At 33.8% G+C, this 47,879-nt stretch carries 38 protein-coding genes and 1 pseudogene; 16 read left to right on the top strand and 23 right to left on the bottom strand.

Annotated features, from left to right (window positions below):
* Positions 1–428 (top strand): annotated as a pseudogene (locus CL818_RS00920) (aromatic amino acid hydroxylase); the annotation flags it as partial.
* A 25-nt stretch (positions 429–453) separates the two neighbouring features.
* Here CL818_RS00920 and CL818_RS00915 read toward each other — a convergent pair.
* The 5 genes from CL818_RS00915 to CL818_RS00895 form a co-directional block, all read right to left on the bottom strand.
* Positions 454–1,491, bottom strand: a complete 1,038-nt coding sequence (locus tag CL818_RS00915; protein WP_272972560.1) for a glycoside hydrolase family 113 — start codon at positions 1,489–1,491, stop codon at positions 454–456.
* Positions 1,492–1,524: 33 nt separating this feature from the next.
* Positions 1,525–1,731: a helix-turn-helix domain-containing protein gene (locus CL818_RS00910; RefSeq protein WP_013186836.1), complete on the bottom strand. Its 207-nt coding sequence runs from the start codon at positions 1,729–1,731 to the stop codon at positions 1,525–1,527.
* Between the two features lies 1 nt (position 1,732).
* Positions 1,733–2,245, bottom strand: a complete 513-nt coding sequence (locus CL818_RS00905) for a DUF2975 domain-containing protein (protein ID WP_272972559.1) — start codon at positions 2,243–2,245, stop codon at positions 1,733–1,735.
* Positions 2,246–2,309: 64 nt separating this feature from the next.
* Positions 2,310–3,617: a Na+/H+ antiporter NhaA gene (gene nhaA / locus CL818_RS00900; protein ID WP_013186838.1), complete on the bottom strand. Its 1,308-nt coding sequence runs from the start codon at positions 3,615–3,617 to the stop codon at positions 2,310–2,312.
* 3 nt (positions 3,618–3,620) lie between these two features.
* Positions 3,621–4,046, bottom strand: coding sequence for an MgtC/SapB family protein (locus CL818_RS00895; protein ID WP_272972558.1), 426 nt, complete (start codon positions 4,044–4,046; stop codon positions 3,621–3,623).
* Positions 4,047–4,101: 55 nt separating this feature from the next.
* Between CL818_RS00895 and CL818_RS00890 the strand changes: the two genes are divergently transcribed.
* From CL818_RS00890 to CL818_RS00855, 8 genes are all read left to right on the top strand, one after another.
* Positions 4,102–5,247, top strand: coding sequence for an aminotransferase class I/II-fold pyridoxal phosphate-dependent enzyme (locus CL818_RS00890; RefSeq protein ID WP_286971155.1), 1,146 nt, complete (start codon positions 4,102–4,104; stop codon positions 5,245–5,247).
* Positions 5,231–5,635, top strand: a complete 405-nt coding sequence (locus tag CL818_RS00885; protein WP_219360420.1) for a DUF2007 domain-containing protein — start codon at positions 5,231–5,233, stop codon at positions 5,633–5,635. The genes CL818_RS00890 and CL818_RS00885 overlap by 17 nt, the downstream gene beginning before the upstream one ends.
* Positions 5,632–6,249 carry a dethiobiotin synthase gene (gene bioD, locus CL818_RS00880; RefSeq protein WP_272972556.1) on the top strand — a complete coding sequence of 206 codons (618 nt, stop codon included), beginning with the start codon at positions 5,632–5,634 and terminating at the stop codon, positions 6,247–6,249. Before CL818_RS00885 ends, bioD begins: the two co-directional genes overlap by 4 nt.
* Complete coding sequence (bioA, locus tag CL818_RS00875) at positions 6,236–7,504, top strand: adenosylmethionine--8-amino-7-oxononanoate transaminase (protein WP_272972555.1); 1,269 nt, start codon at positions 6,236–6,238, stop codon at positions 7,502–7,504. Before bioD ends, bioA begins: the two co-directional genes overlap by 14 nt.
* Positions 7,505–7,578: 74 nt before the next feature.
* Positions 7,579–8,742, top strand: coding sequence for a beta-ketoacyl synthase N-terminal-like domain-containing protein (locus CL818_RS00870; protein ID WP_272972554.1), 1,164 nt, complete (start codon positions 7,579–7,581; stop codon positions 8,740–8,742).
* Between the two features lie 99 nt (positions 8,743–8,841).
* The gene (locus tag CL818_RS00865; protein WP_272972553.1) at positions 8,842–9,537 is read left to right on the top strand and encodes a glycosyltransferase family 2 protein; all 696 of its coding nucleotides are present in this window, start codon (positions 8,842–8,844) and stop codon (positions 9,535–9,537) included.
* On the top strand, positions 9,537–11,009 hold the full coding sequence (locus tag CL818_RS00860; RefSeq protein WP_272972552.1) for a cellulose synthase family protein: 1,473 nt from the start codon (positions 9,537–9,539) through the stop codon (positions 11,007–11,009). The genes CL818_RS00865 and CL818_RS00860 overlap by 1 nt, the downstream gene beginning before the upstream one ends.
* 9 nt (positions 11,010–11,018) lie before the next feature.
* Positions 11,019–12,404, top strand: coding sequence for an MptA/MptB family glycosyltransferase (locus CL818_RS00855; protein ID WP_219360415.1), 1,386 nt, complete (start codon positions 11,019–11,021; stop codon positions 12,402–12,404).
* A 3-nt stretch (positions 12,405–12,407) separates the two neighbouring features.
* On the opposite strand, the gene CL818_RS00850 is transcribed toward CL818_RS00855, so the two are convergent.
* Positions 12,408–13,343, bottom strand: a complete 936-nt coding sequence (locus tag CL818_RS00850; protein WP_013186848.1) for a polyprenyl synthetase family protein — start codon at positions 13,341–13,343, stop codon at positions 12,408–12,410.
* Between the two features lie 154 nt (positions 13,344–13,497).
* On the opposite strand from CL818_RS00850, the gene CL818_RS00845 reads away from it, so the two are divergent.
* A complete protein-coding gene (locus tag CL818_RS00845; RefSeq protein WP_158305529.1) occupies positions 13,498–14,403 on the top strand; it encodes a T9SS type A sorting domain-containing protein in 906 nt (301 codons plus the stop codon).
* 49 nt (positions 14,404–14,452) lie between these two features.
* Here the strand turns inward: CL818_RS00845 and CL818_RS00840 are convergent, their stop codons facing one another.
* The 9 genes from CL818_RS00840 to porU form a co-directional block, all read right to left on the bottom strand.
* On the bottom strand, positions 14,453–15,913 hold the full coding sequence (locus CL818_RS00840; RefSeq protein ID WP_013186850.1) for a DUF389 domain-containing protein: 1,461 nt from the start codon (positions 15,911–15,913) through the stop codon (positions 14,453–14,455).
* The gene (locus tag CL818_RS00835; RefSeq protein WP_013186851.1) at positions 15,913–16,995 is read right to left on the bottom strand and encodes a mannose-1-phosphate guanylyltransferase; all 1,083 of its coding nucleotides are present in this window, start codon (positions 16,993–16,995) and stop codon (positions 15,913–15,915) included. Before CL818_RS00835 ends, CL818_RS00840 begins: the two co-directional genes overlap by 1 nt.
* Positions 16,996–17,001: 6 nt before the next feature.
* Positions 17,002–17,601, bottom strand: a complete 600-nt coding sequence (locus CL818_RS00830) for a SprT-like domain-containing protein (RefSeq protein ID WP_013186852.1) — start codon at positions 17,599–17,601, stop codon at positions 17,002–17,004.
* Entirely contained in the window at positions 17,601–18,284 is a 684-nt protein-coding gene (locus CL818_RS00825) for an SDR family NAD(P)-dependent oxidoreductase (protein WP_013186853.1), read from the bottom strand. Before CL818_RS00825 ends, CL818_RS00830 begins: the two co-directional genes overlap by 1 nt.
* A gap of 146 nt (positions 18,285–18,430) precedes the next feature.
* On the bottom strand, positions 18,431–20,104 hold the full coding sequence (locus CL818_RS00820; RefSeq protein ID WP_219360414.1) for a pyruvate dehydrogenase complex dihydrolipoamide acetyltransferase: 1,674 nt from the start codon (positions 20,102–20,104) through the stop codon (positions 18,431–18,433).
* 3 nt (positions 20,105–20,107) lie between these two features.
* Positions 20,108–21,109, bottom strand: a complete 1,002-nt coding sequence (pdhA, locus tag CL818_RS00815; protein WP_013186855.1) for a pyruvate dehydrogenase (acetyl-transferring) E1 component subunit alpha — start codon at positions 21,107–21,109, stop codon at positions 20,108–20,110.
* A gap of 92 nt (positions 21,110–21,201) precedes the next feature.
* Complete coding sequence (gene cdd / locus CL818_RS00810; RefSeq protein ID WP_013186856.1) at positions 21,202–21,684, bottom strand: cytidine deaminase; 483 nt, start codon at positions 21,682–21,684, stop codon at positions 21,202–21,204.
* A 63-nt stretch (positions 21,685–21,747) separates the two neighbouring features.
* Entirely contained in the window at positions 21,748–22,920 is a 1,173-nt protein-coding gene (gene porV, locus CL818_RS00805; RefSeq protein WP_013186857.1) for a type IX secretion system outer membrane channel protein PorV, read from the bottom strand.
* 40 nt (positions 22,921–22,960) lie between these two features.
* A complete protein-coding gene (gene porU / locus CL818_RS00800; protein WP_272972551.1) occupies positions 22,961–26,800 on the bottom strand; it encodes a type IX secretion system sortase PorU in 3,840 nt (1,279 codons plus the stop codon).
* A gap of 197 nt (positions 26,801–26,997) precedes the next feature.
* Between porU and gldJ the strand changes: the two genes are divergently transcribed.
* From gldJ to CL818_RS00785, 3 genes are all read left to right on the top strand, one after another.
* Positions 26,998–28,698 carry a gliding motility lipoprotein GldJ gene (gldJ, locus tag CL818_RS00795; protein WP_013186859.1) on the top strand — a complete coding sequence of 567 codons (1,701 nt, stop codon included), beginning with the start codon at positions 26,998–27,000 and terminating at the stop codon, positions 28,696–28,698.
* 73 nt (positions 28,699–28,771) lie between these two features.
* Positions 28,772–30,040 (top strand): UDP-N-acetylmuramoyl-tripeptide--D-alanyl-D-alanine ligase, encoded by a 1,269-nt coding sequence (locus CL818_RS00790; protein WP_272972550.1) that lies wholly within the window; start codon positions 28,772–28,774, stop codon positions 30,038–30,040.
* Positions 30,041–30,106: 66 nt separating this feature from the next.
* A complete protein-coding gene (locus CL818_RS00785) occupies positions 30,107–30,703 on the top strand; it encodes an HD domain-containing protein (protein WP_272972549.1) in 597 nt (198 codons plus the stop codon).
* A 69-nt stretch (positions 30,704–30,772) separates the two neighbouring features.
* Here CL818_RS00785 and CL818_RS00780 read toward each other — a convergent pair whose 3' ends face one another.
* From CL818_RS00780 to lysS, 5 genes are all read right to left on the bottom strand, one after another.
* Positions 30,773–31,222, bottom strand: coding sequence for a DUF4890 domain-containing protein (locus CL818_RS00780; protein WP_272972548.1), 450 nt, complete (start codon positions 31,220–31,222; stop codon positions 30,773–30,775).
* Between the two features lie 108 nt (positions 31,223–31,330).
* Entirely contained in the window at positions 31,331–33,355 is a 2,025-nt protein-coding gene (locus CL818_RS00775; protein WP_286971143.1) for an alkaline phosphatase D family protein, read from the bottom strand.
* A 219-nt stretch (positions 33,356–33,574) separates the two neighbouring features.
* On the bottom strand, positions 33,575–36,079 hold the full coding sequence (locus tag CL818_RS00770) for a zinc-dependent metalloprotease (RefSeq protein WP_286971141.1): 2,505 nt from the start codon (positions 36,077–36,079) through the stop codon (positions 33,575–33,577).
* Positions 36,080–36,164: 85 nt separating this feature from the next.
* The gene (locus tag CL818_RS00765; protein WP_502692185.1) at positions 36,165–37,010 is read right to left on the bottom strand and encodes a phage tail-like protein; all 846 of its coding nucleotides are present in this window, start codon (positions 37,008–37,010) and stop codon (positions 36,165–36,167) included.
* Between the two features lie 364 nt (positions 37,011–37,374).
* Complete coding sequence (gene lysS, locus CL818_RS00760) at positions 37,375–39,066, bottom strand: lysine--tRNA ligase (protein ID WP_013186866.1); 1,692 nt, start codon at positions 39,064–39,066, stop codon at positions 37,375–37,377.
* A 116-nt stretch (positions 39,067–39,182) separates the two neighbouring features.
* On the opposite strand from lysS, the gene CL818_RS00755 reads away from it, so the two are divergent.
* Positions 39,183–39,341 (top strand): YqaE/Pmp3 family membrane protein, encoded by a 159-nt coding sequence (locus tag CL818_RS00755; protein ID WP_013186867.1) that lies wholly within the window; start codon positions 39,183–39,185, stop codon positions 39,339–39,341.
* 55 nt (positions 39,342–39,396) lie between these two features.
* On the opposite strand, the gene CL818_RS00750 is transcribed toward CL818_RS00755, so the two are convergent.
* Complete coding sequence (locus CL818_RS00750; protein WP_286971136.1) at positions 39,397–41,625, bottom strand: zinc-dependent metalloprotease; 2,229 nt, start codon at positions 41,623–41,625, stop codon at positions 39,397–39,399.
* Between the two features lie 182 nt (positions 41,626–41,807).
* Here CL818_RS00750 and lipB point away from each other — a divergent pair, with 182 nt between their 5' ends.
* A complete protein-coding gene (gene lipB, locus CL818_RS00745; protein WP_013186870.1) occupies positions 41,808–42,509 on the top strand; it encodes a lipoyl(octanoyl) transferase LipB in 702 nt (233 codons plus the stop codon).
* Here the strand turns inward: lipB and CL818_RS00740 are convergent.
* Complete coding sequence (locus tag CL818_RS00740; RefSeq protein ID WP_286971129.1) at positions 42,506–44,977, bottom strand: ribonuclease HII; 2,472 nt, start codon at positions 44,975–44,977, stop codon at positions 42,506–42,508. The genes lipB and CL818_RS00740 overlap by 4 nt on opposite strands.
* A gap of 65 nt (positions 44,978–45,042) precedes the next feature.
* Positions 45,043–45,642, bottom strand: coding sequence for a ribonuclease HII (rnhB, locus tag CL818_RS00735; protein WP_272974373.1), 600 nt, complete (start codon positions 45,640–45,642; stop codon positions 45,043–45,045).
* A gap of 96 nt (positions 45,643–45,738) precedes the next feature.
* Here rnhB and CL818_RS00730 point away from each other — a divergent pair, with 96 nt between their 5' ends.
* Positions 45,739–47,679, top strand: coding sequence for a putative porin (locus CL818_RS00730; protein ID WP_272974374.1), 1,941 nt, complete (start codon positions 45,739–45,741; stop codon positions 47,677–47,679).
* Positions 47,680–47,879 lie beyond the last annotated feature (200 nt).

Below are 47,879 nucleotides of genomic sequence, written 5' to 3'. Positions count from 1 at the left end.
TATTGTTTAGTCCAGAGGATGGCGATTTTGACTTTGCCGTTGGAAAAGACATTGTTTCAGCCTTTGCAGGTATGGCAGATTACAGATCTTTTAATGTAAACACACATAATCCTTCAACAACGACAACGATAAAAACAGAACGTTCTGCAAAACAAAAAGAACTTATCGAGTTGTATGAGGCTATTAGGAATTACCGCAACGGTGAAACCACTAAGTTTTCACCAGATGCTGTTTTTGATATCTTGAAGAAACACCATAATGAAGATTGGTTACTACCTTTAGAGATTTATGAATTAGAAGTTGAGCGAAACACAACTCTATCAAAAGAGGTGTTCAGATATTTAAATGAATTAAAAGAGCGCAGACCAGAAGTTAGTCATTTAATTGAAGGTGGTTTAGAGCTTTTAGAAACGCCAGAGCATGATTAGGTTTCAATCATTTTTTTAAGCTTAATTAATTAGAGTATTGTTGGTAATGCTCTTTTATAAGTTTTTCAACAGGTTTATTCTGTGGTGTAAACCTATTGTTTTGCATACCGCCAACTTCTGAATGATTATGAAACCATTTCCATATAAAACCACCTGCAAACCAAGGCTCATTCCAAAATTCTTTAAATAAAGCGTTAGTTAAATTAAGCTGCGCTTCATGATTTATTTTGCCATCTTCACGTTGTGATTCCCAAGGCCTATTTCCGGAATAATCAATACTTCTGTATCCATATTCTGTAAATAAAATAGGCCTATTATAGGTGTCACTTAAGTTCTTGAGAGTTGTTTTCCAAGGTTGCCAAGATTGTCTTGATGCTTTTATAGTTGGAGTCTTATCTTCTGAAATAGGAAAATAGGCATCTGCACCGATAGCATCCATCTCATTCCAAAATGTAACTTTGTCTACTTTATCCCAATTTTCTGCATAGGTTAAATTACCACTATAAATAGTTTTAATTTTCTTAATGAGTTGAGACCAAAATTTAGGTCTAGCATTTACAAAATTATAAAGTTCTGTACCTATACAAAACCATTCTGCATTGGTGTCTTGAGCTAACTGTGCGTATAATAAAATAAATCCTTCATAACTGTTTTCGAGCGTTGTCCAATGTTCTTCAGAAGCCATCATCATATCTCCTGTAAATTCTCCGCGAGAAATCCAAATTTGAGGTTTAAGCATAACCTTTATGTTAGCATTGTGAAGATGCTTTATGGTTTCTGTCACACCATCTACGCGCTCACCTCGCCATTGTCTGTCTGTGTTGTAAAGAACCTCTGCAGACTCTAAACTACGTATAAACCCAAAAGGCATAACAGAAGCGTAATTTGCGTTTACATTAGTAATAGGTGTAATATGAGAACTATCTATTGCGTCTCGAGAAGCCACTAAGCTTACACCATTAATTTTAGCAGACTTTTTTGTGTCTTTAGGTTGGCTCTCGCAAGACCAAATGCATATAAGGCTTAAAATCCCTAAAATTATATTTGAAACATGATAACGCATATAGAAGCTTTAATGCTCTAAATATAAGACGAATTAATCTACAGTATATTTTAAAATGTCACCTGGTTGGCATTTTAGTGTTTTACAAATAGCGTTAAGTGTAGAGAAGCGAACGGCTTTTGCTTTACCAGACCTTAAAATAGATAAGTTGGCTTCTGTAATACCTATAGCTTCAGCTAATTCTTTTCCTTTTAAATTTTGCGCAGTAAGAATGCTATCTAAATTTATTATGATTGCCATACTAAACTGTTAGATCATTTTCAGATTTTATCTTTAATGCTTTGTCAAAAGCTTGATTGAGAAGTAAAAAGAATACTCCAATAATAAATAAGAATAAAAGTAATTGATAATTTGAGATGCCGAATTCAATACTAACTTTAGAATCCTTTATAAGATTAAATAGAAATAAGAGTACTAAAGATGAGCCTCCAGAGATAGAGAAAAACTGTCCAATTCGTTTCAAATAATTTACAGAAGTTTTACTAATTAATGACTTCTTTAAAATATGCTTAGACAATTGTCTTAGGTTATGAAAACCTGCAAAAAATAAAACAAACTCTAAAAATCCTATAAACAAAGCTAGGATATATAATGCGGGAATACCGTTACTTTCAATAGGTATATTGGTTTTGAAAATAGTTTGTTGAGGGAAAAATATTAGATATAATATTGTACCAGGAAAAAAGACAACAATAGGTATCATTAAGACATAAGCTATGTCTATAAGTGATTTGAATAAAGTAGTAAGTCGCATATTTAAATTATCGATTAACGATAACAAATATATGCAATTTATCGAAAAACAATAATTTAAGTTGTTAATCTGTTTGTTTTGTCTTGCGTTTAAGCTGTATCCTTAAAGCAAAATAACCAACAATACCTGCTCCAAATGAACCTATAAGAATACCCAATTTAGAAGCTGTTAGTAAATCGTCTTCTCTAAAGGCCAGCTCTGCTACAAATAATGACATTGTGAATCCTACACCTCCTAAAATACTTACTGCAAATATGTCTTTAAACTGTATGCCTGCAGGAAGTCTGGCTATACCTAATTTATAAGCCAAGTAACTAAAGAGACTAATTCCAATAACCTTACCTGCAACCATTGAAATTCCTATTTGTGAAATTAAATGCGTAGCGCTAAGAGAATCTAAATTTATAGTGATACCAGCATTTGCAAGAGCAAATAATGGCATGATAACAATTGCAACCCAACCACTTAAACCATGCTCTAATTGTTGCATTGGAGATTGTACTTGATCTGTTACAGCATTAATCTCATCTACAGCAACCTGTTGTTCTTCTGTAAGGACATGCTTTTTAGGATCACTTTCTTTTAAGCGTTTTAAGTTGTTGTTAAGGTTTGAAAATACATCCTTTAAATTCACATATCTAACTGAAGGTAGTACAAACGCAAGTAATACTCCTGCAATAGTTGGGTGCACACCAGACTTTAAAAATAATACCCAAATGGCAAGACCAAATATTAAGAATAGGTACTTGGAGAATATTTGTAAATAATTAAGTAACCATAATATGAGCAATAGGCCAATAGCAACACTTAAGTATTCAACATGAAAGCCATGACTGTAAAAAATGGCTATAACAACAATAGCTCCTATGTCATCTATTACGGCAAATGTGGTAAGGAAAACTTTTAACCCTAAAGGCACACGTTTACCAAGTAATTGTAATATTCCTAAAGAAAATGCAATATCGGTAGCCATTGGTATTCCCCAACCGTGTGTACCTCTGTCTTCTTGGTTTAGTAAAAAGAATAATGCAATTGGTACAACAATGCCGCCTAGAGCAGCAAAGACAGGCATAGATGCTTTTTTAAAGGAGGTTAGCTCTCCATCTATTATTTCACGTTTAATTTCTAAACCTACGTATAAGAAGAATAAGGTCATAAGACCATCATTAATCCATAAGTATAGAGGTTTGGTTATAGCAAACGTTGTATCTGTAAAACCAAGAGAAAAATCTGATGCCCAAAGTGCGTGGTAAGCATCTTGCCAAGGTGAGTTTGCCCAAATTAGTGCAATAATAGTACACGCTATAAGTATAAAACTTCCAGAAGTTGAGTGATTAATAAAATTCTCAACGGGGTTTTTTGCTATTTTCAAGGGTTAGTCTTTAAGTGTGTTTTCAATTTTTGTGTCTAATAGTCCAAAGATAAAGTTTACAATGAGAACAAGCACAGTTATTGTGAGCAGTTCCCAATACAGGCCAACAGCAGCCAAACAACCTGCTCCAGCACTACACCAAATAGTAGCAGCTGTAGTTAACCCTTTAATGTTTGTGCCTTTTTGAATTATAGCTCCAGCACCAAGAAAACCAATACCTGTTACAACTTGTCCCAAAACACGCGTAAGGTCTGTATAGTCTTTATTGCTAAACTCTAATGAAACCAACACGAATATTGATGCACCCAATGCAACGAGCATGTTTGTTTTAAGTCCAGCACTTTTGCTTTTAAACTCTCTTTCTAATCCTATTAGAAACCCAGATCCTAAAGCTAGAGTTACTCGAATTATAAAATCTTGTAATTCCATACGCTTGTTTTTATAAATATAATAAGGATTATTAAAATGACCTTATCTTTGAGGTATGTTACCAGATCGACTACAGAAAAAAATAGATTTAAGAATAGACAACAATAGTCTAAGAGCTTTAAGGCTACCTCAAAATTTAATAGATTTTAGCTCAAACGATTATTTAGGGTTTTCAAAATTAATTTCTGAAGCTAAAATACATCTTGAAGAATACTCAATTTTAAATGGTGCTACAGGTTCTCGATTACTTTCAGGTCATTCAGCCTTATTTGAAAAAACTGAGCAACAAATTGCAGGTTTCCATAATGCAGAAGCTGCATTACTTTTTAATTCTGGATATGATGCTAATCTAGGTTTACTGTCTGCAATTTTAATGCGTGGTGATGTTGTGTTTTATGATGAATGGTCACACGCATCTATCCGAGATGGTATAACAATGGGATATGCCAAAGCAATAAAATTTAAGCATAATGATTTAGATCACTTACAACAGCTACTTAATAAATTTAAAGGTACAGCAGAATGTTATATTGTGACAGAATCTGTTTTTTCTATGGATGGTGATCAACCAGACCTAAACCAAATTGTAAACTTATCTAAAGCATATAATGCCAACCTTATTATAGATGAAGCTCATGCAATAGGTGTGTTTGGTAATAAAGGTGAAGGTTTAATTCAGGGTTTAGGTTTAGAAACACAGGTTTTTGCAAGAGTTGTCACTTATGGAAAAGCTATGGGTGGTCATGGAGCTGCAATTTTAGGAAGTGTAGGCTTGAAGGAATTTCTTGTAAATTTCTCAAGACCTTTTATTTATACAACGGCAATGCCACCACATTCACTTTTAGCAATTGGTTCGGCATATAATATATTACAAAACAACAAAGGGATTAATTGCCTAGAAAAGCTTCAGAACAATATTAAAGCATTCAAACGTGAGGTTGCTAGGCTAAGGCTAGATAAGTTATTTATTGAGAGCTCATCTGCCATACAATCTTGTATAGTTCCTGGTAATAATAGAGTGAAGAAAGCTTCAGAATTTTTATGCGAAAAAGGTTATGATGTACGTCCTATTTTATCTCCAACAGTTCCAGAAGGAAAAGAGCGTTTAAGGTTTTGCATACATAGTTTTAATTCTAAAGTTGAAATCACTCAAGTTCTGCAACACTTAGCTACCTTTGTGTCACATGGCAAACAACTATAAAACAATTGCAGTATATGAATATAGCTACCAAGCCCAAATTTTAAAAGGGCGTTTGGAGGCAGATGGTATTTCTGTATACTTAGGAGATCTATATTCTGTTGAGGCAGAGCCAGGCGCAAGCCAAGCAATGGGAGGCATTAAATTAAAAGTAAAAGCCGAAGACGTTATAAGAGCTAAGCATATACTAAGTTCTTTAAATAATAATGATGAAGATACGCAATGTTTAAGTTGTCCCCAATGCGAAAGTGTGGACATAGAACATGATATTACGGTTAGTGGTACTAGAGATTTATGGGCAAATCTTAAGCATTTTTTTTCAAACTTACTTTTAGATAATCCAAAAATGCAATACCGTTGTACCAACTGCAATACTAAATTTATACAATGACACATACATATTTTGTAACAGGTATAGGAACAGATGTTGGTAAAACTGTTGCTTCTGCTATTCTTACTGAAGCTTTAGAAGCAGATTATTGGAAACCCATACAAGCAGGAGATTTATCTAATAGTGATACTCATAAGGTTGAACGTTGGGTTAACAACTCTGAAACCAAATTCTTTGATAGTGCCTTTAACCTTAAAACACCTATGAGTCCGCACGCGGCCGCAGAAATTGATGGTGTAACATTGTCTAAATCTAAAATTAAACGACCAAAAACATCTAAAAATCTAGTAATTGAAGGTGCTGGTGGCTTGTTGGTTCCTATAAGTAATACTCAAACAATTGCAGATCTTATAAGTAAAAAAGATAGAGTAGTAGTGGTGTCCAGACATTACTTAGGAAGTATAAATCATACCTTACTAACTATTGAATCACTTAGGGCGAAAGGACTTGAAATCTTCGGTATAATCTTTAATGGACCTTCAGCCAAAACCACAGAAGATATTATAACAAGAATGACTAAAGTTCCTGTTATTGGTCGCATTGAAAATGAGCCTTATATAGATAGTCATGTTGTAAAAGAATATGCAGAAAAATTTAAGAATGAGCTTAAGTAAGAGAGATAGCAAAACAATTTGGCACCCATTAACACAACACAAAACAGCTAAATTGCCATTGGCAATTAGTAAAGCAAAAGCAGCTTTGCTTTATGATGAAAACGGTAAGGAGTATATAGACGCTATTGCATCATGGTACACTGCAATGTATGGCCATTGTAACGATTACATACTTGAGAGTGCTTTTAAACAAATGCAAACTTTAGATCAAGTTGTATTTACAGGCTTTACACATGAACCAGCAGTAAAACTTGCCGAAGAACTTTTATCTATTTTGCCTAAGAACCAAGCCAAAGTAATGTTTAATGACAATGGTTCAACATCTGTTGAGATTGGTATTAAAATGGCACTGCAATTTCATCATAATAACAACGATAAAAGAGATACACTTTTAGCTTTTGAAAACGGATTTCATGGCGATACTTTTGGAGCTATGAGTGTGAGTGGTCTATCTGTTTATAATGGCCCTTTTGATGATCACTTTTTAAAAGTAGTACGTATTCCAACTCCAGACGGAACAAATAATGATAAGGTTTTAAAACAACTAAATGCGTTGATTGAAACTCATAATATTGCGGGATTTGTTTATGAGCCATTAGTACAAGGTGCTGCTGGTATGAAAATGTACGATGCACAAGGCTTAAATGAAGTACTTAAGGTATGTAAGGCAAACAAAATTATAACTGTTGCAGATGAGGTGATGACAGGCTTTGGCAAAACTGGCGCATATTTCGCATCTTTAAATATTAAAGAATTACCAGACGTTATATGTCTTTCCAAAGCACTAACAGCTGGTTTAGTTCCTATGGGTATTACAACTTGTTCTCAAGATATTTATGATGCCTTTTTAGATGATAATGTTGGTAAAGGTTTATTTCATGCACATACCTATTCTGCAAACCCTATTGCCTGCGCAACTGCTTTAGCAGGCTTAGATTTATTGCAATCTCAAGAAATAAAAGAACAGCAAGCTTACATAATTAAAGCTCACGGAGAGTTTTTTAATAAAATTTCAGCCCATCCAAAGGTGCTTAATCCGAGGCAAAGTGGTGTTATTCTAGCTTTTGAAATGGATGTAGAAATGGAGCGCTATGGCGATTTAAGAAATAAGCTTTTTCAGTTTTTTATGGATAAAGGTGTTTATTTAAGACCTCTCGGAAATACAATTTATATTTTGCCACCATTTGTAATTACAGAAGCACAATTACAAGCTGTTTATAGTGCTATACTAGAGGCTTTAGAGTCTTTTTCTTAGGGCATCTAAATTTTTAAGTTAAGGCCAATAAACTCGGCTACTATTCACGATATTTGCAGTATCAAATCTACGCTTTGCAACACCCAATATATATAAAAGGCATATCTACAGTTTCTGCTTTGGGAAGCCATCCTGATGATATTTGGACTAATTATTTGTCTCAACGCTCTTTTTTAAAATCTAAGGAAATAGATGATATTCCAACATTTGTTGGAGAGCTTTCTAACACAGATAAAGAACGTGTTGAGCAATTAAAACAATCTGATAAATTATATGCAGAGTTAGATAACTCTGTGTTGTACGCAATGCTATGTGGAAGAGATTTAATTTTAAAAGCACCGCTTAACACAACAGATTTTGGAATAAACGTAGGGTCATCTAGAGGTGCCACTACGTTGTTTGAAAATTATTATGAGCAATACATAAAATCTGGACAAACCTCTACATTAAGCTCACCTACTACTACTTTAGGGAATATATCCAGTTGGCTAGCTCAAGATTTACAAAGTAAAGGCCCTAGGTTTTCTCATAGTATAACATGTTCTACAGCATTTCATGCGATATTAAATGGTGTAGCTTGGTTGCAAGCACAAATGGCCGAAGAGTTTATAGTTGGTGGTAGTGAAGCACCATTAACTCCTTTTACCATAGCGCAAATGCGAGCTATGAAAATTTATGCTGAGGTTGGTCAGGTAAAAAACCCTAACTATCCAAACCAAGCACTTAACTTAAATAAAACGCGAAATTCTATGATTTTAGGTGAAGGTTCTGGTTTAATAACTTTATCTAAAATACAATCTGAACAAAATGTTGGTGAGATTAAAGGGATTGGTTTTGGAACAGAGACATTAAAACATAGTGCTTCAATTTCTAAAGATGCGGCTTGTATGCAGGCTTCAATGCGTATGGCAATAAAGCAAATAAACCCGAAAGATATAGATGTTGTGGTATGCCATGCGCCAGGAACTGTTAAAGGCGATCAAGCTGAAATAAATGCTATTAAAGATGTCTTTGGAGAACATATGCCAGCTGTAACTTCAAATAAATGGCAACTAGGTCATACATTTGGAGCTTCAGGAATATTAAGTTTAGAAATGGCGCTTCTTATGCTAAAGCATCAAAAATTTATAGGAGTTCCTTTTATTGAAAATCAAATTCAACCTAAAAGAATTAAGAACATACTTGTAAATGCTGTAGGTTTTGGCGGAAATTCTGTTTCAATTTTGGTTTCACTTTAAAGCTATGTTAGCATTTAGAGAGAAACTCGTCTAACACCAAGATTATAAAAACTAACCTCTAATTTTTAGGTAACCCACATTTTCAACTTAACAAACGTTTTGAAAGAACCCCATATAAAAGTCATCATTCCAGCATTTAATGAAGCCAATTCAATTGGTCGTGTTATTGCAGATATTCCCAAACATGTTAATGAGGTTATTGTGGTTAGTAACAACTCAACAGATAAAACTATTGCCATTGCAGAAAGTGCTGGAGCTACAGTTTTAGAGGAAAACCAAAGAGGTTATGGCTATGCCTGTTTAAAAGGCTTGGCTTATATAAAAGAAAGTTTGGTAAAGCCAGATATTATAGTTTTTCTAGATGGCGATTATAGTGATTACCCAGAGTATTTAGATGCCATAGTAAGGCCAATTATTAAGTGCGATGTCGATTTAGTTATTGGTGCTAGGTCAAAAGAGCTTAGAGAAGATGGTAGTATGACTACACCCCAAATCTTTGGTAACTGGCTAGCAACTCGTTTAATGAAACTCTTTTTTAAAAGTAGATTTACAGACCTTGGTCCTTTTAGAGCCATAAAATATGACACATTACTGGGTCTTGAGATGGAAGACAAAACTTATGGCTGGACAGTTGAGATGCAACTAAAGGCATTAAAGCAAAGATTGGCATATACAGAAGTTAAAGTGCCGTATAGAAACAGAATAGGTGTCTCTAAAATATCAGGCACTTTAAAAGGTGCTATATTTGCTGGCGTTAAAATTTTAGGTTGGATCTTTAAATACAGTTTCAAGTAATGGACTTGTTTATCATTATTATCTACACATTAGCTTTACTGTTAATATTCTTCTACAGTTTGGCGCAGCTCAATCTTTATTTTAATTACTTAAAAGCAAAAAAGAGTAAACAGGATTGTGAAACCTTCAACTTAAACAATCCACACGAGGTTCCTTATGTTACGATACAACTTCCCTTGTATAATGAAAAATACGTTGTTGAACGTTTGTTGAATAATATTGCAACTATAGAGTATCCTAAAGATAGATTAGAAATACAAGTTTTAGATGACTCAACAGATGAATCTGTTTTGCAAACCAAAGACCAAATTGAAGAATTAAGAGCTAACGGTCTTGACATTATTCACATAACCAGAGTAAATAGAAAAGGGTTTAAAGCAGGTGCTTTAAAAGAAGGTTTAAAAATTGCAAAAGGTGAATTTATAGCCATTTTTGATGCAGATTTTTTGCCAAAACCAAACTGGTTACTAAAAACCATTCCCTACTTTAAAGATGAACAAATTGGTGTGGTGCAAACCCGTTGGGGACATATTAATAGAAACTATTCTATGCTTACAAAGGTGCAGGCATTTGCACTCGATTTTCATTTTATATTAGAACAAGTAGGACGAAATTTTGGGAACCATTTTATAAACTTTAATGGTACAGCAGGCGTTTGGAGAAAATCCTGCATTTTAGATGCTGGTGACTGGCAAGGCGATACCTTAACTGAAGATTTAGATTTAAGCTATCGTGCACAGCTAAAAGATTGGAAGTTTAAGTATTTAGAAGATGTTGAGACTCCAGCTGAATTACCGGTTGTTATAAGTGCAGCAAGATCTCAACAATTTAGATGGAACAAAGGCGCTGCAGAAAACTTTCAGAAACTGTATTGGCGTTTGTTTACAGACAAAACAGTCTCTGCAAAAACTAAATTTCATAGCTTTTTTCATTTACTTAACAGTAGCATGTTTTTACTAGTATTGTTGGTGGCTATATTAAGTGTACCTGTACTATTTATAAAAAACAACAATCCAGACTTTAGCTGGTATTTTAATGTTATTGCTTTTTTTGGATTAAGTACACTTATCTTTTTTATAAGCTATTGGCTTACTTACAAAAAAATTCATGGTGGCGGATTTAAAAATTTTATAAGCTTCATTGCCATGTTCTTTACTTTCTTTTCAGTTGCAATGGGTTTTTCTGTACATAATTCGGTTGCGGTGATAGAAGGTCACTTAGGAAAGAAATCTGAGTTTGTAAGAACCCCAAAGTTTAATATTAATAGTATTAAGGACTCTTGGAAAGGCAATAAATATTTGAGTCAAAATGTATCTGGAAACACCATAATCGAGTTGGTTTTAATGCTGTATTTTGGATATGCTATTTATAGTGCATTTACCACAGGAGATTTTGGTCTTATTATTTTTCACCTTATGCTTTTTGCAGGATTTGGGTTTGTCGGTCTAAAATCGTTATTTGCAAAAGGCTAAATTCTAATTATGAATGCTTTTGTGAAGCACCACATACTTACTGGGTTTTTAACCTTAAGTCTCTTGGCAATGTATGCCACTTTTGCATATGATTTAAATAGAGCAGATTTTCCTAAATTAATATCCTTAATTGTAGGTCTTTTCTTTTTATCCTACGCTCTATATAAAAGAGCTCGTGTTTATTTCTGGTTTTTAGTTGGTGTTGCTTTTACAGCAAGACTGGTGTTTATTGGTACGTTGCCAGGTTTATCACAAGATTTTTACAGATTTTTATGGGATGCCAGGTTGCTAGCTCAAGGTATAAATCCCTATTTGCAAACTGTACAATCTTTTATAGATCAAGGTTTACAGCCAGTAGCACAGTCTGATGCTTTATATAAAGGTATGGGCGCTTTAAATGCAGGACACTACACAAATTATCCACCAATAAATCAACTGTTTTTTCTTATATCTGGTTGGTTATCACCAAACTCGATACTTGGCGGAGCTGTTATACTTCGCCTTACTATTATATTGGCAGACTTAGGTATTCTGTATTTTGGGAGTAAGCTATTAAAATCACTTAAATTACCAAGGCATTTTATTTTTTGGTTTATATTAAATCCATTTGTCATCATTGAGTTTTCTGGGAATTTACATTTTGAGAGTGTTATGCTCTTCTTTTTTATGTGGGCCTTATATTTATTGCATAACAAACATTGGGCTTGGGCTGCTGTGTTAATAGGCGTGTCTATTTCAGTTAAATTATTGCCGTTACTTTTGTTGCCTTTATTATTAACTTATTTTAATACTAAAGACCTTAAAGAGGCTTCGTTTCTACATCGAATAGCTTCAATAAACATTAAAACGTTAGTATGTTTTTACGGTATAGTAATACTAACCACACTCGTTACTTTTCTTCCGTTTTTATCAATAGAATTCATCACTAATTTTCTAAATACTATTGGACTTTGGTTTCAAAATTTCGAATTTAATGCTAGTGTATATTACATAATAAGATGGATTGGCTTCCAAACTATAGGTTGGAATATTATTGGTACAGTTGGAAAAATATTACCAATAGTAGTTGTTTTAACCATTCTTGCTATTGCTACATTTAAGCGTATAGAAACCACAACCCAATTACTGGTTGCTATGTTATTTGCTGTAAGTGTTTACTTTTTACTTTCTACAACAGTGCATCCTTGGTATGTGGCAACGCCGTTGTTGCTGTCTGTATTTACAAGGTATAGGTTTGCAATAGTTTGGTCTCTGTTAGTTATGCTAAGCTATAGTGCATATGGCGAAGAATTTAACGAAAACTTGTGGCTGGTAGCTGTTGAGTATTTGGTTGTTATAGGAATGGCAGTTTATGAAATTTGGATAGTAAAACACAAGAGGCCTTTATTAACCTAAGCTTTATTTTTTACGCTCTATCACGTAATTTACCATAAGTTCTAAACTTTCTTTATAAGGTGAAGGCGGAAATTTTTCTAATAGTGCTAAAGCTTCTTTTTGAAACTGTTTCATTTGCATAACTGCATACTCTAAGCCTCCATTTTCTTTTACAAATTCAATAACCTTATTTACACGAGCCTTGTCCTTGTTATGGTTTTTAACGGAGTTAATTAACCAACGTTTGTCTTCTTTACTTACAGTATTAAGTGTGTAAATAAGTGGCAGTGTCATTTTCTGTTCTTTTATATCAATTCCGGTAGGTTTACCAATAGCAGTATTTCCATAATCAAACAAATCGTCTTTAATTTGAAAAGCCATACCTATCTTCTCACCAAATAAACGCATAAGCGTAACATCGTCAGAATTTGGGTTAACAGATGCAGCGCCCAAACTACAACAAGCGGCAATTAAAGTGGCCGTTTTCTTCTTGATTATGTCGTAGTATACATCTTCAGTTATGTCTAAACGGCGCGCTTTTTCAATTTGTAAAAGTTCACCTTCACTCATTTCTCTTACTGCAACCGAAATAATTTTAAGTAAATCAAAATCATTGTTGTCAATAGATAATAATAAACCTTTAGATAGCAGATAATCTCCTACAAGAACTGCAATTTTGTTTTTCCAAAGCGCATTAATAGAGAAAAAGCCACGACGCCTATTAGAGTCGTCTACAATATCATCATGTACCAATGTGGCCGTATGTATAAGCTCAATAACAGCCGCGCCACGGTAAGTACGATCGTTTACAGAACCTTCACTTACCATTTTAGCCACAAGAAACACAAACATTGGGCGCATTTGCTTTCCTTTTCTATTAACCACATAATGGGTTATGCGATTTAGGAGTGCCACTTGAGAAGACATGGATTGGCGAAAACGCTTTTCAAAGTCTTCCATTTCCTGTTCAATGGGCTGCTTTATTTTAGATATTACTTTCACTATTACAAAGATACATAAGCCAAATTGAATAATTTATATTTAAATAAAGTAAACAAAATCCGATGAAATGTTTACATTTATAGATGAAATACTAAACTTTAAACTATTTATTATGAAAAAAATTACTTTGTTAGCAGCTTTACTGGTTGCTTTCTATTCAAATGCGCAAATTGAAACCTCTTTTGAAACAGGAGAAGGATTCACAGTTGGGGCTCTAAATGGTCAAAATGGTTGGGCTAATACAACCGGTGCCGATGCAAATTTTTCAATCTCAACAGACCAAGCTACAGATGGAACACAATCATTGCAATTAATTCCAACTAATGGTCAATCTAACTTAGTTGCATTAGGGCCAACAATTACATCTTCTGCAGATGTAGTAGTATTTACCGTTGATGCATTTATTGAAGCTGCTCCAACTGGTGGTGAAAATTCAGATGTTCAGATTATCACCCAATCTCCATCTCAAGAATTGGTTACAGCTCGTGTAAATTTTGATTTTCAAGGCAATGTTTCTGTATTAGACGATGATGGTACTGGTACTGAAACTTTAGCATTTATTCCTGCAGGTACATTTGTTAGAAATGCATTTTTCGAATTTAAAATAGAGCATAGGTTTGCTGATAATGAAATTCTATATTACATAGATGATTCTCTTATTTATACAGGAGAAGCATTTGGAGCAACTAATGTAGAGTCTGCTGTTTTCTTATTTGATAATTTTGAAAGTGGAGCATACTTTGATAATTTAACTTACGCAGAAAATCCACTTGCTGTTGAAGAATTTGCAGCATTAAATTTCACGCAGTTTGTAGACTCAAATAATACTCTGTATATGTCTTCTAATGAAGTGTTAGAATCTGTAGAACTATATAATGTATTAGGTAAACAAGTAAAAACTGTGAAGCTAGCTTCTCAAGAAGCACAAGTAAGTCTTGCAGATCTTTCTTCTGGAATTTACTTAGCTAAAGTAACTGTAAATGGTCAAAACAAATCTTTCAAGCTAATTAAGAAGTAATTTTATTAGACTTAAAATTTAAAAAGCGATCCTAATAGGATCGCTTTTTTTATTGAATTCGATTAATGGCTATGGTATCCATATCAAATTTTTCATAGAGCCAAGCCCTAAGTCTTTTTTGGTCTTTTATTATAGTTTGTTGCGGAATACTATCTACCCACTTTACAGAAAAGGTAGGAATGGTATCTAGAGTTGTATTAATAGAGTCTGTAGCAGAAAATGTACTAACCAATTCATTTGAAAATGAAAACCGCTGAATGTTAGGGTAGTTAATTTTTGTTTCTCTACTTAGACCTTCAAAAGGGATTCCTGCACCTTTTAGTTTAGAAAGTTGATCTTCTAACAATAGGATACGTGCATCTTTACTTTGAAGTGCTTCTTGATTTTTAAGATAAAGATCTTCTAATATTCCAGCTTTTACAGAAGAGCTCAGTTGTTCTGCCAAATCACTACTTTGATCTGATCCTTGATGAATTTTAAGATTAGCATCTTTAAGAGCTTCATCTTTCTTAAGTTCAGCAATCCAACTATTTATTTTACTGCTAGGAACTGGTTGTCCTATTAAGTACACATTAATATCCTTTGATTTAAAATCTTGAGTAGATTTTACAACTTCTGTACCTTCATACTTAATAACATTGGTTACAAAATCGTTTGTTTTAGTTTCAAAGACTTGTATTCTAAGCAAGTTTATAAATAAGTAGACACTTGGTACCATAACTATAATTGCAATTAGTGAAGCAATAAAAGCTATACGCTTACGGCGTTTTTGGTTGGCATACTTTACTAATGGAAAACCAAGTAACTTAGATACTAAAAATGTAGATAATGCTATAAATACTGCATTTATAGAAAATAAATACATAGCACCACTAGCATAGCTCCAATTACCAATAGCTAAGCCATAACCTACAGTACATAATGGTGGCATTAAAGCAGTAGCAATAGCAACACCAAATATTACACTTGCAATGGTTCCTTTTTTAGTTTTAGCTACAATAAGAGCCAAACCACCAAATAAGGCAACAAGTACGTCTAATATTGTTGGGTAAGTTCGAGCCAATAATTCTGGAGTAGCCTCGGTTATAGGCGATATTTTAAAATAGATAAATGCAGTAATAACACTTAGGAAAATCATAACACCTAAGTTTACTAAAGATCGTCTTAAGGTGTCAATATCATTAATAGCAACAGACAACCCAATACCTACAATTGGTCCCATTAATGGAGAAATAAGCATTGCTCCTATAACAACAGCAGTACTGCTAACGTTAAGCCCGATAGAAGCTACAAATATTGAAAAGATAAGAATCCAAGCGTTATGCCCTTTAAAAGGTATGTCTTTCTTAACGGCTTCAATAGTCGAATCCCGATCGGTATCATTTTTTATATTCAGAAGCTCTGAAACAAAAATTTTAATTTGTTGCCAAAGACCTTGTGCTTCTTTACGTAAGTCTTTGTTTTCCTCATCTAAAGGAGGATTGCTACCTATATTAGGTTCGTTTGCCATTAATTTAAGTTTTTACCTAATTTTTGCTGTACAGATTTACTAATAGATTTTATGTCTTGTTCTTTCTCCTTTGGAACAATCATTAAAACATCATCTCTATCTACAATGATATAATCTTCTAAACCATCTATTACCACAGCTTTGTTAGACTGTGTGTGTATCATATTTCCTTGGCTGTTGGGTGCAAATGTTTCAGCATTTACAATTGCATTATTCTGAAAATCTTTGGTAAGCTTTTCATATAAAGATCCCCAAGTACCAAGGTCATTCCAGTCAAAAGTAGCGGGTAGTACTCTTACATCAGCAGCATTTTCCATTATACCAAAATCTATAGAAATGTTATCTGCTTTAGGATATGTTCTTGATAGGAATTTTGTTTCACGTTCTGTATTTAAAGCATCAATTCCTCTAAAAAACAGATGATGCATATCTGGCATTTGTTTTTCAAAAGCTTCGACAATAGTATTAGCACTCCAAATAAAAATTCCGGCATTCCATAAGTAATTGCCGTCAGCTAAAAATTGTTTTGCAAGCTCTTTATTAGGTTTTTCGGTAAAATGCTTAACTTTCTTTATTGGTGTAGAAGTGTCTTCTATATAATTTATATAACCATAACCCGTATTTGCAAAAGTTGGCTCAATACCAAGAGTCATAAGAATAGGTTGTCTTTGGCAAGCATCAAAAGCCGTACGAATATTATCGTTAAAAGCATTTTCATCTTCTATCCAATGATCACTAGGAGCTACGAGCATTAATGCATCAGGATTTTCTTTCTGAATTTTTAAAGCTGCTAATAATATACAAGGTGCCGTATTTCTCATTACAGGCTCTAGGACTATTTGTCTATCTGTTACATTAGGTAACTGCTCTTTTACCAGGTCTTCATATTTTGAGTTGGTGAGTATAAAAATATTCTCTTCTGGTACAGTTTTAGAAAGCCTTGCAAAGGTTTTTTGTATTAATGAAGAGCCAGTGCCTAGCATATCATGAAATTGCTTTGGGAAACTAGTAGTGCTTACAGGCCAAAATCTTGATCCAATACCACCAGCCATTAGCACAGCATAGTAATTTTTATTTTCCATTAATAGTTAGTTTTTAATAAATTCAACTTCTGCATTAGGTTGAAACAGGTATACTTTTCCTGTTGCTATTTCAACACATTCATAGCGTTTTACACGCTGTAATCCTTTTTTGAAAACTTTACCATTGTAAATTTTGAATATACTTCCGGTAGGTATTTCAAATATATAATTTTTATCAGTTGGAGGATCGTAAGACTTCAGTTTAATAGCTAGTTGCGTATCTGTATCACTACTTGCTTTGGGGTTTTTAAAATGTCTTGCGAGATAGGGTAGCAGCTCTTGAGGAAAAATATTAGGATTAATAAATGGTAACATTAACAAAGTAAATGTACGTTTCCACTCTTTGCCGTGTGGCTTTATTTGAAATCCAAATTCCTGAAATGCTTTTAAATGAGCAATTTCATGTATTAAAGTAATTAAAAACCGATATGGGTTTAAGTTGGCATTAACAGTAATCTGTAAGGTGCCATCTGGCATTTTCCTATAATCGCCGTGGCGCGTCTTACGTTCGTTTACAATTTTAAGGTGTACGCCATAAGTCTTTATAAGATTAAACGCTGGCTCTACAGCCATTGGTGGTAAATATTTAGTTAAAACATTAGCCATTAAGGTGTGGTGCTTGAAACCTGTAATATTTTTCCATTATAAAACTGTTGTCCAGTTAAAGCAAAATTAGCAATATATTCTGCCATTTCTTCTGCAGTTACTGGAGCTTGAAAACCAGGAAAAGCTTGCTCTAACATTTCGGTTTGTACAGCACCTAAAGCCAATACATTAAACGACGGTCCTGTTTCCTTATACTCTTCTGCTAAAAGCTCTGTTAATGTAATGAGTGCACCCTTGCTAGAACTATAGGCAGATAATCCTGCAAATTTCATACTTCCTTGTATGCCGCCCATACTACTTATATTAACAACATGGCTTTTGTTGTTCATATAAGGTAGTGCTTGTTGGGTCATATTTACAACTCCATAAACATTAGTATTGTAAACACTTTTAAAGGTATCTAAAGAAGTAGTGTTGAAAGATGAATTTGCTAACAGGCCTGCATTGTTTATTAATATGTCTACACGATTATTAAACACATTTTTTATAGCATTGTTAAGAATGTTGTTTTGCTCTTCTTTTGTAATATCAAGATCTAAACAAGTAACATTATCTAGGGATAAAGACTTAAGGTGAGATGTGTTTCTAGATAGCGCAATAACCTTGTGATTTTGTATGGAAAATAGTTTTGCCAACTCTAAGCCAATACCTTTACTTGCGCCAGTAATTATTATGTGTTTCATGTATGATAATTTTACAAAAAATAAACATTCTAGAATTAAAAACCTGATGTTGTAATTATTAATATCAGATTGTAATATTATATGAGTTAAGAGCATAAAAAAAGGTCCGTAAAAATTACAGACCTTTTTTTATTTACCCAAAAGAGTTAGGCCAGCATTGTAACTGGGTTCTCCATATAAGTTTTAAAGGTTTGTAAGAATTGTGCTCCTGTTGCACCATCCACAGTTCTATGATCATTTGCCATAGTAACTTTCATAGTATGTCCAACAACAATCTCACCGTTCTTAACTACAGGCTTTTCAACGATTGCACCTATAGATAGAATAGAAGAATTAGGCTGATTAATAATACTAGTAAATTCTGTAATACCAAACATTCCTAAGTTAGACACTGTAAAAGTGCTACCAGACATCTCATCTGGAGTAATTTTCTTGTTTCTAGCTTTACCAGCTAAAGATTTTACATTACCACCAATTTGGGTTAGAGACATTTGGTCTGCAAATTTAAGTACAGGCACCAATAGGCCTTCATCTACAGCAACAGCAACGCCCATATGTATGTGGTTAGCTACTTTTGTTTTGTCGCCATCCCATTGAGAATTAACTTGTGGATGTTTGCGTAACGCCATAGCAGCAGCTTTTATAACCATATCGTTATAAGATACTTTTACATCTGGCATTTGATTAATTTGAGATCTAGAAGACATTGCGTGCTCCATATTTATCTCTACAGTTAAGTAGTAATGTGGCGCAGAGAATTTAGATTCGCCTAAGCGTTTTGCAATTGTCTTACGCATTTGAGAATTCTTAGTTTCCTCAAAAGACTCCTCACCAGCAGGTACATAAGGTTGTACTGTTGGTGCCTCATTAGTTTGAGACTCTTTAGTTTGAGCAGTGTCTTTTTTAGATGTTGCTGAAGGTTTAAAGTTCTCTATATCTTTCTTTACAATACGGCCATTATCTCCACTACCATTTACTTCAGATAAATCTATTCCTTTTTCTTCTGCCATTTTCTTAGCTAAAGGAGATACGAAAATTCGTTTTCCGTCTGAAGTTGTACTGCTTTTAGAAGAAGTTTCTTCTTTGTCGGTATCAGCCTTAGCATCTTTCTCTTCTTTAGAAGATTTTGTTTCTGCTTTAGAAGCTTTAGGGCTGTCTCCAGAAATTCCAGATACATCTGTTCCTTCAGGTCCTATGATAGCTAATAACTTATCTACTTTTGCAGTTTCACCTTCTGCTACGCCAATTTTTAAAAGGGTACCAGAGTAAAAAGATTCAAACTCCATCGTAGCTTTATCGGTTTCTATTTCTGCAAGGATATCACCTTCTTCAATAGTATCGCCTTCTTGTTTTAACCAAGTTGCAACAGTACCTTCTTCCATAGTATCAGAAAGGCGAGGCATTGTGATTATTTCTACACCTTCTGGTATGCCTGAATCGTCTGAAGAAGACTCTTCTTTCTCGTCAGTTTTCTCCTCATCATTTGATTCTTCATTATCGCTTTCAGAAGATTTTTTATCTTCTTTGTCGCTTTTAGAATCTAAAGCACTAGAACCATTTAGTAGGTCTGAAATATCTTCACCTTCTTCACCGATAATTGCCAAGAGTTGGTCTACAGGAGCAGTTTCGCCTTCTTCAACACCTATATGAAGTAATACGCCTTCATAAAAAGACTCAAACTCCATAGTAGCTTTATCTGTCTCTATTTCAGCAAGAATATCACCTTCTTCAACTTTGTCTCCTTTTTGCTTTAGCCATTTAGCAACAACACCTTCTTCCATGGTGTCACTTAATCTTGGCATATTTATTACTTCGGCCATCTCTTAAACTGGTTTATGTGATAAAAATGGATAGTCTTCTTGCTCGTAAACAACGTCATACATCACGTTCTTTTCTGGGAAGTCTGAGTTTTCTGCAAACTCTTCACATTCCTTAACAAGATCTTTAACTCTCTGATCTATTTCTTTAACTTCATCTTCTGTAGCATATTTTTTATCTAAGATAATCTCTTTTACTTGCGTTATAGGATCTATCTTTTGGTATTCTGCTACTTCGTCTTTAGTTCTATATTTTTGAGCATCACTCATTGAGTGTCCTCTATATCTGTACGTTTTTAACTCTAAGAAAGTTGGGCCGCCACCAGTTCTTGCACGCTCAATTGCTTCAGACATTGCTTCTGCAACCTTAACAGGGTTCATAGCATCTACTGGTCCGCAAGGCATTTCATATCCTAAACCAAGTTTCCAGATATCTGTATGGTTTGCTGTTCTTGCAACAGATGTTCCCATGGCGTATCCATTGTTTTCAACACAAAATACTACAGGTAAATTCCATAGCATAGCCAAGTTAAAGGTTTCATGAAGAGAACCTTGTCTTGCAGCACCGTCTCCAAAATATGTGATGGTAACATTGTCTCTATCATGATACTGGTCTGCAAATGCTAAACCTGCACCTAGAGGAATTTGACCACCAACAATACCGTGACCACCATAAAAACGGTGTTCTTTAGAGAAAATATGCATAGACCCACCAAGACCTTGTGAGGTACCTGTGCCTTTACCATATAATTCTGCCATTACACGTTTAGGGTCTACACCCATACCAATTGGTTGTACGTGGTTTCTGTAAGCTGTTATTAAACGATCCTTATCTGTATCCATAGCATGCAATGTACCTGCAAGGATAGCTTCTTGACCGTTGTAAAGGTGTAAAAACCCTCTAACTTTTTGTTGTATATATACTTGTGCTAGTTTGTCTTCAAACTTTCTCCAAAATAGCATGTCTTCATACCACTTTAGGTAGGTAGCTTTTGTGATTTTCTTCATAGTGATCGTGTTAGCATTTCAAAATTCTTGAAATGGGTAACAAAAATAAGATAATAAGGGTGATTAAAAAATTTACGACAAGGAAAGAATGCCTATAAATAAGACTTATCAAAAGCTAATGGTAATAAGTCTGATAATGAGCTAACTTTTACAACTTTTCCTGTTTGTCCCATAAAGTAAATTTCTATAGGTGTTTCTTGTTTTATCTCGTATTCCGATATAGATTGTCTGCACGCGCCACAAGGTGGAATAGGAGTCATTACCGTATGGTTTGATGAAGATGCAGATAATGCCATTCTCGTTATTTTTTTGTCAGGATATTGTGAGCCAGCATAAAATATAGCAGTGCGTTCTGCACATAAACCTGAAGGATAAGCTGCATTTTCTTGATTGTTCCCAGTTACAATTGTACCATCTTCTAATATGAGTGCTGCTCCAACTAAAAATTTTGAATAGGGTGCATAAGCTTTATCTCGAGCTTCAAAAGCTTTATGCATTAGTCCTTGAATATCTTCTGGACACTCTTCTAAATTATCGTAAACGTGTAGGGTAGCGGTAATGTTAACTTCTTTCATATATGATAAAGGTAAAAAAAGCTCCCAAAAGGAGCTTTTTGTATATCTATTTAATTAGAGATTTTAATATTCATCCCAAGTATCTCCAAAATTAAAGGCTAAGCTAAATCTTAAAGTGCCTTCTAATGGGTTTTGAGTTTGAGATGTAGAGAATAGATAAGAAACATCTATAGTTGCTAAGCTGTACCTAAAACCTGCACCAATTGTTGCAAATTTTCTAAACCCTTTTTCATCACTTTCATTAAAATAACCAGCTCTAAAAGCAAAGCTATCTTGGTACCAATATTCTGCACCAATAGCCCAAGTAAATTCTTTTAATTCTTCACTAAAACCATCTGGAGCATCTCCCCAAGAAGAGAAAATAGCACCAAAAGAACTTGTATTATTGTAATCTCTTATTGCTTGCTCATCTTCTTCAGATAACTGTCCGTCCATATCCTCATCGACAGCTGGTGGCGTTGGTACTAATAGCTTGTTAACTTCAACTATTGCAGAAATCTTATTGTCGAAGTCTAGAATAAAGTCGTGCCCTACACCTAGTCTAAAGTTTGTAGGAATAAAGCTTTCTTGTCCTGCATCATCATATTTAATTTTAGGGCCTATATTACTTATGTTAACACCAGCTCTCCAGCGTCCATCAAAATTATTATAAGCAATTTCTTCACTTTGATAATAAGCAGAAACATCTACGCCAAAGGTATTTGCTGCAGAAGCGTCATTGTTAGTACTTTGTATTTGTAAGTCTGATCTTATATAGCGACCTGTAACACCCATAGAAAAACGCTCACTTAATTTAAGAGAGTATCCAAGGTCTAAGGCAAGCTCATTTGGTTTTACTAATAGTGGTTGTTGGTCTGGTGTTTCTCTTAACTCAATATCACCATAACTCGAATATTTTAAAGATCCTGCAACAGCACTACGTTCGCTAAATCTATTGTAATAGGTTAGCGTACCTATATTTATATCATTAACCAACTCTCTTAGGTATGGTGTGTATGAAACTGCAATACCTTGTTGGTCAAGTGCAAATGCATATTTTGCTGGGTTCCATTGCTGTGAGTAGGTGTCTGGTGAAGACGCTGCTCCCATATCACCAATACCAGATGCTCTTGCGTCTCCTGAAATTAATAAGAAAGGAACACCTGTTGTAATAACTCTGTTGTTTTCACTTTGCGCGTTAGCTTGTATGTTGAATAACAGAAGGGTGCCAAATAAAACAAATGCTGCTTTTTTCATGTAGTTCAAAATTTTAACAAATATAGATTTTTAATTGTATTTATAGAATGACCAGTTTTTCAAATTTGCTGAAACTCTTATTTGTAACTGTAGATTTAACCGAAAGTTTATAAATATAAACCCCTTTTCCTATACGGTCACCAAAATCATCTCTGCCATCCCAAGTTATATCTCTGGATAATTCTGAAACACCTGTATTCACTATTTGGTTAGTTGTCCAGACCACTTTTCCGGAAACAGTCATAACTTGTACTTGTACTTCTAAAGGTTCAAATGGGCGATTATGTTTAAACCAAAATTCTGTATAATTTGTAAATGGGTTTGGGTAATTTAAAACCCTTGTAATTGCAAGCTCATCATCACCAGTTACAATAAACTGTATGTCTGCAGTAGATTTATTATTGTAGGTGTCCCAAGCTGTAAAGGTTAATGTATGTAAACCTTCTTCTAGTCCTCTTAGCCTATAAACAACTTCACCTTTAGAGTAGTCATCTACTTCTGCTTCATAGTAGTCATTAAGGATTATAGGATCTATTTCTTCGCCATCTAAAACAGCTGTAATGTCATGGCCAATACCACTCGCCGTATTTATACCATTAAGGTCCTCTAATTTTGCTAATATAAATGGAGAGCTATTTGTTATGTCTCCAGACACAAAACTCTCATCATTCATAAAGAGATTTATAATTGGAGGCTCGTTATCTTCTGGCGCATTTTCATTTATTCCACCTACTAATATCTGTTCATTAAAACCGGATTGGTCATCTAGCTCTCCTTCTTTTTCAGCATAAAAACTAATTCTACCATTACCAACAGGAATACCTATATCTTGTGGAACTATAAAATCAAACTCAAACTCACCGTTAGTGACAGAGGCTTGGCCTCTAAAAATTGTATTTCCTAACGTTGTGAAATCTAGTAGGAGTAATTGCCCATCATCATCTCTCACATTATCATTTCCTAATGTTGTGCGTTGTATCCTTTTATCAAAAATGGTAACTTCTAAATTACCAGTGTAGTTATTTAACAATCCGCCAGAAGGTGTAGTTACTTGACCTCTCATTTTTACATAGCTTAATGCTTTTAGGGTATCTGTAGGTTGAGAAATAGGAGTGTCATTAATATGTGTTAATCTCACATTTGGTTTAGGGTTAGAGAGTTTCATTGCAGGATCTCCTAAATAAAACACAACACGTTTTCCGTTGTTGTTTATTTCGTTCTTAGTTTTCCTTAAAGCTTCTGCAACAGAGTCGTCATTACCATCATAGTCGAATAGGAATGGTGCCAAGATTGCATTAAAATCTACACCATTTACTACGGTAATTTCTCTTGTTGTAGTAATCATAGCTACAGAACCGCCAATTGGATTTTGTAGTGTTAACTCTCCAGCAGCAATCCTTAAAGGGTTGTCAAATTTTGTAAACTCACAAGTTACAGTAACAAACATGGTGTACCTGTTTGTATTTGCCCAATTATTAATTCCTGGTTGTGTAACAATAAATTCATTAGCTAAGCCATCTTCTCCGCCGTGACCAAAATAATTTGTTACAGTGGCACCTCTTTCTATTGCATTTGTAATGGCTTCGTTTACATCTGGATACCTGTTTCCTCCAGCTGTTGATTCTTGTTGAAATGCATCTGAGTGAATTTTATATACATTTAAGCTAGGTTTGTTTTGTACTATTTCATCTCCCAAGGCATCTAGTTGTACCTCGATACCTTCATATTCAAACTCAACATCTACATCATCTGAAATTAGTAGAAAGTTATTTCGCCATCTTCCATAAGATACTTTGCTTTCGTAATCAATAATTTTGTCTACTAACGTTCTTGCTAATTGAGGTGTGTCGGCTAAAATTCTACCAATAGCAATATCTAGTTTGTCAAAGTTCTGAAAGGTACCTTCGTTAGGGTCTATCATCCCAAAATAATCATCTGAAGCAAACGAGCTTAATAAAGAGAAGCTACGAAGCCTTTGGTAGGTAGGTATGATAAGGTTGTTATTTTGAAGTCTGTCTTTATAATCTACAGAGCCTTCACCAAACAAACACACGTATTTTAAACGGCTTGCTGGAGATGAGGCGTTGTCATAAACATATTTAACAAAATTTCTTATTGCAGAAATGTCTTGTTGTCCAGAGCTAAATTCGTTATAAATGGTTTGTAGCTGCACTACTTTTACATTAAGGCCATCTCTATCTCTTCTGTATTGAGCAAGCCTATTAGCTTCAGAAATTAAAGTATTATCTACCAGCATTAGATAATCTACATCTTCAAAATTCGCTGTATTGCTGTTAAATATTGTGCCTTTAAGATTTTGATTAATTACCTGTGATTGTGATTCTCTCAAAGGTGTGTAATAGTCTGTTGGTGAAATAGCCACATAGTTTCTCTCTTCACCTAATGTGGTTTTAAAAGATAATGTATTTGCGTTAGTAGTATTTGCAATACTTGTAACTTGTTGTGCATTGGTGATATCCCAAACCTGAGATATGTTTTGTGAATTCTGAATTATATATTCTCCAATGCCAGAGGCTGATATAGCGTCACGATTTTTAAATTTAAACTGAATATTGTCTGCAATGAGTTCTCGTCGTGCTTCTATACTTATGTAATCTAAGTAGCCTCTACTGGCAGGATTACCATTATTATTGTAATTGAGATTAACTGAAACATTATCTGAAGTTGCATCTACATTGCCGACAAATTGATTAGCACTTCCTAAGGATGTTCCTGCAATGGCTCCAAAAAAGAGATTATCTACATCTTCACCATTAATATTTACATTTAATGTGGTAGAGCTTTCTGAAGCTGCTGCTGCATAAACTTTTACGAGCATTTGCTCAGAATTTACAATGTTGGGGAAGTTAAACTCATAAGTTCTGTCATTCTCAACATCAAAACGATCTCCAAACCAACGTCTTCCTACTAAAACAGGAGAAAACCTGTCTTCTTCAACGAACTTGTAATCATCAAATGTTGTAAAAGTTACGTCTGGTGTTCCTGTAGGCTGAGTAAAAGGAAAAATACGATTACCTAAATCACCATCGGCTGTGATATAGTAGTAAGCACGTTCTGCATACGGATTAATATTGCTGTTGTTTTCCTCTACAAAACCATTAATACTTTCGGCGTAAAAAAGAACACTGTCATTATTATCAAAACTGCCGTCTTCTTCGCCAATAACTTGAATGCTAACTTGTGGTGGATCAAAATGTTCATTTTCTGAAACTAATAATGGTAACGCTCTTCCGCCATGTCCATAAATCTTTAAACGTCTAGGATCTATGTTATTCACATTCATACCTAAATCTTGGAGGAAACTACGGGTAAGTTGATGCACACCATCCTTTTCAACATAAAACTTATAAATATTTCCAGATGCTAATACAGAATTTGTTACTGCTTGAGACTGTGTGTTATTAGTTGCTCGTTGAAGTGATGGGTTGTTGGTGTAATTAACCGTAAAAGAAGTAAGTCTCTTGTAAGTGTTTTTGTCTTTAATAATTGGGCTTAATCGTAATGTAGCATAACCAATGCCTCTTGCGTATGAAATTTTAAGTTCAGGATTATGGTTAGTTGGTATTTTCGAAGTATCTAGGTTAGATAGTAATGTCTTATTAATAGTTTGGTAAGATACATTACTTAAGGAAACAGAATTTTGTGAAATATATCCAGATTCTTTCCATTGTGTGCTATAATGTATTGTTTTTAAAACATCATCAAATTCAAAATTCTTGGTTTCAAAACCTGGTACTGTAAATGAAGATCTAGAGGTTGCAACAGCTTTTTCATCTTCCCAAACAATAGAAAACTGCTTAGATTGTGCGGTAACAACGACAGTAAATAATAAAAAAGTAAAGAATAAAGATATTTTCATGGACTACAATAACGCAAATTTTTATGGAGTAGTATTTGTTAAGACAACAAAAACAAAATTAAGTATTTATACGAATCTTAACCTATTTTCGTTCTTCTAATAATATAATGTATGTTTGTACTTCAATTAACGTAAAATAATCTTGAAAAGTTTGCGTTAATTATTATATTGCAAACCCAAATTTCATAAACCTAATAATGCGTATGAAAATTAAATTAACCTATAGAGTGCTTGCTGCCATTACATTATGTCTTGGTTTGGTAAGTTGTAACAACTCGCGAGAATATAGAGATTCTTCAAGAGCTACTGGCTGGAATGTTAACGGAAAAGATGGTGGTTTTCAATTAAACACAGATTTTCAAGAACAAGAAACAGGTCCAGGATTAGTTTTTGTTGAAGGTGGTACTTTTACAATGGGTCAGGTACAGGATGATGTTATGCATGATTGGAATAACACTCCTAACCAACAACACGTTCAGTCTTTTTATATGGATGAGACCGAGGTGACCAATGCAATGTATTTAGAGTATTTAGATTGGTTGAAAAAAGTATTTCCTCCAACTGAAGAAAGCTACAGAAACATATATAATGGTGCATTACCAGATACTTTAGTTTGGAGAAACCGTTTAGGTTATAATGAAACAATGACCAATAACTACCTACGCCACCCAGCATATGCATTTTACCCAGTAGTTGGTGTAAACTGGATACAGGCAGTTGAATTTAGTAAATGGCGTACAAATAGAGTTAACGAGTCTATTCTTGAGGAAGAAGGCTTTACGCAAAGAGGCGCAAAATATAATGTAGACGCAGGTTCTACTTTTGATACTGAGACTTACATAAATTCTCCAACATCTACTTACGGTGGAAATGATGAGATTACTCGTGGTGGTAAGATGTCTGAGCGTTTAGAAAAAAATAATACACCTCGTACCAATAAAGATGGTACTGGTGGTGGAGAAGCAACAGATCTTTATGTACAACGTAAAGATGGTCTTTTATTACCAGAATACAGATTGCCAACAGAGGCAGAGTGGGAATACGCAGCACTTGGTTTAGTTGGAATTAGAGATTATAATGTTTATAGAGGACGTAAGAAATATCCTTGGGATGGCCAGTACACACGTTCTGGAAACCGCAGATCTCGTGGAGACCAATTAGCAAACTTTAAGCAAGGTGATGGTGATTATGGTGGTATTGCTGGTTGGAGTGATGATGGTGCAGATATCACTGCAGAAATTAAAACTTATGAGCCAAACGATTACGGTCTTTATGATATGGCTGGTAATGTTGCAGAATGGGTAGCAGATGTTTACAGACCTATTGTAGATGATGAGTTTAACGACTTTAACTACTATCGTGGTAACGTTTATACTAAAAACGATATTAATGAGGATGGTACAGTTAAGCTAGTAACTACAGAAGATATTGTTTATGATACTTTAAGCAACGGTAAAATTATAGCTAGAGATTTACCTGGAGAAATTGTTAGCGTACCTGTTGATGAAAAAGAAACTTACTTAAGAACTCAATTCTCAACAAGTGACAACCGTGACTTTAGAGATGGAGATAAGCGCTCTACAAGATATTACACAACTTTTGGAGATGAAGAAGTTTCTGATACTAAGCGTATGTATAACGCTCCAACACACCAAGTATCTGCAGATAGCTCTGGTTCTTTATTAAGAGAATACGATGAGTCATCTAAAAGAACAACTTTAGTTAATGACCAAGTACGTGTTTATAAAGGTGGTAGCTGGAGAGATAGAGCTTATTGGCTAGATCCTGCAAACCGTCGTTATTTCCCTCAAGATATGGCAACAGATTACATTGGTTTTAGAAATGCAATGTCACGTGTTGGTTCTAAATCTAAACAAGGAAAACGCGCTAGAAACTAATTTTTAGTAACACATATTTAAAAAAGTCCTAAGTTTACATTAGGACTTTTTTTATACCCAATTTCCAAATTTAATGACACTTCATCACCATTTTTTAAACAGTACAGGTATAAGTACAGATACCAGAAAGATTAAAAAGGATAATATATTCTTTGCCCTAAAAGGAGATAACTTTAATGGTAATACTTATGCAGATTTAGCTATTGACCAAGGTGCATCTTATGTGGTAATAGATGAAGAGCAATTTAAAAAAGATGATAGATACATCTTGGTAGATGATGTTTTACAAACCCTACAGGAATTAGCTTCTTTTCATAGAAACTACTTAGGAATACCTATTATATCATTAACAGGAAGTAATGGGAAAACCACTACAAAAGAACTTATAAATGCAGTACTTACTAAGGGTTATAAAACAGTAGCCACAGTAGGAAATTTAAATAATCATATTGGTGTGCCGCTAACATTGCTTTCTATGTCTAAAGACACAGAGTTAGGAATAGTCGAGATGGGAGCAAATCATATTGGTGAGATAGAGATGCTTTGTAATATTGCACAACCAGACTATGGTTATATCACTAATTTTGGCAAAGCTCACTTAGAAGGATTTGGTAGTGAAGAAGGTGTAGTTATTGGTAAAAGTGAATTATATAAACACTTAAAAAGCCACGATAAAATTGTCTTTGTTAACTCTAATGATGCAAAGCAAGTTGATTTAACTAAAGGAATGAAAACCTTTACTTTTGGATTAAAACAATCTGATGTTTGGGTCTCCTTTAAAAATGTGAACCCTTTGGTTGAAATGAATTTAGACAACCTTACTATAAAAAGTAACCTTATAGGAGTTTACAATTCAAATAATATTGCGGCTGCCGTTGCAATAGGAAGATATTTTAATATTTCAGATAAGCATATAGTTGAAGCAATTGAGAATTATGTGCCTTCAAACAACAGATCTCAAATTATCAAAAAAGATAAATTGACAATATTATTAGATGCCTATAACGCGAATCCTAGTAGTATGAAAGTTGCTTTGGAAAACCTTCAGGCATTAAACGACACTCCTAAATATGCAATTCTAGGCGATATGTTTGAGTTGGGTGCTTCAGCTAAGAAAGAGCATATGAGTATTGCTAAGTTAGCAGCATCAATACATTTAGATGGTGTTTTATTGGTAGGTGAAAATTTCAGCAATTTAAATTTTGATGCGCCAGGTATAGCATATTATACTTCAACAAAAGAGCTAATGGAAAACGAAGACTTTTCAAAATATAAAACAGGAACATTGCTTGTAAAAGGATCTCGAGGAATGGCTTTGGAACAAATCCTGGATAAACTTTAAAAACTTCAAAATTTATACTTATTCAAACAATAAATAGGTGTCTTAATTAGTTACTAATGTTTGAGTATGAATTTAGAGTTAATTTCCAAAGTAAGAGCTTACTGCAAATCTTTAATAGATAATAGTAAGTGTAAAGAATTGCCATTTCACAATTGGCAACACACAGAAGATGTAGCAATACAAACAGCGTTAATATCTTCTTTTGAAAATTTAAAAGATACTGAAGCAGAAGACTTAATTATTGCTTCTTACTTTCACGATACAGGAAATATTGAAGACGTTTGTAACCACGAGCATTTTAGCTGTGAGTTTGCAGCATCTTTTCTAGCCAATGAAGATTTTCCTGAGCATAGAATTAATAATGTGATAAGTGCAATAAAAGCCACAAAGATGCCACAACAACCAGTAAGTAAATTACAGCAAATAATTTGTGATGCAGATTTGGCACATCTTGGTAAAGCCAATTTTATTACTAAAAACTTAAAATTAAGATTTGAATGGGAAACCTGTAATAATATTAAGTTTACAGATGTTGAGTGGGCAGATTTAAATATTAAATTCTTAGAAGGACATAAATTTCATACGCCATTTGCACAACGAAATTTTACTGTACAAAAATCAAAAAATATTGATAGTTTAAAGACTATGTTAGCTCAAGCATAGCCCTAAAAAAAGCCCCATTTAAAATGAGGCTTTTTGGCTAATTCAAATCAATTATCACTTCTTTTTCAATTATCTTCTACGGTTATGAGAATCTTTACCGCCACGTTTTCCTTTCATCTTTCGTGGAGATTTTTTTGTTGCTTCCCACTTTTCAAATTGTTCAGCATTTAAGATAGATTTCATTTCATTTTTCATCTCTATCTTATGATCTAGCATTGCAAGCTTTTGATCATGGCGTTCTTCTTTTGTAAGTCTTTTGCCGTCTTCTCTATTTGCTTTTAGTTCTTTTCTCTTTGTTTCCATTTTAGAAAAGTTATCTAAGTGTAAAGCCATTACTTTATCCTGTTGTGACTTGTTAAGGTCTAACTCTAACGTCATTTTTTTAGTGATAAGTTCAGCTTTCTGTTCTGCAGAAATTTCTGTTCTATCTCCTTTTCTGTTAGGACGGTCTTTTCTGTCTTGCGCCATTGCTGTACCCATTAATAATATGGCAAGCATTACTGTGATTTTAGTTTTCATAATTTTTTATTTTAAGTTATAATACTATGACTCTTAAAAACTTAAATGGTTTAAATAAAAAAGCTACTTTAATTAAAAAGTAGCTTGGTATTAACAAATAAGAGGTGTTTACTTGATAATAATTTGTTTTGAAATGGTAGTGTCTCTTGTTGAAATGTTTAAAATATAGTTGCCATTAGCTATTGCCGGTAATGTAAAACCGCTAAAGAAAATTCCTTGTGGCGTCTCCTTATTATAAAATGTGTGAACTTGTTTACCTTGTAAGTTGTATAAACTTATTTTTATTCTGGTATCATTCTTAACACCATATTGTAAGTATAAAATGTTGTTACTAAAAAGTGGGTTAGGGTATAGGCTAAATACAGCTAAATCTTTTGAAGTAAACTCATCATTTGAAAGTGTACCAAAATCTGGAACTTCAACAGGTGCTAATTCTGGTTGTTCATTTTTTTCTGGTGCGGCTTCGGTTGCTTGTGTTAGGTGGTTATCTAACGTGTTTGTAAACCAACCTTCATCAAAAGCTTCAGTGTTAGAGTCAGAATTCAATATATCTATAAAGTAGTAATCTGCCTGTGCTTTAGTGTTAGTTAAGTCTAGTATATAGTAACCGTGATCGTTTAGGTTAGTATATTTCATGTGCGGATTAGGATTAGAAAAACCGTTAGCAACGCTTGATTGGTTTATGCCAGAAGCAATATAGGCAGATCCTGCTGCAGTTAAAACTTCATCAAAATTATCTGAAGTCACACTTGGCCCAACAAATTCAACTGCTATAGATCCATTTCCTGTATTTGGATCATAATCAACCATAAAGTCTTGGTTATCTGCATCTGGATGGTTGTCTGTTGGCCTCTTAGAAACATCATAAGAAAACGAAGTGTGAATATCTCCCGTTAAAAAAACGACATCATTAATATTGTTGTCTTGTATGTGATCTAAAATTTTATCTCGTTCTGCAGGATATCCATCCCATATATCTAAGAAGGAACTCTCAAGTTCATCACCACCTAACCCTAGACCACCAGAAGCCCAGCCTAAGTTAAATTCAGCAAGCATTACTTGGTTAGAGACTATTTTCCATTTTGCGGTTGAGTTACTAAGTTCGTCAAAGAACCAATCTCTTTGTGGCTCACCAAGCATTGTTCGATTTACGTTGTATAATTCTGGATCATTTACATCATCTATTTGTAGTTCTCTACCTTCAAGACGTGTGTCTAAGTTAATTATAGTTGCAAGATTACCGTAATTAAGTGTTCTTGAAATTTTATTATCTGGATGATTTCTTATAGGCAACCATTCGAAATAAACCTGTTTAGAAATNGCTTTGCGGTCTTCCCATTCGCCTTCACCATCATTATGGTTTTCTGCACCATCTTTGTAACTGTCATTAGTGCTTTCGTGATCATCCCAAATTGTAATGAATGGGTTTTGTTGGTGCACAGCTCTTAAATCTGGATCTAACCTATATAATGAGTAACGTGTTCTGTAATCTACTAAAGAAATAATTTCATTAGAAGGTTCATTTGCTCTATCTGGTCTTTCTGCGCTATAACCATATGTTCCAGGTCCAGAACCATATTCATAAATATAGTCTCCTAAATGTATAACAGCATCTAAGTCTTGGCGTTGGGCAATTTTCTTATACGCATTAAAATATCCTGCTTGATAGTTTGAGCAGCTTGTTATAGCAAACCTTAGTTGATCTGCATCTGCACTTGGTGCTGTTCTAGTTCTACCTATGATTGAGCTTCTTNCTAAAGCAAAAAAGTGNTAGTAGTATGTAGTTGCAGGATTAAGACCAATAGCATCTACTTTTACAGTATAATCTACAGTTGCATCTGTAGTNGTAGCTCCTTGTAACACTACATTTGTAAATTCTATATCTGTAGCAACTCTCCATTGCACATCAATAGTTGTCTCATTGTTTTCTGGAGTTACACGAGTCCAAATTATAACACGATCTGCCAGAGGATCACCAGAGGCAACGCCNTGATAAAATGGTTGTAANTCTTCATTAAATACTGCTGTAGAAGATTGTGTGGCTAAATTGTTTGAGGAACGTTGGTATTGAATGTTTTGTCCTTTCGATGAAAGTNCAATTATTAGAAAACCTAATAGTAAAATATGTTTCATGGTAGCTTGCTTTAGTTATTTTGCAAAATTACCTTCAAAGCAAAGTAGATGCAGTTACCTTAAGATGATGACTGTGTAAACGTTCTTTAATCCTAATACTAACAATGTTAGNGGTTGATTAATATTTAACAACACCTATGCACTTAATCGTAGTTTTATGCATAAAAAAAGCTTCCTCGGTATAGAGGAAGCTTTTTAAAAGTATAACCTTAAGTTAGATTAAGGTTTTGTNATAGGATTTAAAATTAAATCTATACGTTCGGCTAAATCTTTAAGATGATATTTTGTCATCTTGTCTCCAGTTCTGTTTGAAGCTCTTTTAACTTGCCCTTGTAATGTTTCTAATTCTCCTCTAACTACTGGGCGAATATCACTTTGAGACACATCTATATTACTTCTAGANACATAACGTCTNTAAGCTGCAGGAATAGCAGATTGNTCTTCTGTCATTAACATTTCTAAACGCTCTATATATGCACGTTGAAGATTTCTTCTGTAGCGATTAATANTNTTTCCATTTCTCACCTCATTAAATAAGCCTTCACGTAAGTCNGTCATCATATCTAANAAACCATATGCTTTGCTGCCATTTACCTCTTCATTTTCNAGTAATCTAGCCATTCTACCAAAATCAAGAATGTTATTTAGAGTTCTTACTTGGTAACCTCTAATGCGCTCTATATTACCATCAAATTCAATTCTATTAAAAATCTCTTGATCTATAAGCCATTCTGGAGTTGTAAATAANTCATCCTGAATAAACTTCATAGCATTTTCTTGCTTTTCTTTAGGAACGTGAGTGTATACTGCGCCATCTTGGTCATATGTTTTATAGTATTCATAAACACCACCAATATTATTTGAGACGTGACCCATATAGCGGTTGTATTGAGAAAGAACTTGACCATATAGAGTTTCTAAATCTTCATAATCTTTACCATCTTCTTTTGTCCATTCAAATAAATTAGGGACAATTCTCTTAAGGTTAGCAATACCATATTGGCTTGCAAGTACAGCATCATCTCCTAANTCTTCGGTTTGAGAACTAGGNTCTATAACACCAGACTGTTGCTTACCAAACCTATACATAGGATCNCCAGCGTGCTCTAAAATCCAAGCATCTAAAGTTTCCTTTTCATCNTTTGCAGATTCATTTAGAATAGGACGATAACCCCATTTAATAGCATATTTGTCATANATACCAATGTTTGGCATTAAGGCAACATCACCATCTCCAGGTTGTGCAACGTAGTTAAAGCGAGCGTAATCCATTATAGAAGGTGCNGTACCATACTTTTTAGTAAACTCTGGATCTCTTAAATTCTCTACAGGATAAGCAACACTACTTCCCATATTATGAGGTAATCCTAATGTATGTCCAACTTCGTGAGAAGATACAAAACGTATTAAACGCCCCATAACTTCGTCTTTAAACTCAACACCTCTTGCGTCTGGGTTAATAGCTGCAGTTTGTATAAAGAACCAATTGCGCAACAAGGTCATAACATTGTGGTACCAATTTATGTCGCTCTCTAAAATCTCTCCAGANCGAGGATCACTTACGTGAGGTCCGTTTGCGTTAGGAATAGGAGATGCTAAATAACGCACAACAGAATAGCGTACATCTTCTGGACTCCAATCTGGATCTTCCTCTACACTTGGAGGATCTTTAGCAATAATTGCATTTTTAAAACCTGCAGCTTCAAAGGCTACTTGCCAATCTTCTATTCCTTGTTTAATATATGGGCGCCATTTTTTAGGTGTTGCTCTATCTATATAATAAACAATTTGNTTTTTAGGTTCTACCAACTCACCACGTTCAAACTTGGCTTTATCTTCATCTTTTACTTCTAACCTCCATCTATCTAAATACGTAAGTGTTTTACTTTTTTGAGCATCTTGNCCGTAATCCACTTGCCCTCTTGCAAACCAACCAACNCGTTGATCAAAGTAACGGCGTTTCATAGGTTCTTTAGGNAGCAATATCATAGAATTGCTCATCATTAATGAAATAGAACCTGTACTTGAGTTGCTTGGTGGTGCACCAGCATTATAAGTTTTNATGTGTCGTGCTTCAACGTTTAATGGATAGCTTCTAATAGTATCAATATATGAACGCTTTTCATCAAGACGTGATATTTTGTAAGATTTACGTCTGCTTTCAGGGAAACCTAAAGCTTTAACATCCTTATTAAAAAGCTCTGTAACATCAATAACAGTATTGTTTGCTATAGAATCTTTTTTGAATGCTTTAATNGGAAATGAATAGAGTATAGGNTCGAAATTAGAATTNACTACNGCCTCATGAATTGGTAAAGANTCTGCAGCGTAAATTTGATGAGAAACAACTCTTAGTAAAACTTGCTTATCTTTCTTTTCCCANCGTAATACTTGTGTGTTTTGCTTACCACCACCAAAACCAATATTGGTAGCTGTTTTTGCAATACGAGTTACCATTAGCATCTCTCTGTTAAAAAGACTGTCTGGTATCTCGTAAAAGTAATTTTCTTTTAGTTTGTGTACTGTGAAAAGACCTTCGTCGCTTTTTGCATCTTTAGTGATGACTTTACTGTAAGGTTGAATGTCTCCTTTTTCTGGTTTTTTCTTTGCGGCGGCAGCAGTTTTTGAATTCGCCTTCTTGTTTGGCTGGAAAACGGCACAACTGGAAATGCCGACCGCCATAGCGCCTACAAAGCCTAAGCGCATTAAATAAGAATATCTCATATGTAAGTTTGATTAATAAACCTACAAGATACTGAAAACATCGATAAAGCGTATAACTATATGATGATGAAGTTATGGATAGTGATTATTTACCCAAGAATATAAAGGTATTGGTCACTAGACTTGCTGGTGTAGTATTAATAGCTCTATTACTACCTCCAGAATTTACAGATACGGTATGGTTGTGATTACCATTAGAATTAATATTTAAAGAGTGCGTGTGATCTCCATCTTCATCTGTTTCATCTGTNATTGTNACNTNATTNGCAACNAATGTAGATTGCCCNCCATTTTCTCTAACTCTTATACTTCCAACTCCTGCATCTAGATAATCGTGGTCGTGTTCTCCATCTTCAGAAGTTGAACCTGAGTGATTGTGGTTTCCATCTGTGGACGTTGTTCCACTCATATCAAAATTTGGAAGGTTTGCTTGTGATAACGTGACAGAATTTGAGCCAGTTGTACTACCTAAAGTTTCTGAACCGTTTGTATTTTTTAAAACTCTATTTGTAGCATCTGGTAAGTTTCCAGAAAAGCCTAGGTTATTTGCAGCTGTTTGTGCGTTAGCAGGTAAACTTGATATGGAACGGCCATCTAATAAATACCATCCATTATGGTCTGCAGACTGAAACCCATGTTTTATATCTCCAGAGCTTTTACCAGATACTGCCGTCCAGTTTGCGCCATTCCAAAATAAAAAACCTACAGGTGTAAAACCGCCACTACCATCATTATATATCATAGTACTAGGTAATACTGCGCCGCCATTAGGATTAATTACTGTGGTATTATCTGTAGCAGATGTAATTCCGACTCTAGGAATAACAACGCCAGAATTAGAGCTAGATATGTCTAAGGCGCCTTGAGGTGTTGTTGTGCCAATTCCTACTTGTGCAGATGTTACAACACTTCCTGAAATACTAAAAAACATTATAAGGTAAAATGTTAAACATTTGTTGGTAATCATCATAAAATAAGCTTTTGTGTCAGAAATATGTATTTCGACGGCAAAAGTACAAACTTTAACGAGGATTATCGAGTCATTATCTATGCCTGATAACATTTAAATTAAACGCATAATTTTAACTAAACGATTGATTAACTATGCAAAAAATACATAAGTTGTCGCTATGGTTGAACCATATTAAGAGTTGAATTATATATTATTTAATAGGAAATCTTAGGTTTAATTTAGAAACTTGAATTAAATGTGATTTTACAGTCGTTTTAATGACAAAAAAAACAGGATGTAGAAACATCCTGTTTTTTATTTTAATCATTAACTGATTATACGTTTATAAAAGCTCAACGAACAAACCGTTATCTGTTTTATTAACAGTTGCCACATCTTTAGCACGTAATCCTTTTACAGCTTTGTCCCATTTTTTGTTACTTAAACCAGAATCTGCTTTTATACTATCAAGCTCTGCTGGAGATTGTTTTTTAAGTAATTCAAAAATGAGTTTTTCATCTTCATTAAGTTCAACAGAAATTGTCTTTTCTGGTTTCATTTGAGGAAAGAATAGAACCTCTTGTATACTTTGGTTGTTTGTTAAGAACATAATTAAACGGTCCATACCAATACCTAAACCAGAAGTAGGTGGCATACCATACTCTAAAGCACGTAAGAAATCTTGATCTATAAACATAGCCTCGTCATCTCCACGATCTGCAAGTTTTAATTGTGCCTCAAAACGTTCACGTTGATCTATAGGGTCATTAAGTTCTGAATATGCATTTGCAATTTCTTTACCGCAAACCATTAACTCAAAACGTTCAGTTAACTCTGGATTGTCTCTATGTTCCTTACATAAAGGACTCATTTCTTTAGGATAATCTGTAATAAATGTAGGTTGTATATAGTTGCCCTCACATTTTTCTCCAAAAATCTCATCGATAAGCTTTCCTTTACCCATAGTTTCATCTACATCGATACCCATACCTTTAGCAGCTTCATAAAGCTCTTTTTCAGTTTTTCCAGAAATATCGAAACCTGTAAAGTGTTTTATGGAGTCTGTCATAGTTACTCTAGCATAAGGTGCTTTAAAGTTAACGGTGTGTTCTCCAAAAGTAGCTTCTGTTTTTCCGTTTACTGCTACTGCACAGTGCTCAAGTAAATTTTCAGTAAACTCCATCATCCAATTGTAGTCTTTGTAGGCTACATAAATTTCCATCGCTGTAAATTCTGGATTATGGGTACGGTCCATACCTTCGTTTCTAAAGTTTTTAGAAAACTCATATACACCATCAAAACCACCAACAATAAGACGCTTTAAATAGAGCTCATTAGCAATACGCATATATAAAGGTATGTCTAAGGCATTGTGGTGAGATATAAATGGCTTTGCTGCAGCTCCGCCAGGAATTGGTTGTAGGATAGGTGTTTCAACTTCAAAATAGCCAGCATCATTAAAGAAATTACGCATAGCATTAAAAAGCTTTGTACGTTTAACAAAGACTTCTTTTACTTTTGGGTTAACTACTAAGTCTACATAACGTTGGCGATAACGTAACTCTGGATCATTAAACTCATCATACACATTACCATCTTTATCTTTTTTAGGTAACGGTAAAGGTCTTAGTGATTTACTTAGGATGGAGAAATTCTTAACCATTACGGTTTTTTCTCCAACTTGTGTTGTGAATAATTCACCTTCAATACCTATAAAGTCTCCTAAATCTAAAAGCTTTTTAAATACTGTATTATAAAGTGTTTTGTCTTCACCTTCACAAATTTCATCTCTGTTAAAGTAAACTTGAATTCGACCTGCGCTATCCTGCAATTGACCAAAAGATGCTTTTCCCTGAATGTTTTTCTGTAATAAACGTCCAGCAATTACAACTTTCTTACCATCTTCAAAGTTGTTTTTAATATCTGCAGTAGTTTGTTTGACAGGATATAAATCTGCTGGATATGGATTAATGCCCAACTCGCGCAGTTGGCTTAGTTTTTCGCGTCTTACGATTTCTTGTTCAGAGAGTTGCATTTACTTTAGTTTTAAGCGTGCAAAGATACCATTTATGTAGTAAGCAATCAATAGTTGTAACATTAGGATTTGTTTATAGACCTATTATATACATCAATCAAATCAAAACTTATATCATGGGATTTTTTAGAGTTTTACTTTCAATTTTGTTTCCACCTTTAGCTGTTATAGATAAAGGCTGTGGAAGTATTTTAATTGTTTTCTTACTAACACTTTGTGGATGGATTCCTGGAGTAATTGCAGCTTTGGTAATTTTAAATAACCCAAACCGATAAAAAAAAGCGAAATCAAATACATTTGATTTCGCTTTATATACCTATAAGGTGAACACTACTTTATGACTATTTTTTCGGTAATTTGATAGTCTCCGTTAGTTATTTTAATAAAATATACACCTTTTGAGGCTTGGCTAAAATTGAGAGTTCTGTTGAATGATTCTTGATGAGAAAAATGCTTAGTCGTAATGAGACGACCTCTAATATCTATTAGTGCTATCGAGATATCTTGTTTTGCTAAGGGATTAAATTGTACCGTAAAGTTTCCTGTTGAAGGGTTTGGGTAAATGGTTGTCCCAAAATTTTCATTTATATCTGTAGTTGCTAAAACACCATCAATTGTTATAGGAGCATCATTAACATCAAAGTACGAATTGCCCACAGGTACAATTTTTACTCTTGCAGTTGTAGTAAGGAGATTTGGTGCAGTTATATCTTGACTACCATCATTTGGTACATTAGATGCCAATGTCGTTGGAAATGTAAGGCCATCATCCTCAGAAAACAAGATGTTTACATTTGTTGTGTTTATAGGTGCTTGATCTGTATTTGCAACATCCCAAGTAATTGTTTGACTAGAACCTGGCTCCCAAGTGGTTTCTGTATTTTGAGAAGTAATAATGAAAGGACCAGAAGAAGAGTCAACAGTTACAATAACATCATCAGAAGCAGAGCTTGCACCATTAAGTGCATTGTCTCTAACCGTTACTCTAAACTCCATTGTTCTGTTAACAGACGGAACAACTTCCCAAATATTTGCAGATAAGCCTTGCATAACAGTAAGCATATCTGGCATAAATCGAGTTCTTTCTGTAGTAGGAGGTAAAGACCTAAACATTGGTCCTAATGTATTTGTAGGATCTGGAGGCATAACCTCACCAATTTCTTCGTCTATTTGTTCCCAGCAGTATGTAAGTTCATCATTGTCACTATCTATACCAATTGCATCTAGTTGAAAAGGCGTAGATGCTGGTATTGTAAAATCTGCTGGAGCAATAGCTTGCGGTGCAGTATTTCCAGTTGGAGTCTGTACTTCACAATCTTGTGTGTTCACATAATTCCAAATTTCATCTATACTAATGGCGTGAAAGTGTGCATCACTATTTGTTTGAACATTTGGAGCGCAAATACCTGCATATCCTAAGATAGTAGAGGCGCTTCCTGGTTCCATAGATGTACTGCCATTTCTTTGGCAGTCATTATTTTGTGTATGATTTGCACCAAATTGATGTCCCATTTCGTGTGATACATAATCTACCCAATATGGATCTCCTGTTGGCTCTGGCAAACCTGTAACACCACCAGCTTTTTGTAAGCTACAAGGTACACCCAGAAATGCTACACCACCACCACCGGTACTGTACACATGACCTATATCATAATTTTCTTCTCCTATTATACCATCACACGTAGCTTGGTTTGTAGCAAGCATAGATACACCATCTTCATTAACATAAGGATCTGTAGCAAAATTTAGAAAAATTATGTCTTCATTATTGTCTACAATATCCATATGAATAGAAATATCTCTCTCGTAAATACCATTTACTCTTGTCATAGAAACATTCATAGCTTCTAAAACAACAGCTTTCTTTTCAGAATCTGGCGTTGTGATGTCTGTAATAGGAATACCTGCAGCATCTAAGTGAAACTGCGCATACTCTCCCGTACAAGCTAATGCCAATCTGTAGTTTCTTAATACACCATCATTTGCATTTTTACTAGATGACGAGTTAGGTAGTTGATTTAATGCTGAGTTACCAATAACCTCACATTGAAACGCTTCATCTGGAGCTGGAAGATTTTGGCGCTCATATGCCATATATGTTGCCTTATCTTTTGTGTAAGTGTCTATAAAGAATGAGCCAAATTTTCCTGATGTAATCATAGCGTTTAAGCCCATTGTTGGAGAAACGCTAAAGTTAATAACGGTTGATTTGTTTTTTAAACTAACTCCTTTATAAGCTCTAATGTTTGGATGACTAGCTTGTAACCCATCTTGAAAGTTAGAGTTTTCTGTTACTCTAAAGGTTTCAAAATTACCATCTGCTAAAGGAAACTTTAATAAGACATCTTTGGCTTTGCTTAGATGTGTTTTAGATAATGTGTTTGAAAGAGAGTTTAAGTTTAAAGTGTATAATGAAAATTTAGTAGGGTTTGAACGTCTTAAAAATTGTGAAGATTGTTCTATTTTAGAAACTTCGGCTAATTGCCATAAATTTTCTTGAGAAAAGCCCGAGAAGACAAAACAACACAGCAATACAAATAATGTAATTTTTTTCATAGATGAGGATTCAATACTTAAAAATATGATTATTAAAGATAATTCATTAAAAACAGTTAATATATTAACGAAGTGCAAAATTAAAGCCCTGTTTGTTGCTATGAATTCTATAAGATGTAGTGTAGTTTCGACAAAAGGCTTAAAAAAGGTATTACTCATAAATTTTCACGAAATTTGCAGAGATGAATAAGCAAATTACACTTCAAAATTTAGGTCTTAAAGATTATAAGGACACTTGGGACTATCAAGAACAACTTTTTAAAGAAATTCTTGATTTGAAAATACGAAACAGAAGAGAAGACTTAGAGTTGGAAACCCCAAACTATCTTTTATTTGTTGAGCATCCTCACGTTTATACTTTAGGTAAAAGTGGTGACTTTGAAAACCTATTGGTTACAGAAGATTACCTTAAAGAGATTGATGCTACTTTTTACAAGATAAATAGAGGTGGCGATATTACTTATCACGGTCCAGGACAAATTGTTGGATACCCTATTTTAGATCTTGAAAATTTCTTTACAGATATACATAAGTATCTTAGGCTGTTAGAAGAAATGGTTATTCTTACCCTTAAAGATTACGGCATAACTTCTGAGCGTAGTAAAGGAGAGACAGGTGTTTGGTTAGATGTAGGTACACCGTTTGCACGAAAAATATGTGCAATGGGTGTTAGGGCAAGCCGTTGGGTAACTATGCATGGATTTGCTTTGAACGTAAATACTAACCTTGGTTATTTTGATAATATGATACCTTGTGGCATAAAAGGGAAAGCAGTTACATCTCTTAATGTAGAGCTTGGTGTTGCAGAAGTGAATATGAATGATGTAAGAGAAAAACTATTACATCACTTTTTAAATTTGTTTGAAGCTGAACTTAAAGGTTAGTTTACCTTATATATAAGGACACTATCTTCTTCGCCTTTTACGACAAACTCTAAATTATTGTCTGAATCCATATTTTCAAAATCAATTTGAGAATTACCATACACAGGGAAGTTAGGTCTTAGTATACCATTACTATCAAATAAATACACTTTATGAGACTGTGTGTCTGTAACACTCACGTAAATTTTATTATTAATATAAAATATCTGAGGTCTTGTATACAGCCCAAAATCTAACTCTATCGTTTTACCCTTTATAGTTAATTTATTTTCAGCTAAGCTTACAAATGTCTTGTTTGTACTTTCTATATAATGATCTTGTGGTAATCCTAGTTTTGTAATATTTAGTTTCCCTTTTTCTGAAATTTGCATTAGCTCACCATTTTCATTGGTATTGGCAAACGTGTTTTCATACTTATACCAATTGTTATCTGAGATATCTAGATTGGTCTTAATAGAAACACGTTCTGTTCCAGTTCTACTTAAGATATTTAGCTTTCCAGAATTTGACATTACTAAGATGTAATCTCGGCTGCCAATTCTAATATGTTTAGGTTGTGTTACTATGGTCTTGTCTGCTTTGTCAAATTTAAATCCAGTAACACGTTTTGCGTCCTTATTATACATAAGCACAGAATTTCCTTGGGTTACTAGAAATCTGTATTTTCTGTTACGGTCATAATCGAATACAGCTAGTGGTTGAGTAATAGGATCCTTAAATTCTATTGGGAAATTTTCTACTTCTTTACCATTTCTATCTAAAACATATAATTTGTCTTGAGTAGCAAATGCAAGTTGGTATTTGCCATTTCTATATAAATCTACTTCTGTTATGTCTCCTAAAATGGCAGCGCCAAGATTTTTTTTCCACTTTATTTTTCCTTTGTTCGATATAAGATATAGGGTGTTAGATACATCTTGCACTACAATGTCTCTGGTTTTGTTAGTATGATTTTTAAAAAGCCTAGGCGTGTTCTGTAAACTAGCATCTAGTTTTACTGTTGCAACTTGAGAGATGCCATTAGATGATGACTTTGCACCAGCTTTTTCAATTATAGCGTGTACGTGTGCAAAATTACGCTCGTATATAAATTGAAGTGCAGCAAGCTTATGATCTTTAAATTTAATTTTCTCAGCAGATGATTTAAATTTTGAGTCCACGATATTAGGAAGCTTGTTTTTTAGCTCATCTGTATTTGTTACCATTAATATAGAGCTTTCATCACTCAAGCTTTTTGAAACATCTATGTAATAATCTTGTTCTCCTAAGATTGATTTGTTTTGGTAATTAGCGATAATGTTTTCAAGTGCTTCTGTATCCTTAGCAAAAAGGTAATAGTCTTTTATTCTTGTATAGTAATTTAATCCTTCAATAGTTATAAGAGGGTTTAAAGCTTCAGTAAACATATTAGATGAGCTTAATTTGAAAATAGTAACATCTCTATAACTTTTTTCTTCATCTTGTTGGCTTATTAAAGCTTGTTCAGTTACATCAGGATCTAGAGAATGAACAGTAACTATGCTCTGGTCATTATTATAAATTACTCCAACTTCATTTAAAGAGTTAAAAAAGGCTTCGTTTGAAACAGGGTTTAAAGCTCTATCCTTAGCGTGATACGTTTTTAAATTTTCTCTTAATATTTCAAAACTGTTATATGTAAAAGAGTAAAAGCCTGTAGCACTTAAAGGAGTAATTTTAGCGATGTGAGTTTCTTGAGGTTCTACACCTTTAAAAATGTCAAGAATTTTGGGAATAGAATCGTTAGTAATTGCTACACCATTTAGTTGAAGAGTTTTTTGGCTTATTTCGAGATCTAGAGATAAGTTGGTGGTAAACTTTTCAATAGGGAGATTTTTAGTGTTTGAAAAGTAATCGTTGAATGCTGTATTAAAGTATGTTGTATTAATAAAAACTGAAGTGCCATCTCCGCTTGTGTCTATTAATTCCTTTAAATCCTGGTTCTTAATATTATTACTGTAATTTCTAATTGCATTCTCAATTAGCAATTTAGAGTTGCTGGCTATAAAAATACTGTCTAAAGTGGTGGCGTAGGATACCGAGTTTTCTAAAGTTAGTTTTTTTATTGTCTTATTTGAGTAATCTTGACTTTCAATAGTTTTATTAGCTATGGAGTCTGTCTGTATTAAATTAGGTGAGTCTTTAGTGATAAACGTAAACCCAAATTCATTTTGACCGATTTTAGAAAATGATAGTAATGCGCTATTAGGCGTTTTAATATATTTTAAATTTTGTAAAACCTCCTTAGTATCTTGGTTGAGGTGAAAATCTGAATTGTCATAAATAAATTCATTATTCTGAAGATTAGAAGTAAAGATGTCTAAACTTTTAATGCTAAAAACTATAGCGGCATCTTTAGGAGCGTAATGTGCCAGAGTTTCTGATTGAGATGTCTTCTTTGTACATCCTAGTATTGTAATACCTATTAATAGGAAAAGGTACTTTTTCATAGCAATTCAATTTTTACAAATGTAACAAGACCATCTGTATTTTAGTGAACAGACTATTTAAGATATTAAAAGTTAAATTGGTATTGTTCTGGTAATAGCCTAAAGCTTTTTCTATGATATTTTGAAGGGCCGTGAGTTCTTATAGCTTCTCTATGTTCTTTAGTTGGGTACCCCTTATTCTGTTTCCAATTGTACATCGGAAATTCTTCGTGTATTTTCTCCATATAGTTATCCCTATATGTTTTTGCTAATATAGATGCGCTAGCAATATTTAAATATTTGCCGTCACCTTTAATAATACATTTATAAGGAATATCATCACAAGGTTTAAACCTATTGCCATCTACAGCTATATGTTCAGGTTTTGTTTGTAGACTTCTTATAGATTCCTGCATCCCTAAAATAGATGCATTAAGAATATTTATCGTATCTATAGTATCTATATCTATATGTATAACAGAAAATGAAACAGCTTCTGTTTCAATAATTGGTCTTAGTAAATCTCTTTGTTTATGAGTTAATTTTTTACTGTCATTTAAAACGGGATTATTGAAGCCTTGTGGAAGAATAACGGCTGCTGCTGTAACTGGACCTGCAAGACAACCTCTTCCAGCTTCGTCTGTGCCACACTCTATAACATCTAATAAGTATTGCGGTAATAACATGGGTGCTAAAGTATTAAAATAGATAAGGTCATAGCAAACAATTTATAAGAAATAGACTCGTTAAAAAAACATACTTTTGCTTCAGTAATATATATAATGAAACAACTTCTTCTACTTTCTGTTTTAATCACTTGGGCAACTACAATGACTGCTCAAGATTTTATAGGTTCAGAAATAAATCCAACAGGCACTCAAAACAGGCAAAATAATAGTCAACAAACCGTAATAGATAAAAGAGAGCGACCTCCAATTACAGATTATAAAATTATATCTGCGAAAAATGATACTACCTATGTAGATACAACCTTGTCTATATATAAGGACTATAAATGGAACTATTTACAAAAAGATGATTTTGAATTGCTCCCTTTTAATAATGTTGGCCAACCTTATACTAAATTGGGATATGAATTCAATGATGTCTATATAGCACCAAAATTTGGTGCGAGAGCAAAACACTTTAATCATTATGAAGTAGAAGACATAAACTACTATAATGTTGCTACACCTTTTACAGAGTTGTATTTTAAAACCGTATTAGAACAAGGACAGAATTTAGATGCTTTATTTACATCTAATACGTCACCCCAATTTAACTTCTTTGTTGCCTACAAAGGATTAAGATCTTTAGGGAAGTTCCAAAGCTCTTTAACAAGTGTTGGTAATTTAAGATTAGGCTTTAGTTATAATACTAAAAACAAAAGATACTATATAAAGAGTCATTTTGTAGCGCAAGACTACACAATAAATGAAAATGGAGGATTAACAGAAGAAGCTGTTCAACAATATATAGACGAAATACAGGAATTTGATGATAGAAGTGTATTAGAGGTTAATTTTCAAGATGCCCAAAGTTTGATGGATTCCAGGCGATTTTATCTAGATCACAAATACTATATAATAAAGTCCTCCGATTCAATACCAAACAATGAAGTATCTGTAGGGCATAAAATGAAATTCACAGACAAAGAACTAGAGTATACTCAAATTACACCTAGCTCACTTTTTGGAGACTCTTTTGAAACTACAGATTTACAAAACCTAACTGAATTTCAAGATATATATAATGAAGGTAGATTAACCTACTATAATAAAACATTAGGTGAATTTACAGTTAAGGCAGGTTATACAGACTTTAATTATGGTTATAATAGGACAGTAAACGTTGATAACACTTTTATAGCTAATAGGCTTTTGGGTGAAATACCTCAGGTAGGAGCAGAATACTTTAATACAATAGGGAAGTTTAAAGTGAAAGCGAACTTAATGACGAGTGTCTCTGGCGATACTAATGGTAATTATTTTTTAGCAGATGCTTCCTATAGTATAATTGATGAATTAAACATAGGTGCGACAATAAGCTCTAATGACCGATCTCCTAATTACACGTTTCAGTTATATCAAAGTGATTATATAAACTATAATTGGCAAAATGATTTTAGTAACGAGTCAATCCAAAATTTTGAAGTTAGATTACAATCTGATAAATACGGTAAGTTAACAGCCTCAAATACGATAATAGATAATTACACTTACTTCGGCTTAAACGAAGAAGACCAAGTTAAGCCAATACAGTATGATGAAACTGTAAGCTACTTAAGGATAAAATTTCAAAACAATTTTAATTTTGGCTATTTTGGATTAGCTAATACTATAATGTATCAAAATGTTTCAGATGGAGATACTGTATTTAATGTTCCAGAGGTTGTTTTAAGACACTCATTATATTATCAAGACTATTGGTTCAAAAAAGCACTATACCTTCAAGCTGGTTTTACAGGTAAATATTTTTCAGGTTTTAATGCCAATGGATATGATCCTGTACTTTCAGATTTTTTTGTTCAAAATGATGAAAGAATTGAAGGCTTTCCAGCAGTCGATTTCTTTTTTAATGCTAAAATAAGGCAGGCAAGAGTCTTTTTTAAGCTTGAAAATGCAAATTCTATACTACTCGGCAATAATAATTTTACAGCACCAAACTACCCTTATAGAGACTTTGTGGTAAGGTTTGGAATAGTTTGGGATTTTTTCTTGTAATTTTTTTATTTCTATAGTCTCTAAAAATCAGCATCTTATGTTTAAACTGAAAATTATTTTTAAAATAGTTGAAATAAATGCTTGTGGGATTCAAAAAGGGATGTATATTTGCACCCGCTAACAACGAAAGGCGTTAGTGAAAACGGCAAAAAAATATTTTTTTAAAAATTGTTTTGTAGTTTAAAAAAAGGTTTTATATT

Origin of the sequence: Croceibacter sp. (assembly GCF_002716225.1) — a bacterium.
Lineage (GTDB): Bacteria > Bacteroidota > Bacteroidia > Flavobacteriales > Flavobacteriaceae > Croceibacter > Croceibacter atlanticus.
This window is presented reverse-complemented; position numbering and strand designations above follow the sequence as displayed.

Excerpts from the sequence above, each read along its gene's own strand:
- CL818_RS00915 (WP_272972560.1), bottom strand. The coding sequence starts at position 1,491 with ATGCGTTATCATGTTTCAAATATAATTTTAGGGATTTTAAGCCTTATA.
- CL818_RS00910 (WP_013186836.1), bottom strand. The coding sequence starts at position 1,731 with ATGGCAATCATAATAAATTTAGATAGCATTCTTACTGCGCAAAATTTA.
- CL818_RS00905 (WP_272972559.1), bottom strand. The coding sequence starts at position 2,245 with ATGCGACTTACTACTTTATTCAAATCACTTATAGACATAGCTTATGTC.
- CL818_RS00895 (WP_272972558.1), bottom strand. The coding sequence starts at position 4,046 with ATGGAATTACAAGATTTTATAATTCGAGTAACTCTAGCTTTAGGATCT.
- CL818_RS00890 (WP_286971155.1), top strand. The coding sequence starts at position 4,102 with ATGTTACCAGATCGACTACAGAAAAAAATAGATTTAAGAATAGACAAC.
- CL818_RS00885 (WP_219360420.1), top strand. The coding sequence starts at position 5,231 with ATGGCAAACAACTATAAAACAATTGCAGTATATGAATATAGCTACCAA.
- bioD (WP_272972556.1), top strand. The coding sequence starts at position 5,632 with ATGACACATACATATTTTGTAACAGGTATAGGAACAGATGTTGGTAAA.
- bioA (WP_272972555.1), top strand. The coding sequence starts at position 6,236 with ATGAGCTTAAGTAAGAGAGATAGCAAAACAATTTGGCACCCATTAACA.
- CL818_RS00860 (WP_272972552.1), top strand. The coding sequence starts at position 9,537 with ATGGACTTGTTTATCATTATTATCTACACATTAGCTTTACTGTTAATA.
- CL818_RS00855 (WP_219360415.1), top strand. The coding sequence starts at position 11,019 with ATGAATGCTTTTGTGAAGCACCACATACTTACTGGGTTTTTAACCTTA.
- CL818_RS00850 (WP_013186848.1), bottom strand. The coding sequence starts at position 13,343 with ATGGAAGACTTTGAAAAGCGTTTTCGCCAATCCATGTCTTCTCAAGTG.
- CL818_RS00845 (WP_158305529.1), top strand. The coding sequence starts at position 13,498 with ATGAAAAAAATTACTTTGTTAGCAGCTTTACTGGTTGCTTTCTATTCA.
- CL818_RS00840 (WP_013186850.1), bottom strand. The coding sequence starts at position 15,913 with ATGGCAAACGAACCTAATATAGGTAGCAATCCTCCTTTAGATGAGGAA.
- CL818_RS00835 (WP_013186851.1), bottom strand. The coding sequence starts at position 16,995 with ATGGAAAATAAAAATTACTATGCTGTGCTAATGGCTGGTGGTATTGGA.
- CL818_RS00830 (WP_013186852.1), bottom strand. The coding sequence starts at position 17,601 with ATGGCTAATGTTTTAACTAAATATTTACCACCAATGGCTGTAGAGCCA.
- CL818_RS00825 (WP_013186853.1), bottom strand. The coding sequence starts at position 18,284 with ATGAAACACATAATAATTACTGGCGCAAGTAAAGGTATTGGCTTAGAG.
- CL818_RS00820 (WP_219360414.1), bottom strand. The coding sequence starts at position 20,104 with ATGGCCGAAGTAATAAATATGCCAAGATTAAGTGACACCATGGAAGAA.
- pdhA (WP_013186855.1), bottom strand. The coding sequence starts at position 21,109 with ATGAAGAAAATCACAAAAGCTACCTACCTAAAGTGGTATGAAGACATG.
- cdd (WP_013186856.1), bottom strand. The coding sequence starts at position 21,684 with ATGAAAGAAGTTAACATTACCGCTACCCTACACGTTTACGATAATTTA.
- porV (WP_013186857.1), bottom strand. The coding sequence starts at position 22,920 with ATGAAAAAAGCAGCATTTGTTTTATTTGGCACCCTTCTGTTATTCAAC.
- porU (WP_272972551.1), bottom strand. The coding sequence starts at position 26,800 with ATGAAAATATCTTTATTCTTTACTTTTTTATTATTTACTGTCGTTGTT.
- gldJ (WP_013186859.1), top strand. The coding sequence starts at position 26,998 with ATGCGTATGAAAATTAAATTAACCTATAGAGTGCTTGCTGCCATTACA.
- CL818_RS00790 (WP_272972550.1), top strand. The coding sequence starts at position 28,772 with ATGACACTTCATCACCATTTTTTAAACAGTACAGGTATAAGTACAGAT.
- CL818_RS00785 (WP_272972549.1), top strand. The coding sequence starts at position 30,107 with ATGAATTTAGAGTTAATTTCCAAAGTAAGAGCTTACTGCAAATCTTTA.
- CL818_RS00780 (WP_272972548.1), bottom strand. The coding sequence starts at position 31,222 with ATGAAAACTAAAATCACAGTAATGCTTGCCATATTATTAATGGGTACA.
- lysS (WP_013186866.1), bottom strand. The coding sequence starts at position 39,066 with ATGCAACTCTCTGAACAAGAAATCGTAAGACGCGAAAAACTAAGCCAA.
- CL818_RS00755 (WP_013186867.1), top strand. The coding sequence starts at position 39,183 with ATGGGATTTTTTAGAGTTTTACTTTCAATTTTGTTTCCACCTTTAGCT.
- CL818_RS00750 (WP_286971136.1), bottom strand. The coding sequence starts at position 41,625 with ATGAAAAAAATTACATTATTTGTATTGCTGTGTTGTTTTGTCTTCTCG.
- lipB (WP_013186870.1), top strand. The coding sequence starts at position 41,808 with ATGAATAAGCAAATTACACTTCAAAATTTAGGTCTTAAAGATTATAAG.
- CL818_RS00740 (WP_286971129.1), bottom strand. The coding sequence starts at position 44,977 with ATGAAAAAGTACCTTTTCCTATTAATAGGTATTACAATACTAGGATGT.
- rnhB (WP_272974373.1), bottom strand. The coding sequence starts at position 45,642 with ATGTTATTACCGCAATACTTATTAGATGTTATAGAGTGTGGCACAGAC.
- CL818_RS00730 (WP_272974374.1), top strand. The coding sequence starts at position 45,739 with ATGAAACAACTTCTTCTACTTTCTGTTTTAATCACTTGGGCAACTACA.